Origin of the sequence: Psychrobacillus sp. OK028 (genome assembly GCF_900103605.1) — a bacterium.
Classification (GTDB): Bacteria; Bacillota; Bacilli; order Bacillales_A; family Planococcaceae; genus Psychrobacillus.
Window position 1 is genome coordinate 229,980 of sequence record NZ_FNHY01000003.1, and the last position, 57,671, is coordinate 287,650.

Genomic DNA, 57,671 nt, shown 5'->3' on the forward strand with positions numbered 1-57,671 from the left:
ATGGTCATGAGATGTGAAAATCATAGCACCCTTAAATAATGTTAGACCGTTATTCAATGCTTGGATAGATTCAAGGTCTAAATGGTTCGTTGGTTCATCTAGTAATAACACATTCGATTCCGAAAGCATCATTTTAGAAAGCATACAACGAACTTTTTCTCCACCTGATAGAACAGATGGTTTCTTTTTCACTTCTTCGCCTGAGAAAAGCATGCGACCTAGGAAGCCTCGTAGGAATGTTTCGCTTTCATCGTCAGGTGAGTATTGACGTAACCAATCTACTAATGATGGCTCGCTGCCTTCAAAGTATTTCGCATTATCGAGCGGGAAGTACGCACGAGTTGTTGTGATACCCCAACGAATGGAACCTTCGTTCGGTTCTTCTTCTTCTGCTAAAATACGTAACAATGCAGACTTCGCAAGCTCATCTCCTAGAAGAATTATTTTGTCTTCTTTGTTCATCGTGAAGCTTAAATTCGAGAAGAGTTTTTTGTCTTCAGTAGAATGACCTAAATCTTGAACTTGTAAAACATCATTTCCGATTTCACGTTTCATCGCAAAGTTTACGTAAGGATATTTACGAGAGGATGGACGAATATCATCTAGTTCAATCTTGTCGAGCATTTTTTTACGAGAAGTTGCTTGCTTAGATTTAGAAGCATTTGCACTAAATCGAGCAATAAATGCTTGTAACTCTTTTATTTTTTCTTCTTTTTTACTGTTTTGATCAGCAGCTAACTTTGAAGCCAGTTGACTAGACTCATACCAGAAATCATAGTTTCCTACGTATACTTGAATTTTGCTGAAATCTAGATCCGCAATATGCGTACATACTTTGTTTAAGAAATGACGGTCATGGGATACTACGATTACAGTATTTTCAAAGTTAATAAGGAAATCCTCTAACCATTTGATCGCCTTAATGTCTAAATGGTTAGTAGGCTCATCTAGTAAAAGTACGTCTGGTTTACCGAAAAGTGCTTGGGATAAAAGAACTTTTACCTTCTCTGAACCTGTTAGATCAGCCATTTTCTTTTGGTGCATATCATCTGGGATACCTAATCCCTGTAATAGGATTGCAGCTTCAGATTCTGCTTCCCAGCCGTTCAAGTCAGCAAATTCACCTTCTAATTCCGCTGCACGCATGCCATCTTCATCTGAAAAATCTTCTTTCATGTAGATAGCATTTTTTTCTTGCATAACTTCATATAAACGTTTATGACCCATCATTACTGTTTCTAAAACAGTATGCTCTTCGTATTCGAAGTGATTTTGTTTTAAAATTGCTAAACGTTCATCAGGGTTCATAATCACATTGCCTTCTTGCGGCTCAATTTCACCAGACAATATTTTGATAAATGTTGATTTTCCTGCTCCATTTGCACCGATCAAACCATAACAGTTTCCTGGTGTAAACTTTATATTTACGTCTTCGAACAACTTACGATCACCAAAACGAAGACTTACGTTACTTACTGCAATCATGCTAGTACCTCCTAAAATTCACAATGAACTTATTATAGCATGAAATATGAATGAATTCTACAAATCCTTGATTTATAGGGCTTCAAGGTACGTCAATTTATAACTGGCCCCCAAATTGGCCCCATTAGCTTGTATGCTTTGACTGAACAAGGATACGGATTCTACTTCAAACTCTGCTAATACGTGACCATATATCTTAAAGACCATGCCAAAGGGAAAGTAGTAAATTGTCAATTTATTGACTAAACAATATTGGGACTCTTCTTCAACAACGGGTGCTTTACTTTAAGAAAGAAAAAGCCTTTTTTCTTAATGAACTAATACAGCACGTTAGTTTAATAAAAGAATTTAGATTTTATGTGCACTTTAACCAAACTGTGATCAGAACTGGTAACGAATATTACTTGTTTTCCACTTTGACAACTGAACTAGCTTTTTGAAAAAAAGTGTGAACTACTCATATTTCTCAAGTTGTTCTGCCAAGCCTTCAACATATTCATATTGGCGGTCTGGATCACCACTACAATGGATGATCGACAAAATCAGTAAGTGATGAAGGGTAACTGATTTGGATATGGTTTGTAAAGTATGAATGGCATTTGGGTGTTTTAAGATCTCAGCAGTGACTAACCTCGAAGTGGTTTTATATCTTAATCGAAAGACTGATATATATATGTAAGGCTAATACCTAAATAATTGTTGTCCTACTTTGAAAATAGAATGGACTAACCAAGTGTTAAAACCAAGAAGTTTATGTGCAAACAAATCAATAGAACTGTAAAGTACTTTTTTATCTTTGTTCTTTCTTTTTTCTTTTTTTATAAAAATTACGAACTGTACCAACAACCATGAGAACAATTAAGAGAAAGAAAATAACTATCTCTGTTACTTCCATCACTAGAAAAGGTCTAATAGCATTGTTTATGGAGGTGTTTAGGTCAAATCCTAAAAGAATGTCCATGTATAGAGAAAAAACAGTTAATAAGACGAACATCAGAATAGAAATACCGATTATTTTCATTTTTTATCACGCTCCGATAAACGATATTTCCTTTTTAAAATTAAATTTTTGCTTTGCTTGCTTTTCTTTTTTTTGTTCTTAATAAATGCAATCAGAAGTAACAGACTTGGAACAATTACTTGAAGCGGGAGATGCAAATAAAGGGTGATAACATGAAGCCCTTCTTTAACATGTTCAGAAAAATTACTGGCGATTGTTATGGAAAGAATCAGGATGGCTAGTCCTAATGGGAAAGCTAATCGTGCGGATTCTTTGACTTTAAATAAATTGGCTGTTCCTACTACAGATGCATAGAAAAACACACAAATTTTAAAAAATACACCGATAACCGTTATTAGTATAAAATAAACATCTAACCGTTCTAAAAAACCAGCTACCTCTATTGTTTGTATAGTAGAAAGAAGGGGGAAGGGAGAACGGGTAACGTTATTTACACCTAGTACACTAACATTTATGGCCATTAATGAAGCTAATATGAGTCCGCTTAATCCTATTGCCAATAAACCAATTCGTTTCACTTTTTCCGGGTGTTTTAAATAGGGGAGAATCATAGCAAATACAATCAGCTCTCCAAATGGAAAGTATAGGGTTTGAGTAAATGTCGTTTTTATAACAAGCTTGAGACCTTCTTCAAGCACAGGTTCTAAGTTAGAAATTTGTATTATCCCGGAAACAACTATTAAAAAAAGAACGCTTATCCCAAGTAAAAAGATTAGAATAAATAGTAATTCACTTGTTCGCGCTAATACCTCAATACCCTTACGAATTGTATATATAACTATAAGAACCATCAATGTATTTAAAATAAACAAAGGAGTTTCCCAATAAAAGTCTGTAATTAGCATTTCTCCGAAATCCCTCAACACTCTTGCAGAAAGATATATAAAATAGAGTACGTAAATGAAGGCAAATATTTTCCCAAAAAAACTTCCTATAATTTTTTGTATATATTCAGTTGGAGGTATATCTGGATAATAGGAGTATAGACCATAATAGACCAAATATAAGCAAAAACCACCAACCATACCAACCAATATAGCAAGCCATGCATCCTGTTTTGCTTCTATTGCAATAGGTACCAACAAGGCACTACCAAGTTCAAACAAGATAATTAGAATGAATAGCTGATATGCGCTGATTTTTGCCTTTTCCAATGTTTTTCACTCCATTCTTGACACTTATTGTTTCATATCTGAAAGATATGAATTGGTTCTATTACCAGAACGTCGTATAAATGCTTCTACCTTCACATTTACCTTTAAGTTTGGAAAATATGTATCATTCCAATCGTTCTTCATCTTTTTCCATTTTTCTGGGTTAGAACGATGAACTACTTCCCCAAATCCAAAAACATCTGATTTGTTTTGCTGCGTTCGTATAACAGTGTTTTCTAATTGCTTCTTAATTTCTTTTTCTAATTCTTTTTCTATATCCAAAATCTCATACGGATCGGTTAGATCAATTTTTGACCTTACTTCGCGAATCTCACCTTCCGCTCGTACTCTAACTGTAATGACAGGGAGGTTGTTTGATGTGTCAGCTGAGACTTTTGTTTTTTGACGGAGCACGTTGTAAGTCAAGGTATTTTCTTGTCCTTCCCAATCTAATATCACATCTGTCTGTTGGATTTTATCCAAAATCCATACTACTCCTCTAGACATATCCCCCTGATACCAGTCAATCAACTTTCCTTCTTTAAAAATGGCCAGTCCGTCAGATTCAAGAGTGGTATTCAGTTCAGACTGTTGAACATTCTCCATCTTTTTTCCTTGTTCGATATCCCCTTTTAAGCTAAATCCGCTAATGACTGTTTCTTTCCCTGCAGAGGTGAGAGTAGTAATTACGTTCTGAAGGGTAACTTTCATACTTTCTCCTCTTGCTCTTTCTGTAATTTGTAAAGTTCCGTTCACTTTCTCGGCTGGAATCTTATCAATGGCTGTTAAAGATTTAAGAAGATCACCTGCTTTTGTATGATGGGCTATTACAACCCTTGACGTCATTCGAATTTCAGGATCTCGTTCAAAGGCGTCTAAAATTTCTGTAATGCCTTCTTCTTTTGCTAACTCCTCACTAATAACAATTAGATTTGCATGTCCGTGATATAGCCTTCTTGAAATTTTAGATGTCGCATGGAAATGGGCTTCCAGAACACTTTCTCCCATTGCTGTGTAAACGGTTACGGCGGGACTTTGACCACTTCCTCCCCCTTGAAGTCCTCCAGCTACGTTTCCAGGATTGATAAGTTGAATGGTCTTGACATACTTCCCATCCTCATTTTTATCAATCGCCATGGCAGATATTAGCGCTAGTTCATTTAACTCTTTTTGACTCCAACAACCTGAGATGAAAACTGTGCTTGTCATAATTAAGAAAAGAAGAATCCATTTATGATTCATTCCGTTCACCTTTTCCCACGTTAGTAGTATTTTTAATAGTACGAGTACGAGGAGGCTGTGGTTTCTGATCTTCCCCTTGGCTAACCCTATTTGGACCACTCATCAATCGCGGTCTTTTCTTGTAAGCCCAAATTGGTCTACGGAAAATGGTATCACCTGCTTCCTCACGGATAAATGGTGCAAGAGGTGTCATATATGGAACACCGAACGAACGTAGGCTGCATAAGTGAACTATCAGCATAATAAACACTAGAATAACTCCATAAAAACCGAATGTAGCTGCACTGACCATAAAAATAAATCTAACTAAACGGGCTGATATTGCAACTGCATAGGAGGGTGTCGCAAAACTGGCGATTGCTGTCAAAGAGACTACTATTACCATTGCAGGTGACACAATGCCAGCCTGAATTGCAGCCTGTCCAATGACAAGTGCTCCTACTATAGATATAGTGGAACCCATAGCTTTGGGCATGCGAATACCTGCCTCTCTTAAAATTTCAAAAGTTATTTCCATTATGAGTGCTTCAAAAAAAGCGGGAAACGGAACAGATTCCCTTTGTGCTGAAATAATTAAAGCCAATTTTGTTGGAATCATCTCCTGATGAAAGGTGGTAGCTGCGATGTATATAGCAGGGCCGACAAGGGATATAAAGAAGATTACAGTACGTAAAAAGCGAATAGCTGTTGAAATATCAAAACGTTCATAATAATCTTCAACCGATTGAAAAAAATCTATAAAAAGGGCAGGGACCAGCAATACAAAAGGGGTCCCATTTACAAAAATGGCAATCTTTCCTTCTAATAAATTTCCCGCCACACTATCCGGCCGCTCTGTATGATGTATCGTAGGAAAAGTAGTATTTGTTTGATCTTCTATTAGCTGTTCAATATATCCGGATTCTAAGATGCCATCAATGTCTATTCCATTTAAACGTTTACGCACTTCTTCTATTATTTCATTCTTTGCGATGCCATTTATATACATAATTGAAACTTCTGTTTTTGTCATTTTACCAATATTGATGGACTCAACCCATAAACCTGGATTGTTGATTATTCGACGAACCATAGCTATATTTGTCTCTATTGACTCGTTAAACGCTTCTTTAGAGCCTCGAATAGAAACATTTGTAGTAGATTCCTGAACAGACCGTCTCTGTCCACCTTGTGTGCTCGCGCAAATCCCTTTGCTTATTCCATCGATGAGTGTAATAGTTCCACCCGACATTAATGCAGTAAATAGTATTTCCCAGTCACTAACTACTTTGATTCCCCCTACAGCAACAACATCTTCGGTGAGAACTTCTAATACGTCTTGTGGTGCGAGCTTTTCACTTAAATTTTGGTTATTCATAATTGATTCGATAACAAAATCGTTAACCAATTGATTGTCAACCATTCCTTTTACATATAAAATGGCTATTTTTATCTTGGAATTATGACCAATTTTTAAAGGGCGGATTACGATATCTGAACTGTTTCCCGTTTTTTGTTTAATGACTTCAAGATTATTGGACAAAGAGCTTTCAATGAGGTTAGGTGGTCTGTTGTTAGATTGATTTTGATTGTTTATGTCTTGGATCTTTCTGTCACTTCTTTGATTCTTTGGTTTTAAAAATGAAAACATATATCAAATACCTTTCTTTTTCAATCCATTTTGTTCATGATAGAACCTTTTTAAACAAAATGGAAAAAGAATAGTCTTGAATAAAAGTCAAATGGGAGATTTTTCATGAAGATTTTAAAATTTTTTTCATCATACACATCAATTAAGTCTAAATTATTATGAATATAAACTTCATTTTTAGGGCAATCTTCAATGGATGAAAAGATTAGGAGGGGCAGGAATGTTTGAAAAGAAATTAGCACTTCATGAAACTTTGGAATTTCATGAAGTAATCAATTTTAAGACAGTATGTTTACTTAAATCTAAAATGATGCAAGGTATCGTTTTTGACCAAGATCTAAAAGCCCTAATGGAGAAGGACGTAAAACAATCTATACCAGCTTTAACTGCAATGATAAAACTATATTCAAATTCTGAGTTAAAATAATCGGAGGTCGGTTCGTATGAATGATTATTTAGATCCTATAAATTCTGTTGGAATGCCCGAACTTACTGATTCAGGTATTGCCCTTGAATTTTTGTTATCAACAAAAACTGGGGTTAGAAATCTTTCCATTGCATTGACAGAAACAGCAACACCTACAATTAGAAAGTTATTACAGGAACAACTTGATGTAACCATTGCCTTATATTTCGAAATTGCAGATCTCATGATGAAGAAACAATGGTTAAATCCATATGATTTAGAACTACAAAAACAATTGGATATTAAATCCGCTCAAAATGCAGTAGATATAGCTAATTTAAATCTCTTTCCGGGCGTTACAAATCGGAAGGGAATGTTTCCAAGTCCACCGAAGAATTAATGAATAGAGAAGGAGATTTAAATAATGAAAGCTGTTACTTTTCAAGGTGTTAAAAATGTTCAGGTAAAAAACGTGAAAGACCCAAGTATCCAAAAAGCGGATGATATTATAGTTAAACTGACTACTACTGCCATTTGCGGCTCAGACTTACACTTAATTCATGGGATGATCCCAAACCTAGGAGAGGATTATGTTATTGGACATGAACCTATGGGAATTGTAGAAGAAGTCGGTAAGGATGTAACGAAAGTTAAAAAAGGGGATCGCGTTATAATCCCATTTAATATAGCATGTGGTCAATGTTGGTACTGTAATCATGAGTTAGAAAGTCAATGCGACAATGCGAATGAAAATGGAGAAATGGGCGCATATTTTGGCTACTCAGACACGACGGGAGGGTTCCCAGGTGGTCAAGCGGAATTTATGCGAGTTCCATATGCTAATTTTACCCCTTTCAAGATTCCAGAAAACAGTGAAGTAGCGGATGAAAGTTTAGTGTTACTTGCAGATGCTGCATCTACAGCATTTTGGAGTGTAGACAATGCGGGAGTGAAAGCAGGGGATACGGTCGTAATTTTAGGATGCGGTCCAGTTGGTCTGTTAGCTCAAAAATTTGCGTGGTTGAAAGGTGCAAAAAGAGTTATTGCAGTTGATTACGTTGGTTATCGTTTAAAACATGCAAAACGTACTAATAACGTGGAGATAGTTAACTTTGAAGATCATGAAAATTGTGGGGAATATTTAAGAGAAATAACAAAAGGGGGGGCAGATGTAGTTATTGACTGCGTAGGAATGAGTGGAAAAATGACTCCACTGGAATTTCTTGCATCTGGTCTGAAATTACAAGGAGGAGCAATGGGAGCTCTGGTTATTGCAAGTCAAGCTGTTCGCAAAGGTGGAACAATTCAAATTACAGGAGTTTACGGGGCACGTTATAATGCATTCCCATTAGGTGACATTTTCCAACGGAATGTGAATATTAGGACAGGTCAAGCTCCAGTTATTCACTACATGCCGCATTTATATAATTTAATTGCCCAAGGTAAGGTTGATCCAAGTGATATTGTCACTCATGTACTTCCTTTAGATCAAGCTAAGCATGGCTATGAAGTATTTGACACCAAAATGGAAGACTGTATAAAAGTTGTACTAAAACCGTAAATATGTAGGTTAGTTTTCGAGCATCTCTGATGAGGTGCTTTTTTAGATTTTGAAGAGAATAATAATTGTATTCCTTTATGGAAAAATGCACATGAGTGTAGCTGATTCATTTGTTATTTGTTGTATATACATGGATTGTCACATCCAATCACGATAGAAAAAATTTCAAGCAGGCATTAAAAAAAATTTTCAACATATATAAGTGATATTCGTTCGAATTTGAAGAGGAGGATATCATGCAACCTATATTACCTATGGAAAAATATTTCGGGCAGTTTGAACTAGTGCATGCTTTTTATGGGGCTATGCCTACAGGTGTCAGTGTTTCCGAAACTGGTCGAATTTTTGTTTGCTTTCCGAAATGGGGAGACAATGTTCAATTTACTGTGGCGGAAATTGTTGAGGGTGAATTGCAGCCTTATCCCAGTTTAGAAGCTAATTTGTTTAATACTAGAAATATTACGATGTCTTTCGTCAGTGTCCAAAGTATCGTTGCTGATGGAAGAGGAACGCTTTGGGTACTAGACACAGGGGCACCAAATTTTTCTGAACCTATTCAAGGGGGAGCAAAATTAGTTGCTGTTGATTTAAGCACGAATACAATAGGGAGAGTATATACCTTTGCAGAAGATGTTGTCTTGCCAACAACTTATTTGAATGATGTCCGTTTGGACTTTCGGGTTGGAAGAGTTGGCTATGCATATATAACGGATTCTTCTTCCAGAGGGCCGGGGGGCATTATCGTCGTAGATTTAGAAAATGGGAACACGTTTAGACGGTTAAATGGCGCAATATCAACATCACCTGATCCATATTTTTTACCGAAAGTAGAAGGTGAAATTTTGATGAATCGAAACCCTGACGGCTCGACTTCCCCATTTAGATTGGCTTCTGATAGTTTAGCAATTTCTCCTGATGGAAACGTTTTATATTATGCTCCGCTAACCAGCCGTCATCTGTTCTCGATCTCAGCAGAAGCCCTAAGAGACAGAAGGATACAAGACATTAATTTATCCCAATATGTGCAGTATTGGGGGGAGAAAGGCGCGTCTGATGGAATGATCACCGGCGCAAAAGGAACCATTTATGCGGGAGACTATGAAAACAACAGTATCCGGAAGATATTGCCGAATGGCGTAATGGAAACCATCGCACATGACCCGAGAATTTTATGGCCGGATACTTTTTCGATTGGACCCGATCAATACTTATATGTCATTGTGAATCAATTACATCGGCAGGCGAGATTTCATTATGGAAGAGACTTGCGGGAAAAACCATACAGTTTACTTCGTATGAGAATTGATGAATTCCCTGCTCCTACCTTTTCATAATAATCTTAAACGAAGGTAGCTATCCCTCATGAGGGAGATACCTTTTTTGTCAGTTAACATAAGAAACAGTTATCTGTGCAAGAAACGATTTGGATAGTAAACTACAATAAAAGATCTATCATATTCCAAAAACGAACCCTCAAAAGTAGCTAAATGGTGAAGTGGGCTCGATTATAATCAACTGCTGTATTAAGTTTTACTGATGGAAATCTGATGCGGTTTGAATATTTTGAACATAATTATTCATTCTTTTACAAAAAGTTAGTAAGTAAAGTAGCCACTGTTTTTTGCAGCCATTTCTTAGAATTTGTAATCCAGGAGTTTGTTAGTTAGAGGGGGAAGTAAATATAACCAAATGAAATAATCAAGGATTAAGTAAGGATTTAATACTTAATTTTTTTGGAGCTGCCATCGTAAGGAACGTAATACCGTGGATTACTATTGGATAATCAGAGCCCCCGAAAGTTATGAAGGAATATACTTAAACATACGGAGGCGTCGATGCTCTAACAGCCTTTAAGAGTGTGATAAAATGTACTTAAACTACCGGGTGCTTAGTTAAAGAAGAAATTAATACCAACATTTGGGGAAACCTTAATTCACAATGGACGGAGCCTTTTATTACTTATAAAGAATATCAAAAGCTTCTGGAAACAATATAAACATTGTTTCCAGAAGCTTTTATATAGTGGTTATTTCCAATTCTTCTCTATAAATTCATCACGACCAGATTGTGCTCGATCCTCTTTATAGTGTGTTGGACTTTTTTTATAGTAGTCTTGATGATACTCTTCCGCTTCATAAAATGTTTTAGCAGGTCGAATTTCGGTTACAATAGGCTTAGAGAACTTACCACTTGCTGCTAGCTGCTCCTTCGATTGCTCTGCAAGCTCCCGTTGTTCATCCGAATGAAAGAATATAGCAGTGCGATAACTCTCACCTCGATCTTGGAATTGGCCACCATCATCTGTCGGGTCAATTTGCTGCCAAAATATTTCTAATAATTGTTTGTAGGAGAAAATACTCGGATCATATTGTATTTCTACCACTTCTAAATGACCAGAATCACCTTTTTTTACGTCTTCATATGTAGGATTGTCTATGTGACCTCCCATATAACCAGAAATAACTTTATGTATGCCGTCCCAAGTGTCGAATGGTTTTACCATACACCAAAAACATCCACCTGCAAATGTTGCTTTTTCAATCATGTTTATTCCTCCTATTAAACTTGCCTATGTATCATTAACTTAATGTAAAATAGATTTTACCACTTGTACAGATGGAGTACAAAAATCTGAAACTATTTGGGCTGAAATACGTTATTATTAGGGTATAAAGGAGAGATCTCAAGATGGAAGAAGAATTACAACAAACGAGAAGTAGTCGAAGAAAAAGAAGACCAAGAATTGGGCGCTTCGTATTCGTTATTTTATTATTTTTAACTATAGGAATTGGAATATATACAGTTACCCAATATTCCAGTGGCTATAAAATTGCAAATACAGAACAAAAGGAACCAATGGATTTTAGAGGAGATACATATAAACAAGGTCAACGAGAAAATATATTAGTTCTCGGTGTCGATACTCGAGGAGAAGAGCAATCACGAACAGATACAATGATGGTTTTTTCTTGGGATAAGGAAAATAATGATGTGAAAGTTATCTCCTTCATGCGTGACATATATGCAGATATCCCAGGTTATCAATCCTATAAATTAAATACAGCTTTTTACCTCGGTGAAGTACAGTTGTTGAAAAACACAATTAATGAGATGTTCGGCTTACCAATTCATCACTATGCATTAATAGATTTTAATAGTTTTGAATCGTTAGTTGATATTATTGCACCAGGGGGCGTTCCGGTAAATGTTGAGAAGGACATGTCTGAAAAAATTGGCGTTACTTTAACGAAAGGACAGCAGAACTTAAATGGAAAGGAACTACTTGGATATGCTCGCTTCCGTTCGGATTCAGAAGGAGACTTTGGAAGAGTAGGTAGACAACAGTTAGTGATGGAAGTATTAAAAGATGAGCTGTTGTCTGTCGGGAATATACCGAATTTACCTAAATTTATCGGTGCAACTGAAGGGTATATTCAAACCGATTATTCACGTTCAGACAAAACAAAACGAGTGTTAGATGCAATCGTTAGTGGAAAATTAGAAATGGAAAAAATGACAATACCCGTGGAAGGAACGTATTCTTTTAAAAACTATAGCCATGCTGGATCAGTAATTGTACTTGACAAAGAGAAGAATAAAGCAGCAATTTCAGATTTTTTAAATAAATAAGCCGCTTTAGAATTGCCAACCTGATTTTTCCTTCGTAAAATATAAATATAGAAAGGAAGTTTGATAGAAGTGGATCCGGAAAAGCCTTCTTTTTTTTCAACTAGATACATAAGATTTTTAGGTGGACGCAATACGGTATTTTCATTGTTTCTTTTACTAATGATTGGTCTTGTCATTATGATTTATGATGAAATTTCTTTTATATTCGTACCACTAACGGTATTTCTAGGTAATGTCATTTTGCCGATTATTTTAGCTGTTATCGTGTATTACTTGTTGAGACCGATCCTGCGTTTATTAGAAAAAGTGAAAATTAAACGAGTATGGGGAATCTTAATCATCTTCTTAGTCTTAATCGGCTTAATCACTTTACTAGTGTTTTTAGTTTTTCCTTTTTTAAAGGGCCAAATCTTTAAGCTAGTAGAGGAATTACCAACTTACTTTATCCAGTTATTTAACAGTCTAGATCAATTTTTACGTACTTCTATTGTGAAGGATTATTATTTACAAATTGAAAATGACGTAACATCCGTGTTAAATGGGCTTCCAGCTGAAATTGGGGATTTTGTTCAAAACACGGTCACTGGGATTGCCACTGGAATTTCATCCATTGTGGGAGTATTGACTAGCTTTGTATTAGCTATTGTTACTGTGCCATTTATCGTCTTTTATTTATTGAAGGATGGCGAAAAACTACCTAACTATGTTATGAAGCTTTTCCCCCCAAGAATGCGAGATGATTTACAGGAGGTATTTTCTGGTATAGACAGACAAATCAGTTCTTATATTCAAGGGCAGATCTTAGTTTCTATGTGTATTGGATTTATGATTTTCATAGGTTTTACAATAATAGGAATGCCATATGCGCTACTGCTCGGGGTTATTGCGATGGTCACAAGTGTTGTACCATATTTGGGACCAGTCATTGCGATTACACCTGCAGCTATTATTGCGTTAGTGAAGTCACCGCTACTGCTAGTAGGTTTGGCAATTGTTTGGACTATTGTTCAGTTTATAGAAGGGAAGTTTATCTCTCCTCAAATAATGGGTAAATCATTACATGTTCACCCAATTACCATTATTTTTGTCCTTATTACTGCTGGATCGTTGTTTGGAGTTCCAGGTGTAATATTGGGAATACCAGGTTATGCAATCTTAAAAGTAGTGGTGTCACATTTTTATACTTTGTTTAAAAGACGGTATAATAAGTTTGAACCAGTTATCGAAAATCATTATGAGTATACAAATCACAAGGTGGACTGAGAGTAATGGCGAAGAAATTTGAATCTTCCATAAAAGTTAAAGCGATAAAGATAGACACAGTTGTTGACCATCCTTATATTGAACACGGTATAAATCTGTCTGGTACTATATATATTGATGGTGTACACGATGAGTCGGTGGAGAATATTAAATTAGAGGTATTTAAACTTACGGATGATTCATCCCCTAAAATTGTATCGAAACACTCTATCGAAGTTGTAGGAGCAGCTGCATCAAAGGATATGCAAATGATTCCATTTGAAATTATGCCTGATGAAAGATGGCTTCCAGAAAATAACGAGGAAGTAACAAAGCTCATTTTACGAACGACCGTGTTGTTCGAAAATGGATCTGAGTATAACGATGAAGATGAAATCTATTTTGATATTGAAGAGTGATCTATGAACTCCAGTCTAGTGCTGGAGTTTTTTTATTGTGGGTAAGGAAAAGTGTTTTACTCTCTCTTCAGTTGGTTTTACTAGTGAAATGGGAAACTTATCCGTTCAATAGGACTACAGTAAAATAATTATCAGTATAAACCTTCAAAGTTTGTGCAATCTAATTATAAACTAGGAGGCAACTAACAATGATAAAAAAATTGTTTACAATACTCATTTTATCCTGTTTCATATTGACGGCCTGTGGGGACAAAAGGGATTCCAATAAAGAACCTAAAGAAGAGACAAAAGTAAATAATCTAGATCAAAAAGTTCCAAACACTGGGAATGAACGAGTAAATGAAGAAAATGATGTAGGAATTCCGAAAAAAGATGAATCGATCAATGATCCAACTATACAAAAACCAGCAGAAAATAACGATTGAATTGTTTGAATAGTTATGCTAAAGTTTAGTTAACCAAATCGAACGGAGGTGAAGAAAGAATGAAAAACGCTACGAATGCACAATTATTTATGTTGGAATTTTTATCCACTTCTTGTGCAATTACTCATGAAAATGCTATCAAGGGGACAGGTCTGTCCATTTTTAGACATTTGCATAGTAATAATCATAGCTGAGAAGTCATTCTTTCGGATCCATTTAGGTAGCGAAAAGACTGTGCTTTTTAGACAGTCTTTTTTTGTTGAGAAAAAAGAATTGCTTCTTGGCTTATAAAGACTCGAAGGGAAGCGTTCAACATGATATGTACAGTAAATAATATAAATAAAATGCTCGGTGGAAATACCATTTTCGAAAACTTATCGCTCGATATTAAAACGGGAGATCGGTTAGCTATTGTTGGGAGAAATGGAACTGGTAAAACCACTTTGTTTAAAATGTTAGCAGGTATTGAAAAACCTGACGAAGGAGCTATTCATTTTAAAAAAGGCACATCGATTGGATATTTAGCTCAAATACCAACTTATTCTGAAGACATCACTGGTATGGATGTTCTCCAGTTTGCATTTCAGAGCATTGCAGAGCTAAAAAAGAAAATGATTCAGATGGAACAACTAATGGGATCAGTGGAATCAGAAAAGATGGAACGTTTGCTCCAACAATACGGAGAAATTCAAGAAAATTTTACGATTCTAGGCGGTTACACAATGGAATCCGAGATTGACAAAGTAGTACAGGGACTTCAGCTTTCTGGATTCGTAAATCAATCCTTTGCTAGTTTAAGTGGTGGAGAACAGACGAAAATAATGCTAGGTAATATTCTGCTGTCTAACCCAGATATATTATTGTTAGATGAGCCGACGAATCATTTGGATATATTTGCAGTTGAGTGGTTAGAACAGTATTTGGTTGGCTATTCAGGAACAGTGGTTATTATCGCACATGACCGGTATTTCTTAGATAAGGTTGTCACTAAAATTGCAGATTTAGAGGATGGGGAGCTTTCACTTTATCATGGCAATTATTCTTCTTTTATTATAGAAAAAGAAGCTAAGCTAATGCGTGAATTTCAGGAATATGAGGAACAACAGAAAAAGATCAAAAAGATGAAAGAAGCGATTAGACGGCTAAGACAATGGGCAAATGAAGCGATGCCTCCAAATCCTAAGTTATTTCGCCAGGCCCGTAATATGGAAAGGGCACTAGAACGAATGGTAAAAGTAAGAAAACCACTAATTGATCCGAAAAGGATGGAGCTATCATTTGAGTTCGCTTCTAGAAGTGGTAAAGAAGTAGTTAAGATGACGAATGTAAATAAATCATTTGGAGAAAAGGTTCTATTAGATAATGCGCAGTTCAATGTTTTTTGGAAGGATCGAGTGGCGATTGTTGGTCGAAACGGCTCAGGTAAGTCCACTATATTAAACTTGCTACGTGGAGAAATATCTACTGATCAAGGAGAAGCACGGTTAGGGAGTAATGTCCGTGTAGGATATTTATCGCAGCATTTCGAAATTCAGGAACCGAAGGCAAGGCTAATCGATGTGTTTCGTAGCGAATTGAATATGGCAGAGGGTGATGCACGCCATATTCTTGCAAAGTTTATGTTTTATGGACCCGAAGTATTCAAGAGAATAGGTGATTTAAGCGGTGGAGAGCGGATGAGGCTCCGCCTAGCACAGCTAATGTATCAGGATATAAATTTACTAATACTGGATGAACCGACGAATCATTTAGACATCGATTCAAGAGAAGTGCTGGAGGATGCCCTTGCTGATTTTGATGGAACTATTTTAGCAGTATCTCATGATCGCTATTTTCTAAATAAATTATTTCCGAAAACTGCATGGTTAGAGTATGGTAAGCTTATTACTTTTGAAGGACCCTATGAGTGGGCTCGAGAAAAATGGGAGGAAATGCATTCTAAACAAGTCGTAGCAGAGCCGAAAAAAGTCAAAAGTTCAGAGCCAACAAAGAAAAAGGTAAATGAACGCTCACTGGAAGAAAAAATTTCAGAGATAGAACATGATATTAGTCAATTAAAAGAAAAAATAGAAGTAGAAAATGATTGGGAAGCATACGAAACGCTGTTGGAATCGATTCGATTAAATGAAAAAAAGTTAGAAATACTCCTGATGGAATGGATGGAGAAGGAAGGTTGAAAAGTCTAGAAGTAGATTTAGAATCAAAGATTTACAAAGATAAAGCGATAATTATTAACTAGACATCAAATTTCTCGTATTGAGCCGATATAATAGTATAAATATACTTATATATGAAAAGTTCATATAGGGCATATTCAATACATAGAGAAGGAAGATGGAAATGGGTAAATCTATAAAATGGAAGATAATTATTACGGTCATTGCTCTTATTATTGTGAGTATGATACCGCTAATATTAATCAGTACGAGTACAATTAGTAATAAGACGGAAAACGAATTAATCGATCAGAGTCAGGTTATAGTCAATGAAATGTCAGCAACAATTCAGAATTATTTAGCTGCCTATGAAAAAGGAATACTGCAACTATCGACTTCCAATGATATAGTAGAATTTACGAATAGTGCTAAAGTTACTGATGAGGTTTTAGCCAATCAATTAGAGAAAAATTTAGACACTAGATTTAATGAATTTAATTCTTTATATGATGCAGTGGCTTCTGTCTATATAGCCCTCCCGGATAAAACGATCGAAATAATTCCAGAGGCTGATCTAGGTGCAGGTTTTGATCCTACATCGAGGGAATGGTATAAAAATGCTGTTTCCAACAAAGAAAATTTCACCTGGTCTAAACCCTTTGTGGATGTTGCTACTGGAGAATATGCAATTTCAGGTGCTAAAGCTGTTATCAGCGATGGGCAAGTGGTAGGTGTTCTTGCTATTGATATTTTACTGTCGAAGTTAACAGAAACAGTCGCAAATAGTGAGTTAGGTTATGAAGGTTATCCGATTATTGTGGATGCGGATGGTAATGCTATTGTTCATCCGACCTTATTTGGTGAAAATCTATCTGAGCATTCAGCTGTTAAGGAAATGCTTAATAGTTCTTCTGAAAGTGGTGAGATACATGACGCAACTGAAGGAACCAATAAAATTACTGTATTTACAACCTTACCAGGACTGGATTGGAAGCTAGGAGCGGTTTATGATGAGAAAAAGATAAATCAAACAGCAGATAGTATTCGTACTTTATTAATAATAATTATATTAGCAATCGAGGCAGTAGTAGTAATTGTCTTGTATTTCATCATCAGTCATATTTTAAAACCAATTGAGCACCTGAAAAAATTAATGGATTCAATAGCTGAAGGGGATTTAACAGTTCAAGCAAATATAAAATCTAAAGATGAAATAGGTCAGTTAGCTACAAACTTTAATAAAATGGCTACAAGTATGAATGAAATAATACAAGTAGTAAAAGAGTCTGCTAGTGATGTGCAATCCAATTCCGAAAGCTTAAGTGCAGTTGCAGAGGAAACAAATGCTTCTGCAGAGCAAGTATCTTTAGCTGTTAGTGAAATTGCTGAAGGTGCCTCGAAATCTGCAGAAGATGCAGGAGAAGTTACGGAGAGCTCCGTTCACTTAAGTGAGCAAATCAATCTGATCAATGAAAAGTCAGTCGTGATGACTGATATAGCTACAAAAGCGAATTCCATGAATTCAAATGGACAAAGTCAAATGAGAGAATTAAAATCATCATTCGAAAATTGGGAGTCTAACCTCACTTCAATGTCTTCTTTATTTTCAACATTAGAAGTAAGAGTAAAAGCCATTGGTGGGGTAATGGAAACAATTATGGAAATCTCTGCACAAACGAATCTACTCGCGTTGAATGCAAGCATAGAAGCTGCTCGTGCTGGTGAACATGGTAAAGGATTTGCTGTTGTAGCGGATGAAGTGAGAAAACTTGCAGAGCAATCGGCAAAAGCAACAGAGGAAGTTAAACAAACTATTACAGAGCTACAGAGTGAATCGCAAATCGTTGGGAATCAAATGATAGACACTATTAAAACGTTCCGAGAACAAGGATCTGTTGTTCTTGATACAGAAGCTACATTCAGTGAAATATCATTATTGATGAATAATTTGCAAGCTTCTATTGATTCCGTTTCAGTAGAAATCGAGCAGGTTTCTAATTATAAAGATCAAGTTGTTGATACAATTCAAGTTATGGCAGCAACATCGGAGCAAACTGCCGCAGCATGTGAGGAAGTAAGTGCTTCCTCCGATGAGCAATTACGAGCAATTCAATCGGTGGCAGAAGCGTCAGAGACATTAACAAGCTTGAGCGAAAAATTAGCGGATGCAGTAAATCGATTCAAAGTTTAAAAGAAGTTGAATAATTTGAAAACAAATGTTACTATTCACTAGTAAAGAACAATATAATTTAATAACTCTTATCAAGAGAAGCTGAGGGACATGGCCCGTTGAAGCTTCAGCAACCTCTGACTCGTCAGGAAGGTGCTAACTCCTACAAGATAATTTCTTGAAAGATAAGAATGGAGAGCAAAACGTTCACCCTCTTTTCTTATTTAATAGGAAAAGAGGGTTTTTAAATATAAAGGAGGAGAACAATTTGCCAATAAATATTCCAAAACAATTGCCGGCAGCTGAACATCTAAAAAAAGAGAAAATATTTATCATGGATACCGATCGAGCAATAGCCCAAGATATACGTCCATTAAACATTATTATTTTAAATCTGATGCCCGAAAAAGAGAAAACCGAACTTCAATTACTAAGATTATTAGGAAACACATCACTACAAGTAAATGTGACTTTTTTACATATGGCAACACATGATTCAAAAAATGTAAGTAAAACTCATTTGGATACTTTCTATACGACGTTCAAAGATATTAAACACCGAAAATATGATGGAATGATTATCACTGGTGCGCCCATCGAGCATTTACAATTTGAAGATGTTAATTATTGGAGTGAAATGACTGAAATAATGGATTGGTCCAAAACGCATGTGACATCCGTTCTTCATATTTGTTGGGGAGCACAGGCGGCTCTTTATCATCACTATGGAATTGGAAAATACGACTTACCGAAAAAATGCTTTGGGGTGTTTAATCATAGTTTAACTGATCCAACGGTACGTTTAGTTAGAGGATTTAATGATGAGTTTAATGCACCGGTGTCTCGTTACACAGCTGTGTCCTACGAGGAGATTAAACAAGACGACCGATTGAGATTACTATCAAGTTCAGTGGATGCAGGTGTTTTCCTCGTAATATCCAAAGATAAAAAGCATATTATGATTACTGGTCACTTAGAATATGATGCCACGACACTTGCTGACGAATATGAAAGAGACATCCATAAAGGGGTAGAGATTGACGTTCCGGAAAACTATTATGCCAACGATGATCCATCACAAAAACCAAAGAACTCTTGGCGCTCTCATACTCATCTGTTATTTTCTAATTGGTTGAACTATTATGTGTACCAAGAAACTCCTTATGAATGGGAATAAATTGATTGTTCACTTGCTTGTAGATTAGTTTTAATGGAAACATTTAAAGTTAATACAGATCTTAGTAGATTAGTTATATTTAAAGTATGGATAACAACTCCAAAGTTAAAAGACCTGTCGGATTCCACAGCAAAATCTTTTTTGAAGGTCTCAGCAAGTAAATAAGGAGGAAATGATGAGTTACATACAAACAATTCGAAAGTTAATTGGAAATGAAATGCTTATGACTGTAGGTTGTGGAATTATAATTGAAAAAGAAAATAAGATTTTATTACAACATCGTACGGATCGAGATGTATGGGGTATTCCTGGTGGCGTAATGGAGCCTGGAGAATCTTTTCTTGAAACTGCTTTGCGAGAAACATTTGAGGAAACAGGTTTAAGAGTTGAGCAATTACAGTTGTTTGGACTTTATTCAGGTGAATCTGGGTTTGCAGAATATCAGAATGGAGACAAAGTTTTTAGTGTCCAGATTATTTTCCATTCAAGCAGTTTTTCAGGAGAATTGCTTCATAGCACTGAAGAAAGTCATGAACATCGATTCTTTTCCCGTAATAACCTACCTCATTTGAACACGCATCAAGAGCGATTCATTCAGGATTGGGTAAATCAAGTGGACTTGCCGGTAATAAATTAATATAACTGAGTATGATTACGAAAAAGAACGACCTATCTATAAAATTGATTGGATTCCCGTTATTCAACTAACAGGTTCTTAGTATACCCTGATTGACTACTAAGACAGAACATAATATTTATTTCTATGGTGTAGCATTTACAAGGATAGCTTACGAATACTTAGAATAGGAAAGACCATCAATTTGATGGTCTTTTTTTCACGGTCAAAACCAAAATATAGTGTGAAATGTTACTATCAAAATGGGCTCATATGAATTTCAAGATGCTTCAAAGAATAATATTATATCGCCATCTATTAAAGTAAATATAGGACATTTGATACGAGAAATTGATTAGTTCTGTCGCTATAATAAATAGAGTTTGAATAGAAAGGGAGTTTTCATTGAAAAGGTTATTACATAGCTTAATAGCTATCCTATTGAGTCTTGCCATATTTGTTATTCCAACTGGATCAGCCGTTGCTGCTGGTTTCCAAGACGTTTCAGGTTTTAAGAAAGAGATTGACTATTTAACTGAGTTAAAAGTTATCAATGGCTATTCCGATGATACGTTCCGTCCATCCATGAAACTTACACGTGCTCAAGCAGTTGTGATGATTATGCGTTCCATTGGCATGCCAGAATCTGTAGCACATCTAAAAGATCCAGGTTTCTATGATGTCATGCAATCAAGTTTCGGCTATAAAGAAATTTTAGTTGCTTCGACTGCAGGGATTATAAGTGGAAAAAGTAAAACCCATTTCGATCCAGCAGGGTTTATCACACGTGCTGAGATGGCTAAAGTAATCGGAAACGCTTTTAAGCTGGAAGGTGCGTATGAGCTAGGATATAAAGATGTATCTAGTGACTACTGGGCATCCTCATATATCTCATCATTAGCAGCAAACAATATTACCGTTGGGTATAATGATGGAACTTTTCGTCCAACGCAGCCGATTGACCGTGCCCAATTTTCTGCTTTCCTTGCTAGGATCATGAAACCCAATTTTCGTCCATCCATTGGAAACCCAGCACATTCCGTAGTTAATCTTACAGTAGAATCAACAATCGTAGATCTAGTGAAACATCCTAATAAGCCGATTGTTTACTATATTGATGGAAAGTCCAAATCACTTGTCATGCTAAACATGGAAAATAAATCCACAAAGATTGTGGAACTGAAACATGCTGCCGAAAAACTTGTGATTAAAAATGACAAAATTTTTGTTACTCAACTCATCCAAGCAAGAAGTCCCTATAACTTCATGGAGATGCAAAAAGGACTTATCAACGTGTACGATGCTGAGGATCTTTCTTTCAGAAAAGCAGTAAATGTAAACATCGATCCTTTTGACATCGCTGTGGATGATACTGAAACACTGATTATTTCATCAGGTTCCGACCAAGGAATTAGTTCAGAGATTCATACGTATAACTGGCAAACGTCAGAACATTTATCATCAGCAAATCTCTTCCCACAGCAATTGATTGAACTATCACCAACACAGAACAAAGTCTATACGGTTGCTAGTTCGCACTATACCGGCAAAATGGAAACATTTAGCTTAATAGAAGGCAAAATTCAGAAGGAAACCATGGTGCCTCGATTCTTTAATACAATGAAATTAAGAGGCTATGCCCAAATGTCTCCTGAAGGCAACGTTATTTATAATGGGGACGGGACAGCATACGCATCAAGCAGTATTCCGACTGAAGATCTGGCTCCCCTTGGCAAGCTGGCCACTCCATTTACAACGATGACTTTTGATGAAACAGGAAAGAACATATATTTGGCTGATCAATCAGTACAGATTTCAGTCTATAAATACAATACTTTAGATCCAACTTCTACTATGCGTGCATATGGCAATATAGATCGCCTCGTTTACGTAGAGGAAACAGAAGAACTTTATGCTTTTACCAAATTTAAACACGAAGGTGCCAAAACAGAATCCATTTTATTGGAACGTTTTAAATTTAGTAAATAAAATAGGTTTTATTGTTTCCTAAACCACAATAAAAGGTGCGTATACCCACTGACTAAAATCAATGGGTATACGCACCTTTTTCTAGGTGGCAACACTTTACAGACGAGCAAAGTAAGCCCTTTATTTGAATAGAAGGAAATAACTTCGAAGTAAGAATTACTCAAAACTATTAAACAAAAAACAGAAAAAAATGTAACTTAAATTGATGGTGTAAGTCTAACTTATATATTAGAAAGAATAAAACAAGGGGGATGCACCAATGAATAATTTTAAAATTTTCTATTCTTCTACAATTTTTATACTAAATGCCCTAATTATGTTTGCAATAATAATTCTTATACTCCCATTCATGGCTCAAGAGGTACAAGATATTTCTCCAAAACTATACATTAATATTTACTTTGATCATCTTCAGTTATATTCGATTTTTTGTAGTGTCTTGCTTTCTTTACCACTAACTTATGTTCTTTATAAAAAGAATTTTAAATTTAAAAAACGATTTCTTACGATATGTATTCAACTCCTTTTATTAACCTGTTTAATTTTACTTGTTTATTATAACTTCAATTATTTAAATGAACTTATGGATAGCCCTACTTATGAATAATATTTTAGAAGACAAGTTAATGGAACTAACTAGGTGTATGTTTTTAATAAAACGAAGAGGTATTTTTACTAACCATACTTAAAGATCATTGTGTACGATTGAAAATCGATTAATTTAAAGTCTGTTTTTAAACAGCTTATTTTTCTGAATATTTCCTTTATAATGATGATAGAAGGAAACTAGAAGGAGAGGATTATTATGAACGAGCTATTAAATTTACACAATGATTTTATTCGTGTTATCCGGAAAAAGTTTTTAGATTTAGTAACTGATACAGAAAAGACAATCATGCAAATGGAGGAAGATAATCTTTTTTGGAATCCAAATAATCACTCCAATAGCGTAGATATAATTATTAAACATATGAGTGGTAACTTAAAATCACGGTGGACCGACTTTTTGACGACTGATGGGGAAAAGCCAACAAGAAATCGAGACGATGAATTTGAAAGTACTATACAATCTCGCGAAGAATTGCTGAAAATTTGGTCAGAAGGTTGTCAAGTTTTTTTGAATGCTCTTGATACAATTCAATCAGAACATCTGCTCCAAACCATTTATATCAGAAATGAACCACATACTGTCATGGAAGCTATAATAAGAAGCCTTTCTCATACTTCCTCTCATGTTGGCCAGGTAATTTATATTGCAAAACAAGTGACTGCTGAAGAAAAATGGACTACATTGTCTATTCCCAAAAAGAAAAGATAAAGTGGAGGAATTATTTTTGAAACTAGGATTAGCAAAGAACGAGATAACGTTATTACCATACACGACCGAATGGGAGAAAGAGTTCAAAAGAGTGAAACTAGAAATTATAGATGCTACTGGACTTCCAAGAGATCGGATACAGCATATTGGGAGTACTGCAATCATTAATATGCCTGCAAAACCAATTATAGATATATTATTAGGAGTAGATGATCTTTCAAAAGTAGATCAAGCTATTTTTAAAGAGTTACAGAATATTGGATTTCTAAGACTTCGAGTGGAAAGACCAGGTGAAATAGTTTTTGCTAAGTTTACGGATCAAACTTATGAAGTAAAAACTCATTTCATTCATATGGTTGATTTTGATAGAGAATTATGGAAAAACCAACTATTCTTTCGTGATTATTTAAATTTAAATGAGAAAGCTAGAGAAGAATATGAGAACATCAAAGTAACTAGTGTAAAGCAAGAGGATATAAACATAAATACGTATTCAGTTTTAAAAGAACCATTTGTAAAAAGTATTTTCAAAAAGCGGACGAACTAGCATGCAGGAAAATGTTAATGTGTTGTGTACTAGAATAAATAGATTGATCTTCTCATGGGTGGACGGCCCAATTTTCAATTTTCTTTTTAACGACTGCAACAGGAGGGGGTACTGCTTAGACAGTATTTGAATCGTCGTAATTATGATGAGCTTTTCTTCCATAATGATAGCATTGATTACGTTTACCTTTTCAATGACAAAAAGTAATCCATCTATGAGTTAACGCTCGGGTGGATTACTTCGGGAATCAATAAAATAAGACGTTCGGTGACAGGATGTACACTTGCATTGTAAATGATTTGTAAAATGATAAAAATTGATTGACAATTATAAGTATTCCTACTATCATAATAGTTAACTTTTATGTTCGGATTATAGGTAGAAGATGCTAACAGTAGCATCGCCTAAGAACAGATGAGCCGAGATTAGTTAGTATAGCGGAGAAATTGTTTAAATAAGAATAGTAGCTTCAGTAGACAATTTAGAGAGTCAGTGGTTGGTGGGAACTGATTTGTCTCTGGTGTGAATGGACTTATGAGAGCTTCCTCGAGAACATATAATTTGTTTTAGAGGTAGACGTGTTTCCTACGTTACAGGAGCTTAAGTGGGAGTATTACACTCCAACTAGAGGTGGCAACGCGGTCAACACCGTCCTCTTCCAAGGGATTTTTACAATTCCTTGGAAGAGGACTTTTTTTATTTAGCTAGAGACGAGCAGAGGAGAGATTGAGATGAGAGAGTTTATCGAAAAAGTAGAAATGAATGAAGATTTGTCTTATGGAGAAATGACTATAGCTTCTAAGCTAATGTTTTCAGAAGATACGGAAGTACAGCAGATTGTCGATCTTTTAATCGGACTTTCCAAAAAAGGCGAAACATCCAATGAGGTAGCTGCGCTTGCAACGGTTATGAAGTCCTTTGCAATAAACTTAAACGAGCCAGTAGGTAATTATATGGACAATTGCGGTACGGGCGGTGACGGGCTGAATAGCTTTAATATTAGTACTACTTCAGCATTTGTGTTAGCTAGTGCTGGAGCAACAATCGCCAAGCACGGCAACCGGAAAATTTCAAGTAGCGCAGGAAGCTCCGATGTACTAGAAGCAATAGGAATAGAAACAACTATTGGCCCGGAAGCATCCATTGAGTTATTGAAGCAGGAAGGATTAACATTCCTTTATGCGCCAAATGTACATCCAAAACTAAAGCGAATTGGTATTGCTCGAAAAATGATTGGAAAGCCAACAATCTTTAACTTGGTAGGTCCTTTGACGAACCCTATTCACATACAAACTCAATATACAGGTATCAATCGACCAGAATTCACGATGGAATACGCAGAGGTGTTACGAATTTTAGGAAGAAAGAGAGCAATTGTCGTTTGTGGTGCTGGAGGAATGGATGAGGCATCTCTCTCGGGCGTCAATGAATTAGTATTATTAGACAATGGAGATTTAATCCCCTTTAAGTTGACAGCAAATGATGTAGGTTTAGCTTCTGCCCCTATTTCTGCAATACGTGGTGGCGATGGTCATACTAACGCTAAAATAATGCGCAAAGTCCTCCAAGGTGAAGCAAGTGCCTATTTAGATACCGTTCTTTTTAATAGTGGAATTGGATTATTTGCAGCTGGTATTGTTAGCTCTATTCAAGAAGGTGTTAAGATGGCGGCTGATTCTATTCAATCAGGAAAAGCTTTAGAAAAGCTAGAAGCAGTTATTGCTTTTAGTCAGCAATCTGTACGTCACGAGGTGGTATTATGACAACCATTCTAGATAAAATATTGGATGCTAAAAAAGGTCAAATACAAGAGTTATTAAAGTATTCCATTCAAGAACAAAACGACTCGTCAGTTAGACCTTCCTTATTTGAGTCACTTTATCAATCTGAAAGATTACAAGTGATTTCTGAGATTAAACGTGCTTCTCCATCAAAAGGATTGATAGCTGAAGGAGTTAATCCTGCTAAGCAAGCTTCTCAATATGAACAAGCTGGAGCAGCATGTATTTCTGTATTAACCGATACACCCTTTTTCCAAGGGACATTTGAGGATTTAGCAGAAGTTGCTCGTACGGTATCAATCCCAATACTTTGTAAAGACTTTATCATTCATCCAATTCAGATAGATTATGCAAAACATGCAGGTGCATCTGTCGTGTTACTGATTGTTGCAGCACTAGACCAAGAAAAACTTTCAACTTTATATAAATATGCTCTAAGTAAAGGCTTGGAAGTATTAGTGGAGGTTCATGATTCTGTGGAGCTGGACCGTGCTTTGCAGCTAGATGCGAAACTAATAGGGGTTAATAACCGTGATCTACGAACATTTCATGTAGATTTGTCCCGAACTGCAGAAATCGCATCTATCTTTCCATTTGAAGAACAACGTGTACTTATAAGTGAGAGCGGTATTTGGGATTCTGCTGATGCTAAAAAGGTTGTTAACTATGGTGCCAGTGCAGTACTTGTAGGGGAATCGTTAATGCGCAGTGGAGATGTAGGGAATGCTCTTAAAAGCTTACAGGTAAAAAGAGAGGTAATTAACTCATGACAAAGGTGAAAATTTGTGGGCTTATGGAGAAGGAACATGTGGAAATCGCCGTAAGCGCTGGAGCAGACGCAATTGGTTTTCTCTTTGCTCCGAGTAAAAGGAAAGTAACAATTGAGCAAGCGCGCGAACTAGCTAAAGACGTGCCTCCTGGGGTTTGGAAGATAGGAGTTTTTGTAAATCCAACCAAAGAGGAACTAATAAATGCAATCCAAGAGGTTCCGCTAGATTATATACAGTATCACGGTCACGAAACCCCAGACATTGTACTATCAAACAATCTCCCCTCTATTAAAGCGTTATCGGTTCAAAATGAGGCGGATGTTGTTCAGGCGAAACAATATATGACTGATTTTTATTTGTTTGATGCACCTGGTACTGATTATCAAGGCGGTAGTGGTAAAGTTTTTGACTGGAAGCTGATGGAAGCTAATCATATTCCGAATGAAAAAATTATTCTTGCAGGTGGTTTGAACCCCAAAAATGTTAAAGCTGCGATTGAGAGAGTAAATCCTTATATGGTTGATGTGTCTAGCGGAGTAGAACGAAATGGTAGGAAAGATAAAGAACTAATTCAATCATTTATACGAGCTGTAAAAGATAGGAGTGTGGAATAATGGTTAATACAACAGAAGAACAAAGAGTTGGTAGATACGGTAGATTTGGTGGACAGTATGTTCCAGAGACGTTAATGACCGCTTTGAAAGAACTTGAAGATGCATATGAGGATGCAATTTCAGATACAACTTTTATGGATGAACTCAATTACTATTTAAAAGACTATGTTGGTCGTGAAACACCATTATACTTTGCAGAAAGACTGACAAAAGAACTTGGTGGAGCACAAATTTATTTAAAAAGGGAAGATTTAAACCATACAGGTGCCCACAAGATTAATAATACAATTGGCCAGGCGTTGCTCGCAAAGCGAATGGGGAAAAAGAAAATTGTCGCGGAAACGGGCGCTGGACAGCATGGTGTTGCCACTGCAACCGTGTGTGCACTATTTGACTTAGAATGTGTTGTTTTCATGGGAAAAGAAGATGTGCGTAGGCAGGAACTAAACGTATTTCGTATGGAATTACTTGGTACAAAAGTTGTTTCCGTGGATCAGGGATCCGGCACACTTAAAGACGCAGTCAATGAGGCACTTAGATATTGGGTTTCCAATGTAGAAGATACGCATTATATTTTAGGCTCTGCGCTAGGACCACATCCTTTCCCAAGAATTGTTCGTGATTTCCAACGGGTAATTGGAGTGGAAACTAGACGTCAAATTGTTGAAAAGGTTGGTAAATTGCCTGATGCAGTTGTCGCTTGTGTTGGTGGTGGAAGTAATGCTATTGGCATGTTCCATCCATTTGTGGACGATAAGGATGTCGCGTTATACGGTGTGGAAGCTGGAGGCAGTGGTATTTCAACTGGTCTTCACGCAGCGGCTGTTACTGGTGGAAAAGAAGGAGTTCTGCACGGTGCTTATATGTACATATTGCAGGATGACAATGGTTTTATCCAAGAAGCACATTCGATTTCAGCAGGGCTTGATTATCCTGGAGTTGGTCCAGAGCATTCCTATTTACACGATATTGGCCGAGTGAAATATACTTCTGTTACCGATGCTGAAGCGTTAGAGGGTTTGCAGCTATTATCGAAAAAAGAAGGCATTATACCTGCTCTTGAAAGTGCTCATGCCATTCATTTTGCTACGGAGCTTGCAAAAGAAATGTCACAGGAAGAGATTTTAGTTATTTGTTTATCAGGGCGTGGGGATAAGGACGTTCAAACTGTAAGAGATGCGTTAGGGGTGAATAACAATGGCTAAGAAGAAACTATTAAATGCCATTCAATCTGTTAATAGCCAGGGTGATAAAGCTTTTGTTGCTTACATGATGGCTGGAGACGGTGGTCTAGAGACATTAAAGTCAAAAATACTATTTTTACAAGAAGCAGGGGTAACCGCAATAGAACTTGGAATACCTTTTTCCGATCCTGTTGCAGATGGACCAAGCATTCAGCGAGCAGGAGAACGAGCATTAGCAAATGGTACAACACTCCGTTTGATACTACAGGAACTTGAAACTTTTTATAAAGAAGTAACTGTTCCACTCGTCCTAATGACGTACTATAATCCGTTATTAAGCTTTGGATTAGAGCAGGTTGCACAAGCATGTGAAAAACTAGGCATAGCAGGTTTAATCGTTCCAGACGTGCCAATTGAAGAAACAGTAGAACTCCAGAGAGCACTAGCTAATACGGATGTTGCCTTGGTTCCACTTGTGTCCCTAACAAGTCCACCAGACCGTATGGCTAAAATTACTGCATCAGGTGAAGGGTTTATCTATGCAGTTACAGTAAATGGAATCACAGGAGTTAGAGATGGATTTGGTGAACAATTGGAAAGACATTTTATTAGTTTGTCGGAGCAAAGTAATGTCCCAGTGTTAGCAGGCTTCGGAATCTCTACACCCGAACAAGTAAAAAGCATGGGGACAATAGCAGATGGCGTGATTGTAGGAAGTGCTATAGTTGATGCTTTCCATCAAAATGAGTTGGAGAAAATAAAAACACTTGTACAGGCTGCTAAAACGGGTGTATTAAACTAAAGCTTTATATATGATAAATGGTAAAGAGAGTAGCTCAAAATTGAGTTGCTCTTTTTTCCATTTGTGTATATCTTTACAATAAGATGAATGATAAAATATTTTGATAATGAAGTTTTAGAGAAGGAGATTGATATGACGCTCTATATAAGTAATCCGAAAAATTTGGAAAGATTAGCTGCTTTCTTAGAGATTATTAATAAGGATGACTCTTTTCATATTGGTTATTGTGGAGAAGATAAGAAGGAAATTTACGATACACTTTCTAATGATTTTTCAGATATTGATATGGAGAAATCATTTGTCGTTGCCTATGATAAAGACAATATAGTAGGTGCATTAGGATTTGATATAGATGAAGAAAATAAGAGTGCCGAGGTGTGGGGGCCGTTTGTCCAAAATGGAGAAGATTATTCTCAAATTGCAAATGTTTTATGGCAAGTTTTAGAGGATACTATTCCTTTTAAACTAAATGAATACATGTTTTTTGTGAATGAAAAAAATACGTTAGCTAAGCAATTTATTGAACATAAAAATGGAAGGGAAACTGGACATCATCTTATCTTGAGCGCAGATAGAACTAGCTTAACAGATGGTGAAGATATACATATTAAAAATTATGATCCTATCTTTCACAAATCGTTTAGTGCCCTTCATCATCTTGCTTTTCCAAATACCTATTATAATAGTGAACAGATTCTTTCAAGAATTAGTGATGATAATCGATTATTCATCATCCAACACAATAATAAGATAAAGGGCTATGTTTATGTGGAGGCTATTCCACTTCACGGAGAAGGAACAATTGAATATATTGCTGTTTATCCAGATTTTCGAGGGTCAGGAATAGCAACAAATTTAATGAGAGCTGCTCTTCATCATTTATTTTCCTATGAAGCAATAGAAGAAATCACGTTAAGTGTGGGGGCTAACAACAAAGCTGCAATAGCTCTTTATATGACCTCAGGATTTCAACTAAAACATACACTGGTTGCATACAAAAGGTAGAAAAGAATTATTCTGATCGGTTAGTGCGCTCTTCATAGTTTTTTTCGTGCTTGGTGTCTCTCAATATTTGGTTGTTATGCTTCTCCTCGGGATCCAACCCTGACATCAAATCATCAAAAGGATGATAGTTAATAGTAGGAAAACGTTTCTTCTTGATCATTTTGTATGTTATTCGAGCGATCAAGACAATGAAAAAAAGTCCAAATAGAATACTAGCTATATCCATTATTAAACACTCCTTTCATTATACTATTCTACAAAGAATAACAAATACCTTTAAAGAGAGGGATATTAAAGTTATGCAAAAGGAAATAGAGGAAGCCATAATTTTAAGAAATACAGGAAGGACAATAGAATCAAATGAGCTCCTACTACAATTAGTAGAAAAATACCCGAATAACGCAAGTATCCACTACCAATGTGGTTGGAGCTTTGATGTTTTAGGTGAAGAGACACAAGCTATATCATTCTATGAAACAGCGATAAAGCTTGGACTACCCAACGATGAATTGGAAGGGGCCATAATAGGTTTAGGGAGTACATATAGAGCACTCGGTTTCTATGAGAAATCTAAGGATGTGTTTTTGAATGGTATAGAATTATTTCCGAATAATAAAGCCATTCAAGTGTTCTACGCCATCACGTTGTATAATCTTAGTGAACACTCAAATGCTACCGAGTTATTATTGAATATACTATTAGAAACGACTAATGAAAAACAAATACTTGCTTACGAAAAAGCATTGAAATTCTATTCTAAGCACCTAGATGATGTATGGAAATAAAGTAGAGGAATGATTTTATAAACTATGCATGAATCATTTATATACTATATAGCACACTTTTCTCGCAAACTCGTATATTGTGGGGCTTAATAATTTTCTTCCTTGCATAGAATATAGAGCATTAATAATTCTATTATTCGAAGGGAGAAGTAAATGGGAGTAAGGCTGATTCAAATTTCCGTTGTTTATTTTGCTATTGGGGTTACGTTAGGAATGTATATGTCTATGGCCCATGATTATGCATTAACAGGTGTTCATGTACACATTAATTTATTAGGTTGGGCATCTTTTGCACTTGCAGGAATTGTCTATCATTTATTTCCTGCAATTTCTCAAAATATTTATGCAAAACTGCATTTTTGGAGTGCAAATATAGGTATTCCATTAATGATGATTGGCCTAACTGTTTTAATATTAGCAGCAGCCGAGCAAGTGACGATAATTATCGCGATAGGCGGAGTATTAGTAGTGTTTAGTGTAATCATGTTTGCAATCAACGTTTTACAAAATGTGAGAGCATAATTGTTGCCCATAAAGGCACAGATTTTATTAGTGCCTTTAAAATACATATGTTATAGATACATCAAAAATAGGTTTATCGTAAACGATATACATCTTGAGACGTAGAGAACTTCCCATCTCTGGACCATAGGAAATGGTAATCATTCCTTTATAATGTTATGTATAAGGTAAATAAATGGGAGGTTACAGTAGTGAGTATAAAAAAAATCGGTATCATCGCAATTATTGTAATAATTTTGGGATCAGCTATTAACATAGGGATGAGCATTGCTGGTGGGTTTATCAAAAATTCACAAAAAATTGAATTAGGGAATGAAGAGTTCACTAAGATAAACATTACTGGAGATAACACTACTATTAAAGTTGTTCCAACAGCCAGTTCTCATGGGAAAGTTGAATTTACAAGCAAAAAGAGCTCAGGTAGTAGAGTAGAGGCTTATGTAGAAGGGGATACGTTATATGTAGAACTGAAAAAGAAGAAGCTTTTTAACTGGTTTAATATTGGAATAAATGCAAGAGGTAACAAAATTGTCTTATCTGTACCAGATGAAAAATACGACGAGTTAAGAACAAAAACAGATAATGGTCAAATTATCGCAAAAGGTCTTCAATTTAAAAACGTTGATATTGAGTCAAATAACGGAAAAATTGTATTAGGAAATTTGGAAACTAAGAAGGTCAATGTAAAAACGGATAATGGCAAAATAGATCTTCACCATGTAACTGGAGATATAGATGCGAAATCGGATAATGGTCAAATATCTATGGTAACGGATAACCTGGATCGAACTATATCTTTGAAAACAGATAATGGACTTATTAATATTCTGACGTCCTCTGAACCAAAGAACGTAACAATTCAAGCGAATATAGATAATGGAAGAATTAATATTTTTGGTTCTGCCAATGAAGAGACTATTTTTGGAAAGGGTAAGAATAAAATTAACTTAAAAACGGACAATGGAATAATTTCGATCAAAAAAGGGAATGAATAAAGAAACTTCAGTATGATATTGACGAGTTCGTTAATCTTTGTTACATTGTTTCTTATATCATTTGTGAAGAGAAAATTCTAGTAAAAGAAAAACTCGTCCTTAATGGGCGAGTTTTTTTATGAGGAAGGAGCAGTCATTTGTTAAAATATTTAATTGTAATTGTTGGCTCCTTTATAATTGCTATTGCGTTTAATGCATTCTTAGTGCCTCATGAAATATTAAGCAGCGGAATTAGTGGTATAGCTATTTTGTTGGGACTGATCACTCCTTTTGATACAGGTATACTTAACTTTGTTATGAATGTACCTCTATTAATATTGGGATATTACAAGCTCGGTAAAGAAATTACACTTAATACGCTCGTATGTGTAGTATCGTTATCCATATTTCTATATACTATTCCTGCAGAGGCTATTTCTAATAATACATTGCTCTCAGCCATATTTGGAGGAGCTATTGGTGGTGTGGGAATAGGTCTAATTATGAAATACTCTGGTACCTCTGGAGGGATGGACATAATAGCTATTATTATATCTCGTTCAAGTAATTTTAGTGTTGGTTTGCTTCTCACAGGAATGAACAGTGTTATTGTGCTTATTTCAGGAGCCATTTTTACCTGGGAAATAGCACTATATACATTATTATCAATATATTTGACCGGTAAAGCGATTGATACTATTTATACCAATCATGAAAAACTAACGATGCAAATAATAACGACGGCGGCTGAACCTATAAGGCAGGAATTATTAGCAAGTATTTATCGAGGCGTGACAGTCACAGAAGGCTTTGGTGGCTACACACTAGAAAAAAAGAACATCTTAATCATGGTCGTAACTCGTTATGAAATGTTGCAAGTAAAACAGATTATTCAAAAGCATGATAAAAAAGCCTTTATAAATATTTTCGAAACAGTAGAAGTCGTTGGGCAATTCGCTAAAAACTAAAACGTACGTATTATTTTCACCATAAGTCGATGTTCCTAAATTAGGAATGTCGGCTTTTTTTATCTGGAGGAAAGGAATATTATTGCATGTATTTGGACAAACTTCTTGGGTAAACAAAAAAATTTAAAAAAAGAGGGATAATATGGGTTTTTTTGATAAGGAAAAAAAAGATCAGTCAAAATCCTCCACTCCTTCAACGAGTCAAACGACGGAGTCCAATGAAAATCACCCTTTAAAAACTAGCCTTCAGGATAATATAAAAACAGTTAAAGATACGCTTGGTGCTAGCTCTGATATAGTCATTCGAGAAATTCGAATTGGTAAAGGGGGAGTCCTTAAAGCTGCGTTAATGTATACAGATGGTTTAAGCGATACAGTTGCTATACAAAACTTCATCTTGGAGTCGTTAATGCTAGATATTAAACATACAGAAATAGAAAGTGAGCTCATTCATAATCCAAGACTTATGAAAACATTAAAAGACTTTGCCATGACCGTGGGAGAAATAAAAGATGTTACCAAATTTGACGAGTTATTTCTTCACCTTCTATCTGGGGATGTAATTCTATTGGTCGATGGATATTCGGAAGGACTAAACATTGGTAATAGGCGCTGGGCAGAACGCGGAGTTACTGAAAGTACAACCCAAACAGTAATTAGAGGTCCAAGGGAAGCATTCTCAGAAAATATACGTATAAATACGTCGTTGGTCAGAAGAAAAATTAGAGATCCTCAGTTGTGGATGGAAACCAAAACAATTGGAAAACGTACAAAAACGAATATTGCGGTAATGTATATTAATGGCGTTGCAAATGACAAAATAGTGGAAGAAGTTCGTTTGCGACTAGATCGCATCGACATAGATGCAATACTTGAAAGTGGCAATATTGAGGAATTGATACAGGATGCACCAATGTCAACTTTTCCAACGGTATATAATTCGGAACGTCCTGATGTTGTGGCTGCAGCTATCTTGGAAGGCAGAGTAGCTATTTTCATCGACGGTACACCGTTTGTACTAACCGTTCCTGCCTTATTTGTTCAATTCTTTCAATCGTCAGAAGATTATTATCAACGTGCTGATCTTACTAGTCTTGTTCGAATCCTTCGATTTTTTTCATTTGGGATCGCTTTACTTGCTCCTGCATTATTTATAGCTGCCACTACTTTTCATCATGAAATGATACCGACTTCACTCGTTATTAACCTAGCGGCTCAACGAGAGGGTGTACCATTTCCTGCATTTATAGAAGCTCTCATAATGGAAGCCACCTTTGAAATTTTGCGAGAAGCGAGTTTAAGAATGCCAAGAGCCATAGGTTCAGCCATGGCAATAGTCGGGGCATTTGTTATTGGTACGGCAGCGGTGGAAGCAGGTATGATTTCTGCTGCGATGGTAATTGTTGTTTCCATTACAGCTATTGCTAGTTTTGTTTCACCTACTTATGACATGGCATTTTCAGTCAGAATTTTGAGATTTGTATTTATGGGGCTTGCTGCTTCATTTGGTTTATTTGGAATTACGGTTGGGTTAATTGCATTAGTTTTGCATCTATGCAGTTTGCGTTCGTTTGGAATTCCATATATGTACCCAATAGCACCTTTTAATATGGAAGGTCAAAAGGATACTTTTATTCGTTTACCTTTATGGAAAATTTTCACACGTCCTCATTTAATCAGTCAAGAAAATATAGATAGACAGCAAAATCCGACTTCTGCAATGCCAGAGCCTGAAAAAGAACAATGAAGGATAGTAAGGGGGTTACTTATGAAACGAGGCATCTTTATTTTACTGATTCTTTGCATAGTACTAACGGGTTGTTGGAATCGGAGGGAATTAAACGAGCTAGCTATCACACTGGCAATGGGCCTTGATAAAATAGACGACGAATACGTTGTTTCGGCTCAAGTCGTTGTACCTTCAGAAGTCTCCATGAAAGGTGGTAAAGGGACGACCCCAGTTACTCTCATCCAAGGACGAGGAGAAACAGTGTATGAAGCCATTCGAAAAATGACAAAGAGCTCTTCTAGAAAAGTATATCCTGGACATCTGCGGATGCTTGTAATAAGTGAATCATTAGCTAGCGAAGGAATTGGGCATCCCATAGATTTAATATCTAGGGATTGGGAGTTACGATCGGATTTCTATGTTGCTATAGCTAAAGACTCTACAGCGGAAGAGATTTTAAACGTGCTAACTCCGTTAGAAACAATACCAGCAAATAAAATGTTTAACACACTTAAAGTGTCCGAAGAAAACTGGGCAGCTACCGTAGGGATTACATTGGATCAGTTAATTACAGATCTAATAAGTAATGGAAAAGAAGCTGTGTTAACGGGAATTATTGTGACCGGAAAGCAGGAATTAGGATCAAGCACAGAGAATGTGATAACAGTTACTCCAAGTGCTAAGATTAAGGTGGATGATTTAGCTGTGTTTAAAGGCGATAAACTGGTTGGGTGGTTAACTGAAGATGAAAGTAGAGGCTATAGTGGCATTACAAATCATGTGAAAAACACAGTAGGAACTATTTCTTGTCCTGGTGGAGGAAGAGCAAGTTTAGAGGTTCTTAGTTTCAAATCAAAAGTAAAAGGTAAAGTTAAAAATGGAAGTCCGGAAGCAGATATCAATGTTAAGATAGCTGCTAATGTAGGTGAGATAGAATGTTCAATTGATATTAGTAAAGCTGAATCAGTTGAAGCTCTAGAGAAACTCTACGAAAAAGCAGTCAAAGTTACGATTAACGATTCTATTACCAGCGTACAAGAAAAATATGAGACAGACATTTTTGGATTTGGCAATGCAATTCACCGATCATATCCAAATGAATGGAAAACATTGAAAAATCAATGGAATCAGCATTTTACTGAAATGAAAGTGAATATTAAAGTAGACGTGAAGATTCTTAAAACTGGTACCGTAAATAATTCTGTAGTAGAAAGTAGAAAGGACTAACTGATCATGCTGAAAAGCGTAGGAATACTTCTAGTAGCTGCATTCATCGTATTTATAGAAGTTCCATCTCTCGTGGAAAAAAAGTATAAAAAAGAATTGATTGTGTTTTCGATTCTTCTTACTATTGGAGTTGGGTTAGGTGTAGCACATAGTTTAGGAAAATCTATTCCTAATCCAATTGATCTTCTAACTTTCATTTTTAAGCCAGTACATGATGCATTAATTCGATAGGTGAATTAGATCGAAAGTTAGGTGGAGATATATAATATGATGCAAAACGTTAAAATAAATTCATACCAATTTCTAGTTTTAGTTATCTTTTTTACGGTTGGTACGAGCATCTTAGCTGTACCTTCAGCTTTAGCTATCGTTGCGAAGCATGACGCTTGGATTTCCGCAATACTTGGTACTGCGCTCGGACTATTGATTGTATGGCTATTTACGAAAATAGGTATTTGGTTTCCTAACCTCACCTTTGTACAGATGAATGAGACTCTTTTCGGAAAGTGGATAGGTAAAGTATTTTCATTCTTATTTTTATCCATGACTCTTTTATTTACTGCTGTTATTTTGTATTATTCTGGTTCATTTCTAACCACGCATGTGATGCCAAATACACCAATGGCAGCCACTAATATATTGATGGCGATTATATTGGTAATGGCAGTTCGTCTTGGACTAGAGACCATTGCTCGTTCTGCAGAAATCTTAACTGGTGTTTTCTTCATACTCTTTATTTTATTAGTCATTTTTATTGCACCAGAGATTAAATATGAAAACATTCAACCTGTATTTGAGGTAGATATTAAAAGTATAGCGGAATCGTCGTTAACTTTGATCGTTGTCTCTTCAGTCAATGCTGTTACTTTACTAATGATTTTCCCTGCCTTTATTAACCAACCTAAATCTGCTAAAAAATCTTTTTTTATCGGAAATTTAATAGGTGGACTAATCATTATTATCATCACATTTTTGTGTATTACCGTATTAGGTGCTGATTTAACTGCAAGACAGGAGTATCCGAGCTATGGTCTGGCCAAAATGATTAACATCGGGAACTTTATAAACCGAGTTGAGTCACTGATGGCTGCACTTTGGATTATTTGTCTCTATTATAAGATGGTTCTATATTTTTACGCATCGGTTTATGGGCTAGCACAAATTTTAAATTTGAAAGATTATCGTCCTTTAACGTATCCGTTAGGGATGATTGTAGTTGTTCTATCGCTCGTGGTTTTTCCAAATGTTATTGATCAACATATTTTTGATTCGACTACAAGTAAGTACTTTTCCTTAACGATTGGGCTTCTGTTACCTCTTTTAATGGTTATCGTATATGCCATACGAAGAAAACAATTAAAAAAAGATGCTAAGCCTTCTTAAGATAATTTCTTTATAAGAAGTGGAATCCATTTACGGAAATGCATGCCAAGAGAGAATTCTCTTGGTTTTTTTATTGCGTTTTATATGGGGGTAATAACTTTGACTGATAAGTAAGTGTTTTACTAAAATATTATATAAACTAAAAGAAAAATCAATTTCAAGTTTAGAAGCAAGTTATGGTCAATTACTCACGAAATAAAAGTTAAAAGACTCTCAGAGCTAATCTGAAGCAGCCTAATATTTGGAACTAAAAAGTAATATTACCTTTTTTGATGACAAAATTCATATATTTTCTATAAGGTTCCCAAATACATATTTGGGAACCTTATTTTGTGATAAAATGGGAGGATAAAGGGGTGAAGTAATGCAAAGTGATTTACCTAAAATAGTAAAAGATTTTCTAGTCTATTTAACGACAATTAAGGGAAAATCTTTACGAACACGAAAAGAGTATGAATATGACATCACATTATTTTTAAGATTTCTAATAGCAGTGGAAAATGATTTAGATATAGCTAAAATCAATGAAATCTCAATTAAAGATATTACGATTGATTTTATTAAGGAAGTTTCATTGGAAGATATGCATTTATTTTTGGAATACTGTGAAATGGAGCGTAATAATAGTGCTGTTACACGGGCAAGGAAAGCAGCAACTCTTAAATCCTTTTTTAAATATTTGAAAGGGAAAAGAAGAATGTTGGACGAAAATCCAGCAGAAGAATTGGAAACACCGAAAATCGGCAAGAAAAAGCCAATATATATGGATCAACAAGAGGCAGAAAAATTTATAGCAGGAATAAGAAAGAACAAACATTACTATCGCAATTATAGTATGATCATGTTCTTTTTAAATCTAGGTATTCGAGTTTCGGAATTATGCAGCTTAAATATCACATCTGTCCAAGACAACCTGTTGCATGTGATAGGTAAAGGAAATAAAGAACGTACGGTTTTCCTAAACAAAGCTTGTACCGTGTCACTTTATAAATATATGGAAAAGGAACGCCAATACATACAAGGATCAACGACAAATGAAGCGTTATTTCTGTCCCAAAAAGGAACTAGACTAACTCGGCAAACAGTTGCAAAAATCATCAAAAAAATCAACCAAGACTCCGGCTTAAATAAAGAAAAACTTACACCGCATAAGCTAAGACATACATCTGCAACTATTATGTATAAAAGCGGTGCTGATATTAGAAGTCTACAGCACATCTTGGGTCATACCAGTGTATCTACTACCCAGATCTATACACATGTGGAAGATAAAGAAATACGAGGGGTTATTGAAAGCAATCCCTTTAATCTTTTAGTTTAATATAATTATATTATGTAAACTATTGAATATGGACAAACTAGTAAGTCATAGGATGATAGTGCATAAACTAAAATCATTTCATAAGGGGGACCTCATTTGACGAATAAACAGTCTGCAGCACCTTTTGAAAAAATGATGATTGTCCGTACTGTCATACTATTAATTGCGTGGTTGAACCAATTCCTTGTCATGAAGGGGTATAGTCCGATTGAGTTTTCTAACGAAGATGTTGAACTTGGGGTAACGTTTGGTTTTGCTTTTATTGCTTCCATTTGGGCATGGTGGAAAAACAATGACGTGCGTTACAAAGCGCGAAGAAATACACAATATCTGAAAAATAACGGATTAAAATAGTTGGCTTCTGTGGATAGGATAGTAGTATAAAATTGAATGTTTTCACCACAAATATATACGTATCTATCTCCCAGAGAAATTCCATCCTGCATTCAAAATAATTCATCGATTATTTTAGATACGCATAATATTATTATGTAAACTAAATTCATTTGAAAAAATATTCTATGCAAGGAAATCCCGTGCATAGAATATTTTTCATTATTTACTGTGGATATTCGATAATTCCAAAGCCATCTGCTCCGATGCTAACTTGATTTTCTTCAATTATCGTATCTGAACTATAGAGTAAGTTATATTTTTTGTTTTTTTCAAGTGTAAATTTTTGTTCAGTAGAACTTGGATTAAGCAAAACTATAATAGATTTATTATCGTTATATTTTTTATAGCCAAATATACCATTATTATCAGTAGGGTGCAGGAATGTTACAGAGCCTTCATTAGCTAGCAGTTTTTCTTTTTTTCTAAGTGAATTTAGAGTACGAATATGATTTTTAAGCTCAAGCTGATGGTTTTCTACGTTCCAATCCATACATTTTCTACAGCCTGGATCTTGACCCCCTGTAAGACCAATTTCGTCCCCATAATAAATGCAAGGAGTCCCCATAAATGTTAATAGAATTGTAAACACTTGCTTCGTTTTATTAATATTATCCTCGCATTCAGTAAGAATTCTAGCTGTATCATGACTACCAACAAGATTAAACGTATAATCAAACACAGTTTTGGGGTAATTGTAGTATACCTTATTCATATTCTCCAAAAATTGTTTCGAATTAATGGTATTCTTTGCTAGGAGATTCAATACGTTCGTTTTAAACGGATAATTCATCACAGCGTCAAATTGATCTCCTCTAAGCCACGGCATGGAATCATGCCAAATTTCCCCAAGGATATAAGCATCCGGCTTTGCTTCTTTCACGACTTTTCTGAACTCACGCCAGAATGGCTGATCTACCTCATTTGCAACATCCAGTCTCCATCCATCAATATCAAATTCATTAATCCAATAGGTACCTACATCAAGTAGATATTTTTTCACCTCGGGATTAGCAGTATTCAATTTAGGCATAGATTCAACAAACCCAAATGTCTCATAATTAGGCTTCTCTCCTCCAACAACCGGAAAGCTGTGGATGTGGAACCAATCCTTATATGGTGAGTTTTCTCCATTTACTAATACATCTTGAAAAGGTGGGAAGTAATAACCACTATGATTAAATACAGCGTCCAGCATTACTTTAATACCTCGTTTATGACATTGGGCAATTAGTTCCTTTAATGCATCTGCATCGCCAAACTGTGGGTCCAATTCCAAATAATCAATCGTATCATATTTATGGTTCGAGTATGCTTTAAAAACTGGAGTAAAATAGATCCCATTTACTCCGATGTCCGTTAAGTGGTCTAAGTGCTGTGTAACACCTGCAAAATCCCCACCAAAAAAGTTATTTACTGCTGGAGGTTCGCTTCCCCATGCTTTAACATTATCGGGATTTATAGAAGGATCACCGTTACCAAAACGCTCTGGAAATATTTGATACCAGACAGTATCCTTCACCCATTTTGGAGCCTGGAACTGTTCATTTTCATGTAAGTAAGGAAAACAAAAGTAGTAATCACTATCTAGTGGAATACTGTCATAAAATCCTTTTTCCGTGTAAATTACTTCTTCGTCTAAGGAATTTAACTTAAAACCATATCGTAATCTATTTGTTGCAGCAAAAACTTCTGTTTCCCAATAGTCATATAAACCATCTTTTCCAACCAAATTCATAGTAATCTCCGAATACTGCCATTGTCCATTGCTCCAAATATATGGATCACCCATTATTAATGAAACTGAATTTACATCATTTTGCTTTGTTTTGATCCTTATTTGAAGCGTTTGATCGTCTAGTAAATAAGCAAAATTATCGGTCGGCCGGTGAAAAATAGCTGTTTTTTCCATAACACATCTCCTAACAAATTTATTTGCGTTTATTTTACTCAATACTTGTTTACAACATATCACACGACAAGGGGCATTTGAGTTACCAAAGAAATATTAAAAAAATTTACAAAAAATAGATTGTTTCCTGCTTAAATAAATGTATAATAAAAGCATAAGTTGTGCAATCGCTTTCATAGATTTATAACATTAATATATTCTTCAAGTCTTATAGATACCTATAAAAGATTAATAAGAATATTTTTTAGTGGGTTTATGATAGCGCTTTCTTTTAACTTGTTGTGCAAACGGTTGTCCAACTTAGGGGTTTAAAGTGTTCAAACAAAAATATAGGAGGGGTAAAAATGAAAAAGTCTTTAATTTTATTGTTTATGCTTATTATTTCGGTTGCTTTACTTGTTGCATGTGGGCCGAAAAGGGAGGAAGTAACTCCAACGGACAACGGTGAAAAAGAAACAGAAACTGGATCTGAAACTACAGAAGAACCAGCAAAACCAGAGAAACTGATCGTTTGGGAAGATACTGATAAATCGGTTGCACTTAAACCAGCAATCGAGTCTTTCGAAAAAGAATATGGTATTAAAGTGGAATTCAAAGAACTAGGTATGGCAGACAAAATGCGTGATCAACTTCGCTTAGATGGGCCATCTGGAACTGGTGCAGATGTAATAACTTTACCTCATGATCAAATTGGTCAACTTGTTACAGAAGGCTTGATTCAAGAAATCGAAGTTAGTGATGATGTGCTTTCAACTTTCAGTGAATCATCTGTTGGAGCGCAAAAGTACGATGGTAAACTTTACGGCTTACCAAAAGCTACAGAAACACCAGTGTTTATATACAACAAGGCTTTGATGCCTGAAGCACCTGAGACAATGGATGATGTATATGCATTTTCAAAAGATTTCACAGATGGTAAAAAGTTCGGGTTCCTAGCATTATGGGATAACTTCTACTTTGCTCATGGTGTTATTGGAGGTATGGGCGGTTACGTCTTCCAAGAAAATGATGGAGCTCTTGACAGAGATGACATTGGTTTAAACAATGAAGGTGCTATCGCTGGAGCAGAGTATATTCAAAAATGGTATTCAGAAGGTTTATTCCCTAAAGGAATTATTGGGGAAAGCGGTGGTTCAGCTAAAGATGGTCTTTTCAATGAAGGAAAAGTTGCTTCTGTAATGGACGGTCCTTGGGCATTCCAAAGTATGAAGGATGCTGGAATCGATATCGGTGTGGCAGCAATGCCAACACTTCCTAATGGAGAGCATATGAAAACGTTTATGGGAGTTAAAGGATGGCATGTGTCAGCCTTTACAGAACATAAATACTGGTCAACTAAATTAGTGGAATGGTTAACAAATGAAGAAAATGCAAAAATTCGTTTTGAATTAACGCAAGAAATTCCACCAGTTACAACATTGATAGAAGATCCAATTATTGCTGATAATGAGGGTGCAAAAGCAGTAGCACTTCAATCTCAATACGCTGTACCTATGCCTAATATTCCTGAAATGGCTGAAGTATGGGGTCCTGCAGCATCTGCACTTCAAACAATTGCTACTGGTAAAGCAGAACCAAAAGCAGCAATGGATGATGCAGTTAAAAATATTAAAACAAATATTGAAACAAATCACCCAAATTAACAAGAAAAGTGTAAGCGCCTACTCAAGCCCCGAAAAATCCTGAAGCGACTCGATGGGCTAGGCGCTGAAACTAGACAGAGACCGAGTAATAAGCTTGAATCTTCTCATAACAAGGCAAAGGCATGTTTCCTCTTAGGGAGCATGGCTTTGCTTCTATATTAGAATGAACATGGTTTACTTATGTAGATTTGCAAGAAAATATGAGAGTATTCTCCTTTCATCCCGCATTAACGGAAAGTATGACTCCCACTACTTAGGAGGGTTAAGTAAAAAAACATAAATGGGAGATAATTGTCCGTAAACGCCCGAATGGATCGGGCCAACAGGATGTTGGTCACTCAGGCATTGCCGCACGATGCGGCGTTATTTGCCTGAGTTCAGTTTTACAATCAGTGGGGGTTGAAGAACCCCCCACTAATTGAAGTTTCACTTTATAGGAAAGAAGGAGGCGACATTTACGATGAATAGTAATGTCACAACCAAACATAGAAAAAATGCTGGGTTATTATCTATCATTCCTGGCTTTGGACAATTTTATAACAAACAGTTTGTAAAAGGAATCATTTTCCTAGTATTAACTGTCGCATTTTTCAGTAGCTTCTCTCAAACGCTAAACTGGGGATTTTGGGGCCTGATCACGCTTGGAGAAATACCAATTCTTGATCATTCCATATTCTTATTAATAGATGGCATTATCGCATTGTTGGTAGCTATCATCGGTCTTGGAATTTATGCATTCAATATTTATGATGCTTTTAACAATGGAAAAAAACGGGATGAAGGGTTCCTATTAAATAGTGTGAGGGAGCAGTATCATAATCTGTTGGATAACGGTTTTCCTTATCTAATGATTTCCCCTGGATTTTTATTATTAATCTTCGTAGTTATTTTCCCAATTATCTTTGTAATCCTTCTATCATTTACAAACTATGATTTATATCATTCGCCACCTGCAAAACTGGTAGATTGGGTAGGAATTCAAAACTATATTGATATATTCAAATTAGATCTTTGGAGATCAACATTCTTTGGTGTGCTAGGTTGGACAATTGTTTGGACTTTTGGAGCAACAACATTACAGGTTGCAATAGGAGTCTTTCTGGCAGTAGTAATCAATCAAAAAGATTTAAAAGGGAAAGCATTTTTCCGTACTATTTTGATCTTACCTTGGGCAGTACCTGCATTTGTATCGATACTTATATTTTCAGGTATGTTCAATGAATCTTTTGGTGTCGTTAATACGCAAATATTGAGTATGCTAGGCATCGATGCTATTCCTTGGATGACGGAGGAAGTATGGACTCGATTGGCACTGATCTTAATACAATCATGGCTAGGGTTCCCATTTATATTCGCGATGACAACTGGAGTACTTCAATCTATTCCTGAGGAATTATACGAGGCTGCGAACGTGGATGGTGCCTCACTGTTTCAGAAATTCCGTGGTATCACTCTACCAATGGTGCTATATGCAACAGCACCTATTCTCATTACGCAATATACATTTAACTTTAACAATTTCAATGTAATCTTCCTGTTCAACGGAGGAGGTCCCGCGATACCAGGACAAAATGCTGGAGGAACAGATATCTTAATTTCTTGGATTTATCAATTGACGATGACTTCAGGACAATATGGAAAAGCTGCAGCAATTACTATGCTTCTATCACTTATCGTAGTAGCAGTAGCATTATGGCAATTTAAACGAACCAATTCATTCAAAGAGGAGGATATGATGTAATGACTAATAAGACTGAAAGAATAATCAGACTGTCAGTTTCTTATCTTATTCTTCTAATTGCGGTGATCATAGTTATTTACCCGTTGCTATGGGTAATAGGTTCTTCATTGAACCCTGGGCAAAGTCTATCAGGTTCTACGATGTTTCCGGAAGATCCTACATTTAAGCACTATATGGGCCTATTTGATACCGAAAAATCAAATTACGTTTTATGGTACTTAAATTCGATGAAAATTAGTTTAATAACGATGGTATTTGCGGTAATAAGTGTTGCATTTACTGGCTATGCTTTCTCACGCTACCGATTTATCGGACGAAAAAATGGACTTCTTACCTTTTTAGTCCTACAAATGATTCCAAACTTCGCTGCGCTAATTGCGATTTTTGTACTTGCTAATAGAACAGGTTTGTTAGATACGCATGCTGGGCTAATCCTTATTTATGTAGGTGGGCAAATACCGATGAATACTTGGCTGATGAAAGGATATTTGGATACAATTCCAAAAGAACTGGATGAATCTGCACGTATGGATGGAGCAGGTCATTTGAGAATTTTTTGGCAAATTATTATGCCATTATCAAAGCCAATCATAGCAGTTGTAGCATTGTTCTCGTTTATAGCTCCATTTGGTGATTTCATACTTGCACGTATTATGCTACGTAGCGAAGAAAAATTCACAATGGGTGTCGGTCTTTACGAATTAGTATCTAAACAGTTTGGTAATGAGTTTACGACTTTTGCTGCGGGTTCTGTTTTAATAGCTATTCCAATTACAATACTTTTCCTTTCATTCCAAAAGTATTTTATCTCTGGTTTAACTGCTGGAGGTACGAAAGGTTAAATACCTTAATGAAAAGAAGTGAGAAAGTATGAAAAAGAGTGTTATTTTAATCCTTTTGTTTATACTCATATTGACCACTGTTAGTCCACAAACATCTTTCGCAAGTGGGGATCGAAAGCTGCAGGATGAGGTTATTTACATGATTATGGTGGACCGATTTAATAATGGAGATCCGAGTAATGATCAGGATGCTAATATCAACGATCCACTTGCATATCATGGCGGAGACTTTAAAGGTATTACCGAAAAGCTAGATTACATTAAAGATATGGGCTTTACAGCGATTTGGTTGACCCCCATTTTTGAGAATATGGATAAAGGGTACCATGGTTATTGGATAAAGGATTTTTATAAAACAAATGAGTATTTTGGTTCTATAGAAGAATTTAAAAAGCTTGTAGATGAAGCGCACAAAAGGGATATAAAAGTCATTCTGGACTTTGTCGTTAACCATGTTGGACCCAACCACGAGTGGGTAAATGACCCAGCAAAAAAAGACTGGTTTCATGAAAATAAGTCCATTTCCAATTGGAATGACCAACAAGAAGTGGAAACTGGGTGGTTATATGATTTACCCGACTTAAATCAGGATAATCCAGCAGTTAGTAAGTATCTTCTCGATGCTGCAACATGGTGGATTCAGGAAACAGATGTCGATGGTTATAGACTGGACACAGTGAAGCATGTTCCAAAGGATTTTTGGACCGAATTCTCAGCTGGAGTGAAATCAGTGAAAGATTCATTCTTTTTGATAGGAGAGGTCTGGCATGATAACCCCAATGTCATCGTTAGCTATCAGGATACGGGTATCGATGGCTTCATGGACTTTTCCCAAAACGGAAGTCTACGAACAGCATTTGAAAAATCAAATCAATCGCTAGGTTGGTTATTTTCAAATAATGAACGGAATCATAAATTGTTTAAGCGTCCAGAACTGCTTGGGCAATTTATCGACAATCATGATATGCAACGGTTCACTAATTTGGCGATCCAAAACAATCAGGATCCAGTAGCTAGGTTAAAGCTTGCCTTATCTTATTTGTATACTGCTCCAGGCATACCAATCATTTACTATGGAACTGAAATTGCATTAGACGGAGGAAATGATCCTGATAATCGCCGTATGATGAATTTTGAGGCAGATGATGAGTTGATTGAGTACATTAAGCAACTTGGTGCAATAAGGCAGCAACAACTACCACTTACTAGAGGAGAAATGGAGCTTCTAGTTGATAATGCAGGAATGACTGTCTATAAGAGAACCTACGAAGATGAAACAATTATAATAGCAATCAACAATACATCTGAAAAACAAAGCGTAGTGCTTGAGGAGATAGAAAAAGGAACAGAATTACAAGGATTTTTAACTGGAGGAGTAGTTAAGTCAGATGAAGTTGGTTATATGATTCAACTGGAAAGTGGCCAGGCCGAAATATATAAGCAAGTAAAAAATCCGGTAGATAATCAGTTACCATCGACTATTTTAATAGGCAGTATTATTTTATTATTAGTAATCCTGTTAATTTGGTTCCAAAGATCAAAACAAAAAAATTCGAAATAATTTTCGATTTAAGTATGCTCGAATCTAACGATTGTCGAAACATACGAAAGAATGAACAGCACGAAAGGGGTACTCCGATCATGAATGAAAAATGGTGGAAAGAAGCTGTCAGTTATCAAGTGTATCCAAGAAGTTTCATGGATAGCAACGGAGACGGAATCGGTGATTTACGAGGAATTATTACGAAATTAGATTATCTAAAGGACTTGGGTGTTGATGTTGTTTGGGTAAGCCCTTTTTATAAATCTCCTAATGCTGATAATGGTTATGATATTAGTGATTATCAGGGCATCTCAGAAGAGTTCGGGAACATGGACGACTTTGACGAATTATTAAAAGGTATTCATGCTAGAGGGATGAAACTGATCCTGGATCTCGTTATCAATCATACAAGCGATGAGCATCCTTGGTTTATCGAATCGCGTTCTTCTAAAGAAAATCCTAAAAGGGATTGGTATATTTGGAAAGACGGTAAAGAAGGACAGGAGCCGAATAACTGGGAAAGCATTTTCTCTGGTAGCGCGTGGGAGTTAGATGAGCAAACGGAGCAGTATTATTTGCATTTATTTGCAACGAAACAGCCTGACTTGAATTGGGAAAATACAGAGGTGCGTCATGAGCTTTTCAATATGGTCAATTGGTGGCTCGATAAAGGTATCGACGGTTTCCGTGTAGATGCAATTAGTCATATTAAAAAGCGTGATGGGTTCCCTGATATGCCAAATTCAAATGGGGAACAATACGTTTCATCCTTTGATATGCATACGAACCAAACGGGCATACAGGCGTATTTAAAAGAGCTGAAGGAACAAACTTTTGCTAAATACGATATTATGACAGTTGGCGAGGCAAATGGTGTAGGGATTGATGAAGCAGATGAGTGGGTTGGAGAAGAGAACGGAAAGTTCAATATGATTTTTCAGTTTGAACATCTCGGACTTTGGAACAAGGCGATAAATAATTCAGTTGATGTTATTGCTTTAAAGCATGTGCTTACAAAATGGCAAAAAGGACTGCATAATAAAGGGTGGAATGCTCTATTCCTTGAAAACCACGATCAGACGCGCAGTGTTTCGAGTTGGGGAAATGACAAGGAATATTGGAATGAAAGTGCTAAAATGCTAGCAGCTTGCTATTTCCTAATGCAAGGAACCCCATTCATTTATCAAGGTCAGGAAATTGGTATGACGAATGTACAGTTTCCTTCTATTCACGATTACGATGATATAGGCATGAAGAATTTTTATGATTTAGAAATAGCAAAAGGTCGCCCTCATGAAGAAGTTATGGAAGTAATTTGGAGCAATGGCCGAGATAATTCTAGAACTCCTATGCAATGGGATAGTTCAGTAAACAGTGGATTTTCCGATGGGGAACCATGGATGAAGGTCAATCCAAATTATAAGTCGATTAATGTAGCTGATCAACTAAACGATGAGAATTCTATTTATCATTTCTATAAGAAAATGATTCACATTAGAAAAGAAAATTCCGTGTTTGTGTATGGAGAATATAATGTATTACAGGAAGACCATCCAGATGTGTATATTTACACGCGTGAAATTGATGGTCAGTTTGCAATTATTTTGTGCAACTTTAGGCAGCATAGTGCCGAAATATCATTAAAATATCTCCCACAGCGCAATACAGAACTACTATTAAATAATTATATAGATGCACCGGAGCAGCTATCAGAAAATATTATGTTAAATCCTTATGAAGTAAGAGTATATTTATATAAGTGAATTATTATGGAGCAAGAGAGTGAGGAAATTTGAATGGCGATTACAATTAAAGATGTGGCGAAGCTAGCTAATGTTGCTCCTTCGACTGTTTCTCGGGTGATTGCAAACAGTCCCCGTATAAGTGAAACCACGAAGAAACGAGTAAGGGATGCGATGGATGAACTAAAATATCATCCGAATTTTATTGCTCGAAGTTTAGCAAGTCAATCTACTAAAGTGATTGGATTAGTTTTACCTCACTCTTCTGGCGTGTTTTTTCAAAATCCATTCTTTTCAGAGGTCATACAGGGACTAAGTGAGGGTGTGCACGACAACCATTACGCACTTCAAATGACTAGCGGAAAAACTGCGACTGATTCTTACGAAGGAGTCGTGCAAATGGTTGAAGGTGGCAGGGTAGATGGGATCATTCTGCTTTACTCGATGATTGATGATCAAATTATGGAGTATTTAACGAAAAGAACATTCCCCTTTGTAGTTATTGGAAAGCCGTATGACCTCGTGGACAAGATTACGCATGTCGATAATGATAATTATATGGCTGCAAAGGAAGCTACCGAATATATTATAGGACTCGGGCATAACAAAATTGGATTTATTGGGGGTAGCCCAAGCTTGACGGTTACGTTAGATCGCTTAAATGGCTATAAACAAGCGTTGCAGGAAGCTAGTATTGATCTGAATGATGATTATATTATTCACGGTGACTTTCTTCGTGAAGGTGGACAGGAGGCAGTTAAAGCTCTTCTAAGAAGAACTATTCCACCAACCGCATTACTTGTAACAGATGATCTGATGGCAGTTGGTGTCGTGAATTCTTTGACTGAAATGCAAATTGATATTCCTACTGAAGTATCTCTTGTTAGCTTTAATAATGCTTTGTTTGCAGAGATGTCAAGACCACCACTCACTTCAATTGATATAAACATTAAAGAGCTAGGTTACCAAGCGGCAACTAGCTTAATCCAACTATTAAAGAATGAGAATGAGCCAGTTAAACGGATTATCATTCCACATAAACTTGTGATAAGACAATCATGTGGTGTAGCTCCAATAAACTAATAAAATGTACATATCAATGGTTGCAAATAATAATATTATGTAAACTATTTGGTGTCGGAATAGGAGAATATATATGTTTTCTTTCAAGTTAAATGACAAAACAGTTTTAAAAATGCTCGATTTGTCGGACACTGAACATTTGTTCGCATTAACTGTTCAATCGAAAGATACGTTGAGAGAATGGCTTCCATTTATTGATTTTACTAGGACTACGGACGATACAAAGGCTTTTATACAATCCACTATGAAGCAATTTAGTGAGAATAACGGTTTTCAAGCTGGTATTTGGTATGATGGGAACCTTGCTGGAGTAATCGGCTTTCATAAAATCGATTGGAATAACAAAACAACTAGTATCGGTTATTGGCTAGGTAATGATTATGTAGGATTAGGATTAATGACTAAATCAGTAGAAGCATTTGTAGATTATGCATTAGTAGATTTACGATTAAATCGTGTAGAAATTCGTGCAGCTGTGGAAAACAAGAAAAGCAGAGCAATTCCGGAACGATTAGGTTTTCAAGAAGAAGGCTGTGTAAGACAGGCAGAATGGCTCTATGACCATTATGTGGATCATGTAGTTTATGGAATGCTAGCAAGCGACTGGAAAAAGTAAAATAAAACCCTGGAGCAATTTAGATAAAGTTGCTCCAAGGTTTATTTTAGTTATAGGTGTAGTAGTCTTGGGCATGAACAATTTGAAATCCAATTGATTCATACAATGTTAAAGCATGTGCATTTTCGGTTTCCACCTCTAAATGAACCGAGCAGCCTTGAAGAGAATACTTTTTTATAATGTGCTGAAGTACTTTTCGACCTATTCCTTTTCCACGATAGTGGGGAAGTAGGCAAAATCCGTAGATCCAAGCTTCGTCATTCTCCACTTTTACTCTAATCTTTCCTACTGAATCATCTTGCACATCAATGATATAAACGCTATTGTCCATTTCTGTGTCTACTCTGTTTTCTACTTCCAATGCACTTTTTTCATCTAATCCAAAAGATTCGATATTCAATTGTATTCGTAAAGGAAGATCCTTCTGTTCTGCTTTGCGTAAATAGAACCCTGTAACTTCTTTTAATTCCTTTGGTTCCCACTTCATTTGATACTCAGAAAGGCTATAAATAGCATTAATACTTTTCAAAAATGCTTTTCCTTCTTCTGAACCAGCAGGAGCATTTAACAATATTTTATGAAAACCCTGTAATTTTACAAAAGCTATTGCTTGTTCAAATAACTTGGAGAAATGTTGTTTTCTACGTTCCCGTGGTTTTACCATGCCACAAACTTCGACTGTCGTACCAAAAGGATACAAGCCTAGAAAAGCTATAAGTTCCTCTTCGGCATACAGCAGGAAATCATAATTACCGTCAGAACGATTTTTTAACATATCCCAATTTAACTTAAGCTGAATATTGTCATGCATTTCACATTCTTTTTGTAGTGCCTCAATATCTTTTAATTGTTTAGTAGTTAACATAGAAACTCCTTTATGAATTAATGTTATTCTTCATTAATATTATAACTAATCTACCTAAAATAATATGTTTTTTCTGAAATTAAAAACCCGGTAAAAAGATTCCAGATCCTTTAAGAACAAAAACCTTGGAGTATTTGACCTTAAAAGTTCCTTGAAACCATTGTTGACACGATATTTTTTATGCAATAAAAAACCGTTCACTAGAGAATTATCTAATGAACGGTTCTTTTATCTATGAATTTTAGAGCGTCACTGGGACAATTATGAACAACCCTTTTGCTGTCTTCTCTTAATGCACCATTAGGGTAAATCCATGGCTTTTTGTTTACATTAAAAACAGAAGGGAGGTATTTAATGCAGTTTGCGGCATGTGTGCATTTTGTAGGATGAAAGTATATGTCTATTTCTTCCCCGTAATATTTTTTATAACCTGCTTCTACTAAGTTTTTTTCTGTTTCAGCCATAGTTTACCTCCAATTGGTTTACACTTCGATAATTATAGGAAGTATCATAGGTTTTCTTTTTGTTCGACTATATAAAAGCTTCTCTATAGATTTTTTAATGTTTTGTTTTAGAACGCGTTGATTTCTATTTGTATCTCTTGTTTTTGTAATGGTAGATCGAACGGTTTGATTTACGTCGTTAATTAGTTCCTCAGATTCAGGTCCATACACAAATCCACGTGAAATAGTGTCCGGTCCAGAAATTATTTTGTTGTTTGCTTTGCTTAGTGTGGTAACAATAACTAACATACCATCCTCCGAAAGCAATTTTCGGTCCCGTAAAATAATTTCACCAACATCCCCGATACCAAAACCATCCACAAACACATTTCCAGCTTCTATGCTTCTCGTTTTGACTGCCTTTTCATTTTCGATGTCTACTACGTCACCATTTTGAACAATGAAGATATTATTACGTTCTACGCCGACTGATTCTGCTAAACGCTGGTGGTGATGAAGCATACGATATTCACCGTGTATAGGGACGAAGTATTTTGGTTTCATCAAGGAAAGCATCAATTTTAACTCTTCCTGACAAGCATGACCAGAAACATGCATACCTGTGACATTCCCAGACCCGTAAATAACGTGGGCACCTAATGTATATAAGTTGTCTATAATTCTGGTAATACTCTTTTCATTCCCTGGTATTGGTCCAGCAGCGAAAATGACGGTATCCTCAGGAAGGACTTCTACTTGTCGATAGCTCGAACTAGCTAAACGAGACAAGGCGGCCATCGGTTCACCCTGACTTCCCGTACATATTATCACAATATTTTCTGGATTCATTGTATTAATTTCATTTTGATTCACAAGCATATCTTCTGGAATAGTTAAATAACCACGCTCCATAGCCACGGATACTACATTAACCATACTTCTACCTAACAAAGCAATTTTCCTATTTGTCTTGATAGCAGCATCCACAATTGTTTGTACCCGGTGTACATTAGATGCAAACGTGGAAATAAAAATCTTTCTTGGGGCTTTTCTAAACGCTTCTTCTACATGCTCCGCAATTTTCCGTTCAGATGGGGTAAATCCTGGTCGTTCAGCATTAGTACTCTCTGAAAGAAGCAGCAATACGCCGTTTTGACCGAGCTCCGCCATTTTATGAAAGTCAGAGCTTTGTTCGTCTACAGGTGTCAGATCAAATTTAAAATCTCCTGTATGTACAATGGTTCCTTGAGAAGTATGAAACGCAATTCCGAGACAATCTGGGATACTATGATTTACGCGGAAAAAGGATGTTTTAATCGTGCCAAGTCTTAACTTGGAGTCCGAGTCTATTAAAAAGAGCTTCGTACTTCTAAATAGGCCATGCTCCTTCAATTTGATCTCAATTAAACCTAATGTTAAGTTTGTTGCATAAATCGGGACATTGAGTTGCTTTAGGAAATAGGGGATGCCACCAATATGATCTTCATGCCCGTGTGTAATGATTAAAGCTCTGACTTTATCCTCGTTTTCCAGTAGATACGAAATATCCTGGATAATTAAATCTATGCCTAGTAGTGTTTCGTCTGGAAATTTCGACCCACAGTCAATTATTACTATATCGTCATCCGATTGTATGACATACATGTTCTTTCCAATTTCATTGACTCCACCTAATGCAAAAATAGATACTTTTGTGTTTACTGTATTCATACTTGTCCTCCATTCAAAATTGCTATTCTAAGTATTACCTCATATGGCTGTTTTATAAGGAGCATTTTAATTTACTTAAAGGTGGGAGAAGGAAATGGGTATTAAAAAAGAATGATTGGTCGTGAACTATATCACGATCAACCATTCTTTTTAAGTTACTAACTCCGGAGGTAGGACTCGAACCTACGACCAATCGGTTAACAGCCGATTGCTCTACCACTGAGCTACTTCGGAATAACAGCTATATTACAAAAATTATTATGAACTATAAGTTATCGGAATATACATCTTTTTTCGTGAAAAGTTTAATTAGAAATTATTTAACTATCAAAGCAGCGCAGTGTACTCTCTTCATTACTTTGTGGCTAACGCTACCTAACACCATTTCTTGTAAACCGTTCAAACCACGACTCCCAATAACAACGAGGTCTGCTTTTTGTTCATTTGCATATCGAACTATCTCCGAACCAGGTGAACCTTTAAGGAAGGTTATTTTATAATTCACTTTCTCTGTAGTTAATAAAAGTTCGACGTTGGAAATTTTGCGTTTTCGCTCAAGCAACAATGATTCAGCTGATTGTGCATGCAGAATATCTTGCTTAGATTTTTCAAAATCTGTAACCATTACTACTTCTATAATAGAACTAGGTGAACACTTTGCTAATTTAATCGCTTCATTAGCTGCACGAACGGAGTTTTCTGAACCATCCGCTGCTAATAGTATGTGTGGATACATAGCAATTCCTCCTTACTGTGAAGTAGTTATTCCCAATAATTTTTGATAAAGCAGTTCACTAGCTGGATTCATCCCTTTTACAGTTACTATTTTACCTTGTTCTTCTAATTTAGAAACAACTTTTACAATTGCCCCAACAGATGATTCATCCCATAAATGACTACTCGATAAATCAATTGTAATCTGATCAACTGTTGCTTGCTCGATTGTCTGAACAAAATTCTGAGTAGATGCAAAGAAAAGGGGACCTTCAATAATATATATGCCATCTTGTTCTGTTATTTTCACCCTAGAAATAGAAGCAACAAAGAATAAAGCACTTAAAATAACACCTACTAGAACACCTATAGCTAAATTGTCTGTGTATACTACGATTGCCACAGTAGTAATCATGACAAGAGCGTCTGGACGAGGAGCTGTTACTAAGTATTTAAACGAACCCCAATCAAAAGTTCCAATACAAACCATAATCATTATTCCAACTAACACAGGCATCGGTATATCTACTACTAAATTACCTAAGACGATAATTAAAAAGATTAAGAAAACCCCGGCAACTAACGTAGATAGACGTCCTCGACCACCAGATTTTACATTTATCATCGATTGTCCAATCATCGCACAACCAGCCATGCCACCAAAAAATCCTGTTACAAAGTTGGCAATACCTTGTCCTCTGGCTTCACGGTTTTTGTCTGATTTAGTATCGGTCATATCATCCACAATTTGAGCGGTTAATAATGATTCAAGTAAACCTACAACAGCTAAAGCTAAAGAATAAGGTAAGATGATTTGAAGTGTTTCTAATGTGAAGGGTACATCTGGTAAGAAGAAGCTTGGTAGACTTTGTGTTATAGTTCCAAGATCTCCAATTGTTTTTAATTCGATTCCAAAAATGAATGTGATTGCCGTTAAGATGATAATCGCAATTAGTGGAGCAGGAATACCTTTTATAAAACGTGGTACTGTATAAACAATAACTAGAGTTACCGCGACAAAAACATACGTGATAATTCCTTCACCTAATATATGTGGCACCTGTGCCATAAATATTAAGATAGCCAATGCATTGACAAAGCCGATCATGACGGAATTCGGTATAAAACGCATGAGCTTTGCAATTTTAAAGACACCTAAGAAAATTTGAATGATACCTGTTAAAATCGTAGCAGCTAATAAATAATTTAATCCATGATCAGCGACCAAGTTGACCATTACAAGCGCCATGGCTCCAGTTGCAGCGGATATCATACCGGGTCTACCACCTACAAAGGCGATAATTACAGCAATACTAAATGAAGCGTATAGTCCAACCATTGGGTCGACTCCAGCGATAATAGAAAAAGCAATGGCTTCTGGAATGAGGGCAAGAGCAACGACAATTCCTGATAAAATATCGCCTCTAATATTCCCAAACCATTGTTGTTGAATTGTTTGCATATAGGTTCTCCTTCAGATATAGTCAATTATAATGTGGTCCAAAACCCTTAGTTTTAGGACAATCTGTCATATCATAACACGACTTTTCCTAAAAGGGAATGTTTTCGGGAAAACGGAGGAAAAAATGAAGTACGGATACAAAAGACCATTAGTTAATGATGAAGAATCGAAGTTTCAGCTACATGATATACCAAATATGGAAGTCTATACAGAACAACACCCACATATGAAAAAAAGACATGAATTAGATACCTTAGTTATGAAGCTCACAAAGGGTGACCAACTATATGTGCAAAATTTTGTTGTGCTAGCGGATTCCTTAACACAATTTCAAGATTTGTTACGTGTATTTGAAAGAGACGAAGTAACTGTAACTTTTATAGATGAAGACATTAAAAACTCAGACATTTTAACAATGAAGCTAATAGAGTTAATTGAGTTACTGACGGATCTACAAACAAAAATAAAACGTCATCAATCCATTTTCGGTGTACGAGAGGCGCAAAAGCAAGGAAAAGTCATTGGACGGCCCAAAAAGTCGGATGATAATTTAAATCGAGCATTTATTATGTATGACAGCAAAGAATATACGCTTCAGCAGATTAAAGATGAAACAGGTATTAGCAAATCAACATTATATCGCTATTTAGACCAGTTTAAGCATGAAAGTTAGGAAAACCTATAACTTGGGTCAGGTAATGCTTAAAACCTGTTAAATGGATAAAAATAGGGTGAAAAAGAAAAGTAAAAGGTGTGATAGCCATGTGGAAAATAATTAATGGAAAGTTAGTACAAACAGTTGATGAAACTAGAACAGAATATAAAACTCGAATTAGTGCTAGCTTAATAAAGAAGCTTAAAATAATAGCACAGGAATCAAATTCGCATATTGGATATTTGTTAGAAAACGGATTTGAGAACATATTAAACGAAAGTGAATTAATCTATGATAAGAAAAATAGACCGAAAGATCGCGTAGAATTTCGCACGACATGTGATAAGGATACGCTAGAGAACTTACGGTTGTTTGCAAAGAGCAATAAGTTAAATTTGAATGATGTAATTGAGGCAAGTGAAAGCTATATAAATTTAGAGGAAGTAAAAAATGCAGATTGGCGATATAGAATAGAAAAAGAATAAAGAAGAGTACTTAAATTGAATTCTTAAATAGGGATGTGGTCATAATATATATTATACTAAGTTACGTTTCATATTAGAAGTATACTAGTAATAGTGAGATATTAGAGAAAATTAACGTACTTGAATAAAACTTAGTAAATTTAACTTAATGACTGCAACTTAAAGTGAAATAAAATTTAACTACTAACTATACCAAATATAAATTTGAACTCACTGCGTTTTTTCTTTTGTCTTTTTAAACCGTCCCGTAAATCTGCTATTAAAACTGTTTTACCTATCCAAATTCTTAAATACAAAGAATAAAAATTGATTGGACCTTTTATTCCTTTCTGTTCAGATTCCGTACCATCTTCTAACTCTGTTTCGGTTCTTATTAACCAAGAATTTCCAAACCCAAATTCAATGTATTTCAAAAATCAATTCACCCTTTATAAAATTAATAAGTTACATTTTATACCTTTTTCTGTTTTTCATTTTAAGAAATATTTGGTGTAGATAAGATCATCTATTTGGAACAAAATAATCTTTATAAGGTGGTGTGAAAATGAGAAAAATCGTTATAGTCCCTT

Annotated in this window: 56 protein-coding genes, 1 tRNA gene, 1 riboswitch and 1 other annotated feature (2 of these 59 cut by a window edge); of the genes, 42 read left to right on the plus strand and 15 right to left on the minus strand. The window is 35.8% G+C overall.

Features of this window, described 5'->3' with window-relative positions:
• The 5 genes from BLR36_RS07035 to BLR36_RS07055 all read right to left on the minus strand — a co-directional run.
• Positions 1–1,485, minus strand: partial view of an ABC-F family ATP-binding cassette domain-containing protein gene (locus tag BLR36_RS07035; protein ID WP_093061025.1) — the 5' portion only. It extends 117 nt beyond the left edge of the window; the window shows 1,485 of its 1,602 coding nt (coding positions 1–1,485); its start codon is at positions 1,483–1,485; the stop codon falls past the left edge of the window.
• Between the two features lie 790 nt (positions 1,486–2,275).
• Positions 2,276–2,506, minus strand: coding sequence for a YczF family membrane protein (locus BLR36_RS07040; RefSeq protein ID WP_093061026.1), 231 nt, complete (start codon positions 2,504–2,506; stop codon positions 2,276–2,278).
• The gene (locus tag BLR36_RS07045) at positions 2,503–3,660 is read right to left on the minus strand and encodes a GerAB/ArcD/ProY family transporter (protein WP_093061027.1); all 1,158 of its coding nucleotides are present in this window, start codon (positions 3,658–3,660) and stop codon (positions 2,503–2,505) included. Before BLR36_RS07045 ends, BLR36_RS07040 begins: the two co-directional genes overlap by 4 nt.
• A gap of 24 nt (positions 3,661–3,684) precedes the next feature.
• Positions 3,685–4,902, minus strand: coding sequence for a Ger(x)C family spore germination protein (locus tag BLR36_RS07050; RefSeq protein ID WP_093061028.1), 1,218 nt, complete (start codon positions 4,900–4,902; stop codon positions 3,685–3,687).
• Entirely contained in the window at positions 4,892–6,532 is a 1,641-nt protein-coding gene (locus tag BLR36_RS07055) for a spore germination protein (protein WP_093061029.1), read from the minus strand. The genes BLR36_RS07050 and BLR36_RS07055 overlap by 11 nt, the downstream gene beginning before the upstream one ends.
• A 220-nt stretch (positions 6,533–6,752) precedes the next feature.
• On the opposite strand from BLR36_RS07055, the gene BLR36_RS07060 reads away from it, so the two are divergent.
• The 4 genes from BLR36_RS07060 to BLR36_RS07075 all read left to right on the plus strand — a co-directional run bounded on the left by BLR36_RS07060 (position 6,753) and on the right by BLR36_RS07075 (position 9,833).
• Complete coding sequence (locus BLR36_RS07060) at positions 6,753–6,959, plus strand: spore coat protein (protein WP_093061030.1); 207 nt, start codon at positions 6,753–6,755, stop codon at positions 6,957–6,959.
• Positions 6,960–6,975: 16 nt separating this feature from the next.
• Positions 6,976–7,338, plus strand: coding sequence for a spore coat protein (locus tag BLR36_RS07065; protein ID WP_093061031.1), 363 nt, complete (start codon positions 6,976–6,978; stop codon positions 7,336–7,338).
• Positions 7,339–7,362: 24 nt separating this feature from the next.
• The gene (locus BLR36_RS07070; protein ID WP_093061032.1) at positions 7,363–8,499 is read left to right on the plus strand and encodes a zinc-dependent alcohol dehydrogenase; all 1,137 of its coding nucleotides are present in this window, start codon (positions 7,363–7,365) and stop codon (positions 8,497–8,499) included.
• A gap of 236 nt (positions 8,500–8,735) precedes the next feature.
• Positions 8,736–9,833 carry an L-dopachrome tautomerase-related protein gene (locus BLR36_RS07075; protein ID WP_093061033.1) on the plus strand — a complete coding sequence of 366 codons (1,098 nt, stop codon included), beginning with the start codon at positions 8,736–8,738 and terminating at the stop codon, positions 9,831–9,833.
• A 692-nt stretch (positions 9,834–10,525) separates the two neighbouring features.
• On the opposite strand, the gene msrA is transcribed toward BLR36_RS07075, so the two are convergent.
• On the minus strand, positions 10,526–11,044 hold the full coding sequence (gene msrA, locus BLR36_RS07080; RefSeq protein ID WP_093061034.1) for a peptide-methionine (S)-S-oxide reductase MsrA: 519 nt from the start codon (positions 11,042–11,044) through the stop codon (positions 10,526–10,528).
• A 143-nt stretch (positions 11,045–11,187) separates the two neighbouring features.
• Here msrA and BLR36_RS07085 point away from each other — a divergent pair, with 143 nt between their 5' ends.
• The 18 genes from BLR36_RS07085 (at position 11,188) to BLR36_RS07170 (ending at position 30,344) form a co-directional block, all read left to right on the plus strand.
• Positions 11,188–12,129, plus strand: coding sequence for an LCP family protein (locus tag BLR36_RS07085; protein WP_093061035.1), 942 nt, complete (start codon positions 11,188–11,190; stop codon positions 12,127–12,129).
• A 69-nt stretch (positions 12,130–12,198) separates the two neighbouring features.
• On the plus strand, positions 12,199–13,392 hold the full coding sequence (locus tag BLR36_RS07090) for an AI-2E family transporter (RefSeq protein ID WP_093061036.1): 1,194 nt from the start codon (positions 12,199–12,201) through the stop codon (positions 13,390–13,392).
• 5 nt (positions 13,393–13,397) lie between these two features.
• Complete coding sequence (locus BLR36_RS07095) at positions 13,398–13,790, plus strand: sporulation protein (RefSeq protein WP_093061037.1); 393 nt, start codon at positions 13,398–13,400, stop codon at positions 13,788–13,790.
• 188 nt (positions 13,791–13,978) lie between these two features.
• Positions 13,979–14,215: a hypothetical protein gene (locus tag BLR36_RS07100; protein ID WP_093061038.1), complete on the plus strand. Its 237-nt coding sequence runs from the start codon at positions 13,979–13,981 to the stop codon at positions 14,213–14,215.
• Between the two features lie 59 nt (positions 14,216–14,274).
• Positions 14,275–14,409: an RAxF-45 family protein gene (locus BLR36_RS19140; RefSeq protein WP_256371017.1), complete on the plus strand. Its 135-nt coding sequence runs from the start codon at positions 14,275–14,277 to the stop codon at positions 14,407–14,409.
• 120 nt (positions 14,410–14,529) lie between these two features.
• A complete protein-coding gene (gene abc-f, locus BLR36_RS07105; protein ID WP_093061039.1) occupies positions 14,530–16,392 on the plus strand; it encodes a ribosomal protection-like ABC-F family protein in 1,863 nt (620 codons plus the stop codon).
• 163 nt (positions 16,393–16,555) lie between these two features.
• The gene (locus BLR36_RS07110) at positions 16,556–18,562 is read left to right on the plus strand and encodes a methyl-accepting chemotaxis protein (RefSeq protein WP_175453995.1); all 2,007 of its coding nucleotides are present in this window, start codon (positions 16,556–16,558) and stop codon (positions 18,560–18,562) included.
• 65 nt (positions 18,563–18,627) lie between these two features.
• A riboswitch (SAM riboswitch) is annotated at positions 18,628–18,733 on the plus strand.
• Between the two features lie 76 nt (positions 18,734–18,809).
• Positions 18,810–19,718 (plus strand): homoserine O-acetyltransferase MetA, encoded by a 909-nt coding sequence (gene metA / locus BLR36_RS07115; RefSeq protein ID WP_093061041.1) that lies wholly within the window; start codon positions 18,810–18,812, stop codon positions 19,716–19,718.
• A gap of 175 nt (positions 19,719–19,893) precedes the next feature.
• Complete coding sequence (locus BLR36_RS07120; protein WP_093061042.1) at positions 19,894–20,355, plus strand: NUDIX hydrolase; 462 nt, start codon at positions 19,894–19,896, stop codon at positions 20,353–20,355.
• Positions 20,356–20,739: 384 nt separating this feature from the next.
• Entirely contained in the window at positions 20,740–22,323 is a 1,584-nt protein-coding gene (locus tag BLR36_RS07125; protein ID WP_093061043.1) for an S-layer homology domain-containing protein, read from the plus strand.
• A gap of 805 nt (positions 22,324–23,128) precedes the next feature.
• The gene (locus BLR36_RS07135; protein ID WP_093061045.1) at positions 23,129–23,641 is read left to right on the plus strand and encodes a DUF1572 family protein; all 513 of its coding nucleotides are present in this window, start codon (positions 23,129–23,131) and stop codon (positions 23,639–23,641) included.
• 16 nt (positions 23,642–23,657) lie between these two features.
• The gene (locus tag BLR36_RS07140; RefSeq protein WP_093061046.1) at positions 23,658–24,188 is read left to right on the plus strand and encodes a GrpB family protein; all 531 of its coding nucleotides are present in this window, start codon (positions 23,658–23,660) and stop codon (positions 24,186–24,188) included.
• Positions 24,189–24,629: 441 nt separating this feature from the next.
• Positions 24,630–24,847 (plus strand) — a binding site (T-box leader).
• Positions 24,848–24,919: 72 nt separating this feature from the next.
• Positions 24,920–25,951 carry an anthranilate phosphoribosyltransferase gene (trpD, locus tag BLR36_RS07145; RefSeq protein WP_093061047.1) on the plus strand — a complete coding sequence of 344 codons (1,032 nt, stop codon included), beginning with the start codon at positions 24,920–24,922 and terminating at the stop codon, positions 25,949–25,951.
• Positions 25,948–26,739 (plus strand): indole-3-glycerol phosphate synthase TrpC, encoded by a 792-nt coding sequence (gene trpC, locus BLR36_RS07150; protein WP_093061048.1) that lies wholly within the window; start codon positions 25,948–25,950, stop codon positions 26,737–26,739. Before trpD ends, trpC begins: the two co-directional genes overlap by 4 nt.
• Entirely contained in the window at positions 26,736–27,353 is a 618-nt protein-coding gene (locus tag BLR36_RS07155; RefSeq protein ID WP_093061049.1) for a phosphoribosylanthranilate isomerase, read from the plus strand. Before trpC ends, BLR36_RS07155 begins: the two co-directional genes overlap by 4 nt.
• Entirely contained in the window at positions 27,353–28,558 is a 1,206-nt protein-coding gene (trpB, locus tag BLR36_RS07160; RefSeq protein ID WP_093061050.1) for a tryptophan synthase subunit beta, read from the plus strand. Before BLR36_RS07155 ends, trpB begins: the two co-directional genes overlap by 1 nt.
• Positions 28,551–29,339: a tryptophan synthase subunit alpha gene (gene trpA / locus BLR36_RS07165; protein WP_093061051.1), complete on the plus strand. Its 789-nt coding sequence runs from the start codon at positions 28,551–28,553 to the stop codon at positions 29,337–29,339. Before trpB ends, trpA begins: the two co-directional genes overlap by 8 nt.
• Before the next feature lie 132 nt (positions 29,340–29,471).
• Complete coding sequence (locus BLR36_RS07170) at positions 29,472–30,344, plus strand: GNAT family N-acetyltransferase (RefSeq protein WP_175453996.1); 873 nt, start codon at positions 29,472–29,474, stop codon at positions 30,342–30,344.
• Positions 30,345–30,351: 7 nt separating this feature from the next.
• On the opposite strand, the gene BLR36_RS07175 is transcribed toward BLR36_RS07170, so the two are convergent.
• Positions 30,352–30,570: a DUF3951 domain-containing protein gene (locus tag BLR36_RS07175; RefSeq protein ID WP_093061053.1), complete on the minus strand. Its 219-nt coding sequence runs from the start codon at positions 30,568–30,570 to the stop codon at positions 30,352–30,354.
• A gap of 73 nt (positions 30,571–30,643) precedes the next feature.
• Between BLR36_RS07175 and BLR36_RS07180 the strand changes: the two genes are divergently transcribed.
• The 10 genes from BLR36_RS07180 (at position 30,644) to BLR36_RS07225 (ending at position 39,607) form a co-directional block, all read left to right on the plus strand.
• Positions 30,644–31,129, plus strand: coding sequence for a tetratricopeptide repeat protein (locus BLR36_RS07180; RefSeq protein ID WP_093061054.1), 486 nt, complete (start codon positions 30,644–30,646; stop codon positions 31,127–31,129).
• Positions 31,130–31,282: 153 nt separating this feature from the next.
• Positions 31,283–31,651, plus strand: coding sequence for a cytochrome-c oxidase (locus tag BLR36_RS07185; RefSeq protein ID WP_093061055.1), 369 nt, complete (start codon positions 31,283–31,285; stop codon positions 31,649–31,651).
• A 191-nt stretch (positions 31,652–31,842) separates the two neighbouring features.
• Positions 31,843–32,646 (plus strand): DUF4097 family beta strand repeat-containing protein, encoded by an 804-nt coding sequence (locus tag BLR36_RS07190; RefSeq protein ID WP_175453997.1) that lies wholly within the window; start codon positions 31,843–31,845, stop codon positions 32,644–32,646.
• Positions 32,647–32,783: 137 nt separating this feature from the next.
• Entirely contained in the window at positions 32,784–33,593 is an 810-nt protein-coding gene (locus BLR36_RS07195; RefSeq protein ID WP_093061057.1) for a YitT family protein, read from the plus strand.
• 142 nt (positions 33,594–33,735) lie between these two features.
• Entirely contained in the window at positions 33,736–35,340 is a 1,605-nt protein-coding gene (locus BLR36_RS07200) for a spore germination protein (protein WP_093061058.1), read from the plus strand.
• Positions 35,341–35,361: 21 nt separating this feature from the next.
• A complete protein-coding gene (locus BLR36_RS07205) occupies positions 35,362–36,549 on the plus strand; it encodes a Ger(x)C family spore germination protein (protein WP_093061059.1) in 1,188 nt (395 codons plus the stop codon).
• A 6-nt stretch (positions 36,550–36,555) separates the two neighbouring features.
• A complete protein-coding gene (locus tag BLR36_RS07210; RefSeq protein WP_093061060.1) occupies positions 36,556–36,780 on the plus strand; it encodes a hypothetical protein in 225 nt (74 codons plus the stop codon).
• A 36-nt stretch (positions 36,781–36,816) separates the two neighbouring features.
• Positions 36,817–37,932, plus strand: a complete 1,116-nt coding sequence (locus BLR36_RS07215) for a GerAB/ArcD/ProY family transporter (protein ID WP_093061061.1) — start codon at positions 36,817–36,819, stop codon at positions 37,930–37,932.
• 364 nt (positions 37,933–38,296) lie between these two features.
• On the plus strand, positions 38,297–39,253 hold the full coding sequence (locus tag BLR36_RS07220; RefSeq protein WP_093061062.1) for a tyrosine recombinase XerC: 957 nt from the start codon (positions 38,297–38,299) through the stop codon (positions 39,251–39,253).
• A gap of 96 nt (positions 39,254–39,349) precedes the next feature.
• Entirely contained in the window at positions 39,350–39,607 is a 258-nt protein-coding gene (locus BLR36_RS07225; RefSeq protein WP_093061063.1) for a phage holin, read from the plus strand.
• Between the two features lie 205 nt (positions 39,608–39,812).
• Here the strand turns inward: BLR36_RS07225 and BLR36_RS07230 are convergent, their stop codons facing one another.
• Complete coding sequence (locus BLR36_RS07230) at positions 39,813–41,558, minus strand: glycoside hydrolase family 13 protein (RefSeq protein WP_093061064.1); 1,746 nt, start codon at positions 41,556–41,558, stop codon at positions 39,813–39,815.
• A 344-nt stretch (positions 41,559–41,902) separates the two neighbouring features.
• On the opposite strand from BLR36_RS07230, the gene BLR36_RS07235 reads away from it, so the two are divergent.
• The 7 genes from BLR36_RS07235 (at position 41,903) to BLR36_RS07265 (ending at position 50,768) form a co-directional block, all read left to right on the plus strand.
• Entirely contained in the window at positions 41,903–43,201 is a 1,299-nt protein-coding gene (locus BLR36_RS07235) for an extracellular solute-binding protein (protein ID WP_093061065.1), read from the plus strand.
• Between the two features lie 460 nt (positions 43,202–43,661).
• The gene (locus tag BLR36_RS07240; protein ID WP_093061066.1) at positions 43,662–44,942 is read left to right on the plus strand and encodes a carbohydrate ABC transporter permease; all 1,281 of its coding nucleotides are present in this window, start codon (positions 43,662–43,664) and stop codon (positions 44,940–44,942) included.
• Positions 44,942–45,784, plus strand: coding sequence for a sugar ABC transporter permease (locus tag BLR36_RS07245; RefSeq protein WP_093061067.1), 843 nt, complete (start codon positions 44,942–44,944; stop codon positions 45,782–45,784). Before BLR36_RS07240 ends, BLR36_RS07245 begins: the two co-directional genes overlap by 1 nt.
• A gap of 28 nt (positions 45,785–45,812) precedes the next feature.
• Positions 45,813–47,345: an alpha-amylase family glycosyl hydrolase gene (locus BLR36_RS07250; RefSeq protein ID WP_093061068.1), complete on the plus strand. Its 1,533-nt coding sequence runs from the start codon at positions 45,813–45,815 to the stop codon at positions 47,343–47,345.
• Positions 47,346–47,425: 80 nt separating this feature from the next.
• A complete protein-coding gene (locus BLR36_RS07255; RefSeq protein ID WP_093061069.1) occupies positions 47,426–49,090 on the plus strand; it encodes a glycoside hydrolase family 13 protein in 1,665 nt (554 codons plus the stop codon).
• Positions 49,091–49,123: 33 nt separating this feature from the next.
• Positions 49,124–50,152 (plus strand): LacI family DNA-binding transcriptional regulator, encoded by a 1,029-nt coding sequence (locus tag BLR36_RS07260; RefSeq protein ID WP_093061070.1) that lies wholly within the window; start codon positions 49,124–49,126, stop codon positions 50,150–50,152.
• Positions 50,153–50,225: 73 nt separating this feature from the next.
• On the plus strand, positions 50,226–50,768 hold the full coding sequence (locus BLR36_RS07265) for a GNAT family N-acetyltransferase (RefSeq protein ID WP_093061071.1): 543 nt from the start codon (positions 50,226–50,228) through the stop codon (positions 50,766–50,768).
• Between the two features lie 46 nt (positions 50,769–50,814).
• Here the strand turns inward: BLR36_RS07265 and BLR36_RS07270 are convergent, their stop codons facing one another.
• The 6 genes from BLR36_RS07270 to BLR36_RS07295 form a co-directional block, all read right to left on the minus strand.
• Positions 50,815–51,633 (minus strand): GNAT family N-acetyltransferase, encoded by an 819-nt coding sequence (locus BLR36_RS07270; RefSeq protein ID WP_093061072.1) that lies wholly within the window; start codon positions 51,631–51,633, stop codon positions 50,815–50,817.
• Between the two features lie 212 nt (positions 51,634–51,845).
• Positions 51,846–52,097: a (4Fe-4S)-binding protein gene (locus BLR36_RS07275; protein ID WP_093061073.1), complete on the minus strand. Its 252-nt coding sequence runs from the start codon at positions 52,095–52,097 to the stop codon at positions 51,846–51,848.
• Positions 52,098–52,115: 18 nt separating this feature from the next.
• Positions 52,116–53,786 carry a ribonuclease J gene (locus tag BLR36_RS07280; RefSeq protein WP_093061074.1) on the minus strand — a complete coding sequence of 557 codons (1,671 nt, stop codon included), beginning with the start codon at positions 53,784–53,786 and terminating at the stop codon, positions 52,116–52,118.
• 162 nt (positions 53,787–53,948) lie between these two features.
• A tRNA-Asn gene (locus tag BLR36_RS07285) sits at positions 53,949–54,020 on the minus strand.
• Between the two features lie 82 nt (positions 54,021–54,102).
• A complete protein-coding gene (locus BLR36_RS07290; protein WP_093061075.1) occupies positions 54,103–54,522 on the minus strand; it encodes a universal stress protein in 420 nt (139 codons plus the stop codon).
• A gap of 12 nt (positions 54,523–54,534) precedes the next feature.
• The gene (locus BLR36_RS07295) at positions 54,535–55,962 is read right to left on the minus strand and encodes a SulP family inorganic anion transporter (protein WP_093061076.1); all 1,428 of its coding nucleotides are present in this window, start codon (positions 55,960–55,962) and stop codon (positions 54,535–54,537) included.
• Positions 55,963–56,086: 124 nt separating this feature from the next.
• On the opposite strand from BLR36_RS07295, the gene BLR36_RS07300 reads away from it, so the two are divergent.
• On the plus strand, positions 56,087–56,635 hold the full coding sequence (locus tag BLR36_RS07300) for a helix-turn-helix domain-containing protein (protein WP_175453998.1): 549 nt from the start codon (positions 56,087–56,089) through the stop codon (positions 56,633–56,635).
• Between the two features lie 89 nt (positions 56,636–56,724).
• Positions 56,725–57,102, plus strand: coding sequence for an rRNA methyltransferase (locus tag BLR36_RS07305; protein WP_093061078.1), 378 nt, complete (start codon positions 56,725–56,727; stop codon positions 57,100–57,102).
• A 176-nt stretch (positions 57,103–57,278) separates the two neighbouring features.
• Here BLR36_RS07305 and BLR36_RS07310 read toward each other — a convergent pair whose 3' ends face one another.
• Positions 57,279–57,515 (minus strand): DUF3977 family protein, encoded by a 237-nt coding sequence (locus tag BLR36_RS07310; protein ID WP_093061079.1) that lies wholly within the window; start codon positions 57,513–57,515, stop codon positions 57,279–57,281.
• A 131-nt stretch (positions 57,516–57,646) separates the two neighbouring features.
• On the opposite strand from BLR36_RS07310, the gene BLR36_RS07315 reads away from it, so the two are divergent.
• A protein-coding gene (locus BLR36_RS07315; protein WP_093061080.1) for a DUF3888 domain-containing protein crosses the window boundary here: on the plus strand, positions 57,647–57,671 show its beginning. It continues 413 nt past the right edge of the window; 25 of the gene's 438 nt are visible here — the first part of the coding sequence; the start codon lies at positions 57,647–57,649; its stop codon lies off the right edge, out of view.

Coding starts and splice junctions, on each gene's coding strand:
- BLR36_RS07040 (WP_093061026.1), bottom strand. CDS start 2,506: ATGAAAATAATCGGTATTTCTATTCTGATGTTCGTCTTATTAACTGTT.
- BLR36_RS07050 (WP_093061028.1), bottom strand. CDS start 4,902: ATGAATCATAAATGGATTCTTCTTTTCTTAATTATGACAAGCACAGTT.
- BLR36_RS07055 (WP_093061029.1), bottom strand. CDS start 6,532: ATGTTTTCATTTTTAAAACCAAAGAATCAAAGAAGTGACAGAAAGATC.
- BLR36_RS07060 (WP_093061030.1), top strand. CDS start 6,753: ATGTTTGAAAAGAAATTAGCACTTCATGAAACTTTGGAATTTCATGAA.
- BLR36_RS07065 (WP_093061031.1), top strand. CDS start 6,976: ATGAATGATTATTTAGATCCTATAAATTCTGTTGGAATGCCCGAACTT.
- BLR36_RS07070 (WP_093061032.1), top strand. CDS start 7,363: ATGAAAGCTGTTACTTTTCAAGGTGTTAAAAATGTTCAGGTAAAAAAC.
- BLR36_RS07075 (WP_093061033.1), top strand. CDS start 8,736: ATGCAACCTATATTACCTATGGAAAAATATTTCGGGCAGTTTGAACTA.
- msrA (WP_093061034.1), bottom strand. CDS start 11,044: ATGATTGAAAAAGCAACATTTGCAGGTGGATGTTTTTGGTGTATGGTA.
- BLR36_RS07085 (WP_093061035.1), top strand. CDS start 11,188: ATGGAAGAAGAATTACAACAAACGAGAAGTAGTCGAAGAAAAAGAAGA.
- BLR36_RS07095 (WP_093061037.1), top strand. CDS start 13,398: ATGGCGAAGAAATTTGAATCTTCCATAAAAGTTAAAGCGATAAAGATA.
- BLR36_RS07100 (WP_093061038.1), top strand. CDS start 13,979: ATGATAAAAAAATTGTTTACAATACTCATTTTATCCTGTTTCATATTG.
- BLR36_RS19140 (WP_256371017.1), top strand. CDS start 14,275: ATGAAAAACGCTACGAATGCACAATTATTTATGTTGGAATTTTTATCC.
- abc-f (WP_093061039.1), top strand. CDS start 14,530: ATGATATGTACAGTAAATAATATAAATAAAATGCTCGGTGGAAATACC.
- BLR36_RS07110 (WP_175453995.1), top strand. CDS start 16,556: ATGGGTAAATCTATAAAATGGAAGATAATTATTACGGTCATTGCTCTT.
- BLR36_RS07120 (WP_093061042.1), top strand. CDS start 19,894: ATGAGTTACATACAAACAATTCGAAAGTTAATTGGAAATGAAATGCTT.
- BLR36_RS07135 (WP_093061045.1), top strand. CDS start 23,129: ATGAACGAGCTATTAAATTTACACAATGATTTTATTCGTGTTATCCGG.
- trpD (WP_093061047.1), top strand. CDS start 24,920: ATGAGAGAGTTTATCGAAAAAGTAGAAATGAATGAAGATTTGTCTTAT.
- trpC (WP_093061048.1), top strand. CDS start 25,948: ATGACAACCATTCTAGATAAAATATTGGATGCTAAAAAAGGTCAAATA.
- BLR36_RS07155 (WP_093061049.1), top strand. CDS start 26,736: ATGACAAAGGTGAAAATTTGTGGGCTTATGGAGAAGGAACATGTGGAA.
- trpB (WP_093061050.1), top strand. CDS start 27,353: ATGGTTAATACAACAGAAGAACAAAGAGTTGGTAGATACGGTAGATTT.
- trpA (WP_093061051.1), top strand. CDS start 28,551: ATGGCTAAGAAGAAACTATTAAATGCCATTCAATCTGTTAATAGCCAG.
- BLR36_RS07170 (WP_175453996.1), top strand. CDS start 29,472: ATGACGCTCTATATAAGTAATCCGAAAAATTTGGAAAGATTAGCTGCT.
- BLR36_RS07175 (WP_093061053.1), bottom strand. CDS start 30,570: ATGGATATAGCTAGTATTCTATTTGGACTTTTTTTCATTGTCTTGATC.
- BLR36_RS07180 (WP_093061054.1), top strand. CDS start 30,644: ATGCAAAAGGAAATAGAGGAAGCCATAATTTTAAGAAATACAGGAAGG.
- BLR36_RS07185 (WP_093061055.1), top strand. CDS start 31,283: ATGGGAGTAAGGCTGATTCAAATTTCCGTTGTTTATTTTGCTATTGGG.
- BLR36_RS07200 (WP_093061058.1), top strand. CDS start 33,736: ATGGGTTTTTTTGATAAGGAAAAAAAAGATCAGTCAAAATCCTCCACT.
- BLR36_RS07205 (WP_093061059.1), top strand. CDS start 35,362: ATGAAACGAGGCATCTTTATTTTACTGATTCTTTGCATAGTACTAACG.
- BLR36_RS07210 (WP_093061060.1), top strand. CDS start 36,556: ATGCTGAAAAGCGTAGGAATACTTCTAGTAGCTGCATTCATCGTATTT.
- BLR36_RS07215 (WP_093061061.1), top strand. CDS start 36,817: ATGATGCAAAACGTTAAAATAAATTCATACCAATTTCTAGTTTTAGTT.
- BLR36_RS07220 (WP_093061062.1), top strand. CDS start 38,297: ATGCAAAGTGATTTACCTAAAATAGTAAAAGATTTTCTAGTCTATTTA.
- BLR36_RS07230 (WP_093061064.1), bottom strand. CDS start 41,558: ATGGAAAAAACAGCTATTTTTCACCGGCCGACCGATAATTTTGCTTAT.
- BLR36_RS07235 (WP_093061065.1), top strand. CDS start 41,903: ATGAAAAAGTCTTTAATTTTATTGTTTATGCTTATTATTTCGGTTGCT.
- BLR36_RS07240 (WP_093061066.1), top strand. CDS start 43,662: ATGAATAGTAATGTCACAACCAAACATAGAAAAAATGCTGGGTTATTA.
- BLR36_RS07245 (WP_093061067.1), top strand. CDS start 44,942: ATGACTAATAAGACTGAAAGAATAATCAGACTGTCAGTTTCTTATCTT.
- BLR36_RS07250 (WP_093061068.1), top strand. CDS start 45,813: ATGAAAAAGAGTGTTATTTTAATCCTTTTGTTTATACTCATATTGACC.
- BLR36_RS07255 (WP_093061069.1), top strand. CDS start 47,426: ATGAATGAAAAATGGTGGAAAGAAGCTGTCAGTTATCAAGTGTATCCA.
- BLR36_RS07260 (WP_093061070.1), top strand. CDS start 49,124: ATGGCGATTACAATTAAAGATGTGGCGAAGCTAGCTAATGTTGCTCCT.
- BLR36_RS07265 (WP_093061071.1), top strand. CDS start 50,226: ATGTTTTCTTTCAAGTTAAATGACAAAACAGTTTTAAAAATGCTCGAT.
- BLR36_RS07270 (WP_093061072.1), bottom strand. CDS start 51,633: ATGTTAACTACTAAACAATTAAAAGATATTGAGGCACTACAAAAAGAA.
- BLR36_RS07275 (WP_093061073.1), bottom strand. CDS start 52,097: ATGGCTGAAACAGAAAAAAACTTAGTAGAAGCAGGTTATAAAAAATAT.
- BLR36_RS07280 (WP_093061074.1), bottom strand. CDS start 53,786: ATGAATACAGTAAACACAAAAGTATCTATTTTTGCATTAGGTGGAGTC.
- BLR36_RS07290 (WP_093061075.1), bottom strand. CDS start 54,522: ATGTATCCACACATACTATTAGCAGCGGATGGTTCAGAAAACTCCGTT.
- BLR36_RS07295 (WP_093061076.1), bottom strand. CDS start 55,962: ATGCAAACAATTCAACAACAATGGTTTGGGAATATTAGAGGCGATATT.
- BLR36_RS07300 (WP_175453998.1), top strand. CDS start 56,087: ATGAAGTACGGATACAAAAGACCATTAGTTAATGATGAAGAATCGAAG.
- BLR36_RS07305 (WP_093061078.1), top strand. CDS start 56,725: ATGTGGAAAATAATTAATGGAAAGTTAGTACAAACAGTTGATGAAACT.